53 protein-coding genes and 1 pseudogene (1 of these 54 running past the window's edge) are annotated in these 57,671 nt (G+C 39.7%); 47 read left to right on the top strand and 7 right to left on the bottom strand.

What is annotated here, in order from left to right:
* The 17 genes in view from FIM44_RS03450 to FIM44_RS03370 are tightly spaced (at most 60 nt apart) and all read left to right on the top strand, a layout consistent with a single transcriptional unit that may run on beyond the window.
* A protein-coding gene (locus tag FIM44_RS03450; RefSeq protein WP_140579096.1) for an ATP-dependent Clp protease ATP-binding subunit crosses the window boundary here: on the top strand, nt 1-736 show its 3' portion. 1,835 nt of this gene lie to the left of the window's left edge; the window shows 736 of its 2,571 coding nt (coding positions 1,836-2,571); its start codon lies beyond the left edge, outside the window; the stop codon is at nt 734-736.
* Between the two features lie 56 nt (nt 737-792).
* Nucleotides 793-1,512 (top strand): cytochrome c biogenesis protein CcdA, encoded by a 720-nt coding sequence (locus FIM44_RS03445; protein ID WP_001875295.1) that lies wholly within the window; start codon nt 793-795, stop codon nt 1,510-1,512.
* Between the two features lie 9 nt (nt 1,513-1,521).
* Entirely contained in the window at nt 1,522-2,658 is a 1,137-nt protein-coding gene (locus tag FIM44_RS03440; RefSeq protein ID WP_140579095.1) for an amidohydrolase family protein, read from the top strand.
* Nucleotides 2,643-3,872: an adenosine deaminase gene (locus FIM44_RS03435; protein WP_140579094.1), complete on the top strand. Its 1,230-nt coding sequence runs from the start codon at nt 2,643-2,645 to the stop codon at nt 3,870-3,872. The genes FIM44_RS03440 and FIM44_RS03435 overlap by 16 nt, the downstream gene beginning before the upstream one ends.
* A gap of 60 nt (nt 3,873-3,932) precedes the next feature.
* The gene (locus tag FIM44_RS03430) at nt 3,933-4,175 is read left to right on the top strand and encodes a nuclease (RefSeq protein ID WP_024750891.1); all 243 of its coding nucleotides are present in this window, start codon (nt 3,933-3,935) and stop codon (nt 4,173-4,175) included.
* 9 nt (nt 4,176-4,184) lie between these two features.
* Nucleotides 4,185-5,501, top strand: a complete 1,317-nt coding sequence (gene miaB / locus FIM44_RS03425; RefSeq protein WP_140579093.1) for a tRNA (N6-isopentenyl adenosine(37)-C2)-methylthiotransferase MiaB — start codon at nt 4,185-4,187, stop codon at nt 5,499-5,501.
* Between the two features lie 36 nt (nt 5,502-5,537).
* Complete coding sequence (locus tag FIM44_RS03420; RefSeq protein ID WP_140518814.1) at nt 5,538-6,191, top strand: lysophospholipid acyltransferase family protein; 654 nt, start codon at nt 5,538-5,540, stop codon at nt 6,189-6,191.
* Nucleotides 6,184-7,167, top strand: a complete 984-nt coding sequence (gene pilM, locus FIM44_RS03415; RefSeq protein WP_120927623.1) for a PilM family protein — start codon at nt 6,184-6,186, stop codon at nt 7,165-7,167. Before FIM44_RS03420 ends, pilM begins: the two co-directional genes overlap by 8 nt.
* The gene (locus FIM44_RS03410; protein ID WP_001873758.1) at nt 7,157-7,690 is read left to right on the top strand and encodes a PilN family protein; all 534 of its coding nucleotides are present in this window, start codon (nt 7,157-7,159) and stop codon (nt 7,688-7,690) included. Before pilM ends, FIM44_RS03410 begins: the two co-directional genes overlap by 11 nt.
* Nucleotides 7,687-8,226 (top strand): PilO family protein, encoded by a 540-nt coding sequence (gene pilO / locus FIM44_RS03405; RefSeq protein ID WP_097723387.1) that lies wholly within the window; start codon nt 7,687-7,689, stop codon nt 8,224-8,226. The genes FIM44_RS03410 and pilO overlap by 4 nt, the downstream gene beginning before the upstream one ends.
* A 16-nt stretch (nt 8,227-8,242) precedes the next feature.
* Entirely contained in the window at nt 8,243-8,641 is a 399-nt protein-coding gene (locus tag FIM44_RS03400; RefSeq protein ID WP_001150534.1) for a YkgJ family cysteine cluster protein, read from the top strand.
* A 36-nt stretch (nt 8,642-8,677) separates the two neighbouring features.
* Nucleotides 8,678-9,973 carry a tetratricopeptide repeat protein gene (locus FIM44_RS03395; protein WP_140579092.1) on the top strand — a complete coding sequence of 432 codons (1,296 nt, stop codon included), beginning with the start codon at nt 8,678-8,680 and terminating at the stop codon, nt 9,971-9,973.
* Nucleotides 9,961-10,518 carry a beta/alpha barrel domain-containing protein gene (locus FIM44_RS03390; protein ID WP_140579091.1) on the top strand — a complete coding sequence of 186 codons (558 nt, stop codon included), beginning with the start codon at nt 9,961-9,963 and terminating at the stop codon, nt 10,516-10,518. The genes FIM44_RS03395 and FIM44_RS03390 overlap by 13 nt, the downstream gene beginning before the upstream one ends.
* Nucleotides 10,519-10,574: 56 nt before the next feature.
* Nucleotides 10,575-10,826 (top strand): YfhL family 4Fe-4S dicluster ferredoxin, encoded by a 252-nt coding sequence (locus tag FIM44_RS03385; RefSeq protein WP_000055470.1) that lies wholly within the window; start codon nt 10,575-10,577, stop codon nt 10,824-10,826.
* A gap of 9 nt (nt 10,827-10,835) precedes the next feature.
* A complete protein-coding gene (locus FIM44_RS03380) occupies nt 10,836-12,290 on the top strand; it encodes a Ppx/GppA family phosphatase (protein ID WP_140579090.1) in 1,455 nt (484 codons plus the stop codon).
* Nucleotides 12,287-13,297, top strand: coding sequence for a lipopolysaccharide heptosyltransferase I (gene waaC / locus FIM44_RS03375; protein ID WP_140579089.1), 1,011 nt, complete (start codon nt 12,287-12,289; stop codon nt 13,295-13,297). The genes FIM44_RS03380 and waaC overlap by 4 nt, the downstream gene beginning before the upstream one ends.
* The gene (locus FIM44_RS03370) at nt 13,294-14,280 is read left to right on the top strand and encodes a lipid A biosynthesis lauroyl acyltransferase (RefSeq protein WP_140579088.1); all 987 of its coding nucleotides are present in this window, start codon (nt 13,294-13,296) and stop codon (nt 14,278-14,280) included. Before waaC ends, FIM44_RS03370 begins: the two co-directional genes overlap by 4 nt.
* Before the next feature lie 117 nt (nt 14,281-14,397).
* On the opposite strand, the gene tgt is transcribed toward FIM44_RS03370, so the two are convergent.
* The gene (gene tgt / locus FIM44_RS03365; protein WP_140579087.1) at nt 14,398-15,513 is read right to left on the bottom strand and encodes a tRNA guanosine(34) transglycosylase Tgt; all 1,116 of its coding nucleotides are present in this window, start codon (nt 15,511-15,513) and stop codon (nt 14,398-14,400) included.
* A gap of 57 nt (nt 15,514-15,570) precedes the next feature.
* Here tgt and FIM44_RS03360 point away from each other — a divergent pair, with 57 nt between their 5' ends.
* The 13 genes from FIM44_RS03360 to FIM44_RS03300 all read left to right on the top strand — a co-directional run bounded on the left by FIM44_RS03360 (nt 15,571) and on the right by FIM44_RS03300 (nt 37,624).
* Nucleotides 15,571-17,007 (top strand): COG3400 family protein, encoded by a 1,437-nt coding sequence (locus FIM44_RS03360; RefSeq protein ID WP_194147430.1) that lies wholly within the window; start codon nt 15,571-15,573, stop codon nt 17,005-17,007.
* Between the two features lie 4 nt (nt 17,008-17,011).
* The gene (gene aroB / locus FIM44_RS03355) at nt 17,012-18,043 is read left to right on the top strand and encodes a 3-dehydroquinate synthase (protein WP_140579086.1); all 1,032 of its coding nucleotides are present in this window, start codon (nt 17,012-17,014) and stop codon (nt 18,041-18,043) included.
* A complete protein-coding gene (locus FIM44_RS03350; RefSeq protein WP_140579085.1) occupies nt 18,034-19,605 on the top strand; it encodes a mechanosensitive ion channel family protein in 1,572 nt (523 codons plus the stop codon). Before aroB ends, FIM44_RS03350 begins: the two co-directional genes overlap by 10 nt.
* Nucleotides 19,602-20,858 carry a tRNA (N(6)-L-threonylcarbamoyladenosine(37)-C(2))-methylthiotransferase MtaB gene (gene mtaB / locus FIM44_RS03345; RefSeq protein ID WP_140579084.1) on the top strand — a complete coding sequence of 419 codons (1,257 nt, stop codon included), beginning with the start codon at nt 19,602-19,604 and terminating at the stop codon, nt 20,856-20,858. The genes FIM44_RS03350 and mtaB overlap by 4 nt, the downstream gene beginning before the upstream one ends.
* A complete protein-coding gene (locus tag FIM44_RS03340) occupies nt 20,845-22,497 on the top strand; it encodes an AAA family ATPase (protein ID WP_140579083.1) in 1,653 nt (550 codons plus the stop codon). The genes mtaB and FIM44_RS03340 overlap by 14 nt, the downstream gene beginning before the upstream one ends.
* A gap of 2 nt (nt 22,498-22,499) precedes the next feature.
* The gene (gene bioV, locus FIM44_RS03335; protein ID WP_140579082.1) at nt 22,500-23,018 is read left to right on the top strand and encodes a pimeloyl-ACP methyl ester esterase BioV; all 519 of its coding nucleotides are present in this window, start codon (nt 22,500-22,502) and stop codon (nt 23,016-23,018) included.
* 12 nt (nt 23,019-23,030) lie between these two features.
* Entirely contained in the window at nt 23,031-23,504 is a 474-nt protein-coding gene (locus tag FIM44_RS03330) for a DUF4149 domain-containing protein (protein WP_000713336.1), read from the top strand.
* Between the two features lie 66 nt (nt 23,505-23,570).
* On the top strand, nt 23,571-32,285 hold the full coding sequence (imaA, locus tag FIM44_RS03325) for an immunomodulatory autotransporter protein ImaA (RefSeq protein WP_140579081.1): 8,715 nt from the start codon (nt 23,571-23,573) through the stop codon (nt 32,283-32,285).
* 47 nt (nt 32,286-32,332) lie between these two features.
* Entirely contained in the window at nt 32,333-33,550 is a 1,218-nt protein-coding gene (gene lysA / locus FIM44_RS03320) for a diaminopimelate decarboxylase (protein ID WP_140579080.1), read from the top strand.
* A gap of 4 nt (nt 33,551-33,554) precedes the next feature.
* On the top strand, nt 33,555-33,845 hold the full coding sequence (locus FIM44_RS03315) for a chorismate mutase (protein WP_001171389.1): 291 nt from the start codon (nt 33,555-33,557) through the stop codon (nt 33,843-33,845).
* A 13-nt stretch (nt 33,846-33,858) separates the two neighbouring features.
* Entirely contained in the window at nt 33,859-34,731 is an 873-nt protein-coding gene (locus FIM44_RS03310; RefSeq protein ID WP_140579079.1) for a DUF2156 domain-containing protein, read from the top strand.
* On the top strand, nt 34,732-36,411 hold the full coding sequence (locus FIM44_RS03305) for a bifunctional chorismate-binding protein/class IV aminotransferase (RefSeq protein WP_140579078.1): 1,680 nt from the start codon (nt 34,732-34,734) through the stop codon (nt 36,409-36,411). It abuts the gene before it with no gap.
* 193 nt (nt 36,412-36,604) lie between these two features.
* Nucleotides 36,605-37,624 (top strand): aliphatic amidase, encoded by a 1,020-nt coding sequence (locus tag FIM44_RS03300; protein WP_001215709.1) that lies wholly within the window; start codon nt 36,605-36,607, stop codon nt 37,622-37,624.
* A gap of 83 nt (nt 37,625-37,707) precedes the next feature.
* Here FIM44_RS03300 and flgL read toward each other — a convergent pair whose 3' ends face one another.
* The gene (gene flgL / locus FIM44_RS03295; protein WP_140579077.1) at nt 37,708-40,194 is read right to left on the bottom strand and encodes a flagellar hook-associated protein FlgL; all 2,487 of its coding nucleotides are present in this window, start codon (nt 40,192-40,194) and stop codon (nt 37,708-37,710) included.
* Nucleotides 40,195-40,435: 241 nt separating this feature from the next.
* Here flgL and rplU point away from each other — a divergent pair, with 241 nt between their 5' ends.
* The 17 genes from rplU (at nt 40,436) to FIM44_RS03210 (ending at nt 54,516) form a co-directional block, all read left to right on the top strand.
* Nucleotides 40,436-40,750 (top strand): 50S ribosomal protein L21, encoded by a 315-nt coding sequence (rplU, locus tag FIM44_RS03290; RefSeq protein ID WP_140579076.1) that lies wholly within the window; start codon nt 40,436-40,438, stop codon nt 40,748-40,750.
* Between the two features lie 13 nt (nt 40,751-40,763).
* Nucleotides 40,764-41,030 carry a 50S ribosomal protein L27 gene (gene rpmA, locus FIM44_RS03285; RefSeq protein WP_000940618.1) on the top strand — a complete coding sequence of 89 codons (267 nt, stop codon included), beginning with the start codon at nt 40,764-40,766 and terminating at the stop codon, nt 41,028-41,030.
* 116 nt (nt 41,031-41,146) lie between these two features.
* Nucleotides 41,147-42,796 carry an ABC transporter substrate-binding protein gene (locus FIM44_RS03280; RefSeq protein ID WP_140579075.1) on the top strand — a complete coding sequence of 550 codons (1,650 nt, stop codon included), beginning with the start codon at nt 41,147-41,149 and terminating at the stop codon, nt 42,794-42,796.
* Nucleotides 42,797-42,806: 10 nt separating this feature from the next.
* The gene (locus tag FIM44_RS03275) at nt 42,807-43,811 is read left to right on the top strand and encodes an ABC transporter permease (RefSeq protein WP_140579074.1); all 1,005 of its coding nucleotides are present in this window, start codon (nt 42,807-42,809) and stop codon (nt 43,809-43,811) included.
* On the top strand, nt 43,811-44,668 hold the full coding sequence (locus FIM44_RS03270; RefSeq protein WP_140579073.1) for an ABC transporter permease: 858 nt from the start codon (nt 43,811-43,813) through the stop codon (nt 44,666-44,668). Before FIM44_RS03275 ends, FIM44_RS03270 begins: the two co-directional genes overlap by 1 nt.
* Before the next feature lie 11 nt (nt 44,669-44,679).
* The gene (locus FIM44_RS03265) at nt 44,680-45,543 is read left to right on the top strand and encodes an ABC transporter ATP-binding protein (protein WP_140579072.1); all 864 of its coding nucleotides are present in this window, start codon (nt 44,680-44,682) and stop codon (nt 45,541-45,543) included.
* Nucleotides 45,540-46,346, top strand: a complete 807-nt coding sequence (locus tag FIM44_RS03260) for an ABC transporter ATP-binding protein (protein WP_140579071.1) — start codon at nt 45,540-45,542, stop codon at nt 46,344-46,346. Before FIM44_RS03265 ends, FIM44_RS03260 begins: the two co-directional genes overlap by 4 nt.
* Before the next feature lie 19 nt (nt 46,347-46,365).
* Nucleotides 46,366-47,448 (top strand): GTPase ObgE, encoded by a 1,083-nt coding sequence (gene obgE, locus FIM44_RS03255; protein ID WP_140579070.1) that lies wholly within the window; start codon nt 46,366-46,368, stop codon nt 47,446-47,448.
* A 41-nt stretch (nt 47,449-47,489) separates the two neighbouring features.
* Nucleotides 47,490-48,485, top strand: a complete 996-nt coding sequence (locus FIM44_RS03250) for an alginate lyase family protein (RefSeq protein ID WP_140579069.1) — start codon at nt 47,490-47,492, stop codon at nt 48,483-48,485.
* A 240-nt stretch (nt 48,486-48,725) separates the two neighbouring features.
* A complete protein-coding gene (locus FIM44_RS03245) occupies nt 48,726-49,280 on the top strand; it encodes a YceI family protein (protein ID WP_021174097.1) in 555 nt (184 codons plus the stop codon).
* Nucleotides 49,281-49,289: 9 nt separating this feature from the next.
* A complete protein-coding gene (gene hemL, locus FIM44_RS03240) occupies nt 49,290-50,582 on the top strand; it encodes a glutamate-1-semialdehyde 2,1-aminomutase (RefSeq protein WP_140579068.1) in 1,293 nt (430 codons plus the stop codon).
* A 5-nt stretch (nt 50,583-50,587) separates the two neighbouring features.
* The gene (locus tag FIM44_RS03235) at nt 50,588-50,851 is read left to right on the top strand and encodes an AtpZ/AtpI family protein (protein ID WP_031245722.1); all 264 of its coding nucleotides are present in this window, start codon (nt 50,588-50,590) and stop codon (nt 50,849-50,851) included.
* Nucleotides 50,852-50,866: 15 nt separating this feature from the next.
* The gene (locus FIM44_RS03230; RefSeq protein ID WP_140579067.1) at nt 50,867-51,271 is read left to right on the top strand and encodes a hypothetical protein; all 405 of its coding nucleotides are present in this window, start codon (nt 50,867-50,869) and stop codon (nt 51,269-51,271) included.
* Nucleotides 51,272-51,354: 83 nt separating this feature from the next.
* Nucleotides 51,355-52,239: a carbon-nitrogen hydrolase family protein gene (locus FIM44_RS03225; protein WP_140579066.1), complete on the top strand. Its 885-nt coding sequence runs from the start codon at nt 51,355-51,357 to the stop codon at nt 52,237-52,239.
* 12 nt (nt 52,240-52,251) lie between these two features.
* The gene (locus FIM44_RS03220; RefSeq protein WP_140579065.1) at nt 52,252-53,133 is read left to right on the top strand and encodes a polysaccharide deacetylase family protein; all 882 of its coding nucleotides are present in this window, start codon (nt 52,252-52,254) and stop codon (nt 53,131-53,133) included.
* Between the two features lie 46 nt (nt 53,134-53,179).
* Nucleotides 53,180-53,554, top strand: coding sequence for a hypothetical protein (locus FIM44_RS03215; protein ID WP_100974138.1), 375 nt, complete (start codon nt 53,180-53,182; stop codon nt 53,552-53,554).
* Entirely contained in the window at nt 53,554-54,516 is a 963-nt protein-coding gene (locus tag FIM44_RS03210) for a CobW family GTP-binding protein (protein ID WP_140579064.1), read from the top strand. The genes FIM44_RS03215 and FIM44_RS03210 overlap by 1 nt, the downstream gene beginning before the upstream one ends.
* Before the next feature lie 5 nt (nt 54,517-54,521).
* Here the strand turns inward: FIM44_RS03210 and FIM44_RS03205 are convergent, their stop codons facing one another.
* The 5 genes and pseudogenes from FIM44_RS03205 to FIM44_RS03190 form a co-directional block, all read right to left on the bottom strand.
* Nucleotides 54,522-55,667, bottom strand: coding sequence for a YbfB/YjiJ family MFS transporter (locus tag FIM44_RS03205; RefSeq protein WP_140579063.1), 1,146 nt, complete (start codon nt 55,665-55,667; stop codon nt 54,522-54,524).
* Between the two features lie 112 nt (nt 55,668-55,779).
* Nucleotides 55,780-55,926 carry a hypothetical protein gene (locus tag FIM44_RS08470; protein WP_194148686.1) on the bottom strand — a complete coding sequence of 49 codons (147 nt, stop codon included), beginning with the start codon at nt 55,924-55,926 and terminating at the stop codon, nt 55,780-55,782.
* Nucleotides 55,927-56,029: 103 nt separating this feature from the next.
* Nucleotides 56,030-56,341 (bottom strand): type II toxin-antitoxin system YafQ family toxin, encoded by a 312-nt coding sequence (locus tag FIM44_RS03200; RefSeq protein WP_140579062.1) that lies wholly within the window; start codon nt 56,339-56,341, stop codon nt 56,030-56,032.
* Nucleotides 56,322-56,685 (bottom strand): annotated as a pseudogene (locus FIM44_RS08605) (hypothetical protein). Before FIM44_RS08605 ends, FIM44_RS03200 begins: the two are co-directional and overlap by 20 nt.
* 761 nt (nt 56,686-57,446) lie before the next feature.
* A partial coding sequence (locus FIM44_RS03190) for an outer membrane beta-barrel protein (RefSeq protein ID WP_140579060.1) occupies nt 57,447-57,671 on the bottom strand: 225 nt, incomplete at its 5' end.

Here is a 57,671-nt window from a genome sequence, read left to right as displayed (position 1 = left end):
CGAGAGCGCTAAAGCTTTGGCGCAATTCTTGTTTGATAGCGATAAAAATCTTATAAGAATTGACATGAGCGAATACCTAGAAAAGCATGCCATAAGCCGTCTTATTGGGGCCGCTCCTGGGTATGTGGGCTATGAAGAAGGCGGGCAATTAACAGAGGCTGTGCGCAGAAAGCCTTATAGCGTGGTGTTATTAGATGAAGTGGAAAAAGCCCATCCGGATGTGTTTAACCTTTTGTTGCAGGTTTTAGATGAGGGGCATTTGACTGATAGTAAGGGCGTGAGGGTGGATTTCAAAAACACGATTTTGATTTTAACCAGCAATGTGGCTAGCGGTGCGCTTTTAGAAGAAAATTTGAGTGAAGCCGACAAACAAAAAGCGATTAAAGAGAGCTTGAGGCAATTTTTCAAGCCGGAATTTTTAAACCGCTTAGATGAAATCATCTCCTTTAACGCCCTAGATAGCCATGCTATCATTAATATCGTGGGGATACTCTTTGAAAACATTCAAAAAAAAGCGCTTGAAAGGGGCATTAATATAACCCTAGACGAAAAAGCGAAAGAATTGATCGCTGAAGCGGGATTTGACAGATTTTATGGCGCTAGGCCCTTAAAGCGTGCGCTCTATGAAATGGTAGAAGACAAGCTCGCTGAACTCATTTTAGAGGATAAAATTAAAGAGAATGACAGCGTGGCGTTTGTGGTAGAAAATAACGAGATTGTGCCTAAGATTAAGTGAGGTTTTGTTATTCTAAAAAAAATAAGAAATGGTTATTTTTGAAAAAGGATTGAATGATGTTTGATAACACGCTTGTTAATCTCTTTGACACAGCGCCTCTTTTAACTTCGCTTCTAGCTGGGATTTTAACTTTCTTAAGCCCTTGCGTGTTGCCTTTGATCCCGGCGTATATGTCTTATATTTCGCAAATTTCTTTAGAGGATATTAAAGATGGTAAGGCTAAAAGGGTTTCGGTTTTTTTAAAATCCTTGATGTTTGTGGTAGGGTTTTCGCTCGTGTTTTTGGGCGTGGGCATGTCTATGGCCAAGCTTATCCATAGCTTTTCGTTTTCCTGGGTGAATTATATCGCTGGGGGGATTGTGATCCTTTTTGGTTTGCATTTTTTAGGCGTGTTTCGTTTTGCATTTTTGTATAAAACTCAAAGCGTTCGTTTAGCGAGCAAATCTAATAGCATGCAGCGCTTTTACCCCTTTCTTTTGGGCATGAGTTTCGCTTTGGGCTGGACGCCATGCATCGGGCCGATATTCACTTCTATTGTGATCATGAGCGCGAGTAAGGATACTTATGGTTTAATCCTTATGGTGGTGTTTGTAATGGGCTTGGCGATCCCTTTTTTATTGGTGGCTTTAATGCTAGAAAGAGCGCTTTTGTTTTTAAAATCCTTAAAAAAATACAACCGCGCGATTGAAATTGTTTCAGGGTTGGTGCTTATTTTAATGGGAATATTGATCATGACAAATTCTTTAGAAAGCTTGACGAATTTCTTGCAAAAATAGGAGAGTTTGATGCTGTTAAAAAACGCTTCGTTTTATGATGATGAGGTTTTAAAAAGAGCGGATATTCGCTTAAAAGATTCCCTCATTATAGAGATTAAAGAAAACTTAAGCCCTATTAAAAATGAAGAAGTGATTGAGTGCAGGGATTTATTCGTGCTGCCAAGCTTCATTGATTTGAGCGTTACTGGTTTGGAGGGTTATGAGAATTTAAAACAAAAGGCTTTTAAAGGGGGGGTAGGGTTACTCAATGTTTTTAATTGCGATCAAAGCGGCATTAAAAACATCATGGCGCTCAAAAACAACCAACTAGCTGACATCGCCACGCTTAAAAATAAAGGGGGGGAAATTTTAATCGCGCCATCTGATGCTTTTTTAGAACTCATCAGCCACTATGCCAAATCCTACAACTTGCCTCTTTTAATCTCTTTAGAAAATTCTTTTGAAGCCCTAAATAGCGGGGCATTAGCCTATGAATTGGGGCAAAATTTTGTAGAAAATGCGTTTGAAAACACACGCTTGGTGCGTTTTATGGAAGTTTCTAGAGCGTTACAAATCCCCATGCTTTTAGATAAAGTAAATAGCACCGCCACGCTCAAACTCATCAAAGCCTTTAATGATTTAGGAGCGAAATTGCAAGCCCAAACGCCCTTAAGCCATTTAGTTTTAGATGAGAGCGTGTATGAAGATTATGAGCCACGATTTAAAATCGCTCCTCCTTTAAGGGATAAAGAAAGCCAAAACGCCTTAAAAGAAGCCTTAAAAAATAACGAAATCGCCATGCTCACAAGCCTTCATGTTTTTAAAAATTCTAACGCAGAGCTTTTTGAAGAAAGCGCTTTTGGGTGTGAGAGCATAGAGGACGCTTTTAGCGTGGCTTATACTTTTTTAGTCCAAAAAAAGGTTATCAGCTTCCAACAGCTCATTAAAGTCATGGCGACTAATCAAGCGAGGTTTTTAAAACTCAATGCAGGCGAGGTTAAAGAAAACCAATTAGCCAATTTGATGATTGTGGATTTAAACGCTCAAACAAGAGTTCATAATAAAAATTCGCCCTTTTATGGTTTAGAATTATACGGCGAAGTTCAAAGAATGATCTTAAAAGGGCAAACCACATTTATTAAGGAGAATGCATGCAAGAAATCATAGGAGCGTCTTTAGTTTTTTTATGCAATGAAAAATGCGAAGTGTTAGAAGATTATGGCGTAGTCTTTGATGAAAAGATTGTTGAAATAGGCGATTATCAAAGTTTAACGCTTAAATACCCCCACTTAAAGGCGCAGTTTTTTGAAAATTCCGTTCTGTTGCCCGCTTTTATCAACGCGCACACCCATTTTGAATTTTCCAACAACAAGGCGAGTTTTGATTACGGGAGTTTTTCTGGCTGGTTAGGGAGCGTGTTAAACAATGGGGGGGCGATTTTAGAAAATTGCCAAGGGGCTATTCAAAACGCCATCAGCACGCAATTAAAAAGCGGGGTGGGGAGCGTGGGAGCGATTTCTAACCACTTGATAGAAGTTGATTTGTTAAAAGAAAGCCCTTTGAGCGCTGTCGTGTTTTTAGAGTTTTTAGGGAGTAGCTATTCTTTAGAAAAACTAAAAGCGTTTGAGGCCAAATTTAAAGAGTTAAAAGATTTAGAAGACAAAAAGCTTAAAGCCGCTCTCGCTGTGCATGCCCCTTATTCGGTCCAAAAAGACATGGCTTTAAGCGTGATCCAATTAGCCAAGGATTCACAAAGCCTGCTTTCTACGCATTTTTTAGAATCGTTTGAAGAATTAGAATGGGTAGAAAATTCTAAAGGGTGGTTTGAAAATTTTTACCAGCATTTTTTAAAGGAGTCTCATTTCAAATCGCTCTATAAGGGCGCGAACGATTACATTGACATGTTTAAAGACACGCACACTTTATTCGTGCATAACCAGTTCGCTTCTTTGGAAGCGTTAAAAAGGATTAAATCTCAAGTCAAAAACGCTTTTTTAATCACATGCCCCTTTTCTAACCGCCTGTTGAGCGGGAAAGCGTTGGATTTAGAAAGAGCTAAAGAAGCCGGCTTGAGCGTGAGCGTCGCCACTGATGGCTTGAGTTCTAACGTTTCGCTGAGCCTTTTAGACGAATTAAGAGCGTTTTTGCTTTCCCATAACATGCCGTTATTAGAATTAGCTAACATCGCTCTTTTAGGGGCGACTAGGCATGGGGCTAAAGCTTTAGCTTTGAATAATGGCGAGATAGAAGCCAATAAGAGGGCGGATTTGAGCGTGTTTGGTTTTAATGAAAAATTCACTAAAGAGCAAGCGGTTTTGCAATTTTTATTGCATGCTAAAGAAGTGGAACGCTTGTTTTTAGGGGGGAAAAGGGTGATCTAATTTGTTTTAAAGACAGAATGCGTTAAAATGGGAAATCCAAATCAATTGAGGAAAGAGTCAATGAAATTAGTTTTAGCCAAGAATACGAGAAAATCAGACGCTAAGAGCGTGGAATTGGAGGATTTGTATCGCAAATTTAGTGAAGACAAGCGTTCTATTTTTTATTTTGCCCCCACAAACGCCCACAAAGACATGCTCAAAGCGGTGGATTTTTTCAAAGAAAAAGGCCATACGGCTTATTTAGATGAGGTGAGGGTCAGCAGCGATGAAAAAGATTTTCTTTATGAATTGCACATTATTTAAAGGCTTGTATTGAAAGTTTATATTGAAACGATGGGTTGTGCCATGAACTCTAGAGATAGCGAGCATTTATTGAGCGAGCTGTCCAAACTAGACTATAAAGAGACTAGCGACCCTAAAATGGCGGATTTGATTTTAATCAACACTTGTAGCGTGCGCGAAAAGCCTGAACGGAAATTGTTTTCAGAAATCGGGCAATTCGCTAAAATCAAAAAACCCAACGCCAAAATCGGGGTTTGCGGGTGCACCGCAAGCCACATGGGAGCGGATATTTTGAAAAAAGCCCCGAGCGTGAGCTTTGTGTTAGGGGCTAGGAATGTGTCTAAAATCTCTCAGGTGATCCATAAAGAAAAAGCGGTTGAAGTGGCGATTGATTATGATGAAAGCGCGTATGCGTTTGAATTTTTTGAAAAAAAGGCTCAAATCCGATCACTATTAAACATCTCTATAGGGTGCGATAAGAAATGCGCTTATTGCATTGTCCCGCACACTAGGGGCAAAGAAATTTCTATCCCTATGGATTTGATTTTAAAAGAAGCTGAGAAATTGGCGAATAACGGCACTAAAGAGCTGATGCTTTTAGGGCAGAATGTGAATAATTACGGTGCGCGTTTCAGTAGCGAACACGCGAAAGTGGATTTTAGCGATTTACTGGATAAATTGAGCGAAATTTCAGGCATTGAAAGGATACGATTCACTTCGCCTCATCCTTTGCACATGAATGATGCATTTTTAGAGCGCTTTGCCAAAAACCCTAAAGTGTGCAAGAGTATCCACATGCCCTTACAGAGCGGATCTAGCGCGGTGTTAAAGATGATGCGAAGGGGGTATAGTAAGGAGTGGTTTTTAAATAGGGTGGAGAGGTTAAAGGCTTTAGTGCCTGAAGTGGGCATTAGCACGGATATTATCGTAGGCTTCCCTAATGAAAGCGATAAGGATTTTGAAGACACGATGGAAGTGCTAGAAAAAGTGCGTTTTGACACGCTCTATAGTTTCATTTACTCCCCACGCCCTTTCACTGAAGCGGGAGCTTGGAAAGAAAGAGTGCCATTAGAGGTTTCATCTTCAAGGTTGGAGAGGTTGCAAAACAGGCATAAAGAAATTTTAGAAGAAAAAGCCAAGCTAGAAGTGGGTAAAACGCATGTGGTGTTGGTGGAAAACAGGCGTGAAATGGATGATCAAATCGTGGGTTTTGAAGGGCGCAGCGATACGGGAAAATTCATTGAAGTAGCGTGTAAAGAAAAAAGAAATCCGGGCGAGCTTGTAAGAGTGGAGATTGTTTCTCATTCCAAAGGGCGCTTGATAGCGACCGCTAAAGGCAACTACTAAAAATAACCAATGAAAAAGCGGGTTTAAAGGCGAGAATTGAGCTTAAAATTTTTCAGGAAAAGTATCGTTTTAAAGGTTGTCCCACGCTTGGCGTTTGGAGTCCTTTGGTTGTTGCATAAAACTTGTAAAAACCGCTATTTTTTAGCTCAAAATTTAAAAGAAAAACCCTTTATTGTAAGCTGTTGGCATGGGGAGCTTGGCATGATCGGGTTTGCGTATTTAAGGCTTCAAAAACCTTCTGTTTATGTGATCGCAAGCCAGCATTTTGACGGCTCTATTGCGGCGGGTTTGTTTGAAAGCTTTGGTTTTAAAAATATTAGAGGTTCTAGCAAAAAAGGGGGGGTTAAGGTTTTGATAGAGGGGCTTAAGCGTTTGAAAGAAGGTTGCGATGTCGCTATCACTCCTGATGGCCCCAAAGGTCCACGACACAGCATAGCGGATGGGGTGATCGCTTTGGCTCAAAAATCAGGCGTGGGGATTAGCGCTTGTCGGGTGGTTTGTAAAAACGCATGGCGGTTGAACACTTGGGATCAATTTGAAATCCCTAAGCCTTTTAGCGAAGTGCATTATTACATGTTAGAATCTGTAATCATCCCTAAAGAATTGGAGCTTTCAAAGGCTAAAGAATATTTAAAAACGCGCATGGATTCTGTTGGGTTTGAAGAACCTCAAAGGGGTTTGGGTGCTTAAAGGGTTAAAAAAAGCGTTTAAGGAGAAGTTTTGCTCTCAAGTGTATATCTCTTTTAATGTGGATCACAATCTTTTATCCGCTCAAATCATAAGGATCAAAAACGATCGCATTAAAGAGAAATTTTTTAAAACTTTTGAGACTAAAGTGGAGACTAAAAATGGTGAAGTCCCTATTCAAGCCTTAAAAATCGCTAGAACTTATAGCCAAAAATACCCCTACACTTATTTCAGCGCGATGAGTAAGGCTAAAGAGGTTTTATGCGAAAAGCAGGCGTTTGAAAAAATCAAACAAGAAAATCAAGATTATCATGCTTGTGAAGTCAATCAAAAGTATTGCGTTTATGTGGAATCTAAGGATTTTTTAAAGGATTTCAAGCGTTTTAAAATCCAGGATGTGGATTTTTTATTTTCGCCTTTTAGCCTTATTTATGATTTTGTGCGCGATAATTTAGAAAATAAGCCGTTGTTGTATTTGCTTTTGGAGCGTTCAAGATTTTATTTTTTGATTGCGGATAAAAAAGAGATTTTTTTAGCCAAATCCGTGTTTTTAGAAGAACAACCTGAAGAGTTTATAGAGAGCAAAGAAGAAGATTTTATGGGAATGGATAATGAGGCTGTGGATTTGTTTTTGAGCGAAATCCAAGAAGATATTGACAGCCTTGAAGAAGCGATAGGCCTAGACAGCAGTAAGGATAATAGCAAAAAAATAACAGAGGACGCTTATAGTTTGATTGAAGGCATGACGAATATCCCCTTAATTGCAGATGTTTTGCAAGAGGGATTGCGCAGCGTCTATCATTCTAGAGAGATAGACTTTGTAGAAAAAGTGGTTGTTTTAGACAGCTGTCAAATCCACCACAAAGCGTTAATGCATTTGCAAGAAACTTTGATGATAGAAGTGGATAGGCTTGATTTTTCTTTAGTGGAGCGCTTGAATATTTTAGCGCGCATGGAGAATGAAAAGCATGCGTTTTAGTTATATTGAGCCAAGAGCGAAATACCTTATCAGCAAGCTTTCTAAAATTTGGGTTTTTTACATTTTTTTATCTTTTGTGGTAATAGGGGGGTTAGTGTGGTTTATGCACAACGCCATTAAACGCACTCAAGACAACGCGTCTGATTTAACGATCCAAGAAAGGCTCTACCGCCATGAAATCAGCCGCTTGCAGGTTAAGACTGATGAAACCTTAAAACTCATTAAAGAAGCTAAAAAGCGTTTGAATTATAACGATGATATACGAGATGTTTTGCAAGGGCTTTTAAACATTGTGCCGGATTCCATCACTATTAATAGCATTGAAATAGACCAGCAAAGCGTGGTGGTTAGTGGTAAAACTCCTTCTAAAGAAGCCTTTTATTTTTTGTTTCAAAACAAATTAAACCCCATGTTTGATTATTCTAGGGCGGAATTTTTCCCCTTAAGCGACGGGTGGTTTAATTTTGTCTCCACCAACTTTTCTAATTCCTTACTGATAAAAAACCCGGAGTCTATTAAATGAAACCATTGCATTTTTCACACTTAGACAGAGAGCAATCAGGCGATGTGGGTTTTATCATTAAAAACCTCATTTTTTTAGGGGTTTTTTCCTTATTGGGTTGGTTGAACACCGAGTATTTTCTATGGCCTAACATGCTGGAATTAAAAAAAATCCTTTTAGAAGAAAATCGTAAAAAAAGCGTTTTAGAATACGCGCAAAGGCATTTTGAAACAGCTTTAACAAACTATCGCAATCAAAAAGAAACCAGCGAATCTTTGTTAAAGATTTTTAATGATGAAGAGTCCAGGCGGATTTTAGAAAAGATCTTAAAAAAATGTTTTGATGCCTATAAAATCAAACCCTTGCTCTCTCAAAACCCCCTTCAAAAAACCCAATTTTTTATCATGGCTAGAGCGAGCGAATTGGAAAAGACCTATCTTTTTTTCACCTTAATCAACAAGTATTTACCGAGCGCTCAAAGCCAATTGCCCTTAAAAATTTCTAAAGATGATGAAGGGCTGTTGGTGCAATTTAGCGTGAGTATTGATCTCCAATAGGATTAGGGGTAGTTTAATGCAAGATTTTGATTTTAGTTTTAATCCTAAGGCATGCGAGGGTTGTGGGGCAAAGTGTTGCGTGGGGGAAAGCGGGTATATTTTTTTGAATATCCAAGAAATGCAACAAATTAGCGCTTTTTTAAAATTAGAATTAGAAGAATTCAGTCAAAAATACGTTAAAAAGGTGGGGTATAAGTTCTCTTTATTAGAAAAAGACGCTAAAGAGTTGGGTTTGGCGTGCGTGTTTTTGGATTTGGAGACGAAAAAATGCCAGATTTATAGCGTACGCCCTAAGCAATGCCAAACTTTTCCTTTTTGGGAGAGCGTGAAAACTTTCTCTAAAGAGCAAAAAAAGGCTTTTTGCCAAAGTTGTCCGGGCATCACACAAAAAACCAAAGAAACTAAAGTGCGCTAAAATTCACTATAGTGATACAAAAAAGGAAATAAAATAATGAATATTCAAATAAAGAAAAGATTTTTAGCAAATATATTGCTTTTTAGTCTGTTTTCTTGCCTTAAGGCTGAAACCCTTTCAGAAGATCATCAAATCCTGTTGAGTTCAGACGCTTTCCATAGAGGGGATTTTGCCACCGCTCAAAAAGGCTATATGAATCTTTACAAGCAAACCAATAAGGTGGTGTATGCTAAAGAAGCGGCCATTTCAGCGGCGAGTTTAGGGGATATTAAAACCGCTATGCATTTAGCCATGCTCTATCAAAAAATCACCAATAATCGTAATGATGTTTCTATCAATAAGATTTTAGTGGATGGCTATGCGCAAATGGGGCAGATTGATAAAGCGATTGAATTACTGCACAAAATCCGTAAAGAAGAAAAGACCATAGCCACAGACAATGTGTTAGGGACTTTGTATTTGACTCAAAAGCGTTTGGATAAGGCTTTCCCGTTGTTGAATAAGTTTTATAACCAGGTGCATGATGAAGACAGCCTAGAAAAACTCATTACGATCTATTTTTTGCAAAATCGTAAAAAAGAGGGCTTGGATTTGTTGCAATCTCATATAGACAGGTATGGTTGCTCAGAGCAATTGTGCCAAAAAGCGCTCAACACTTTCACGCAATTTAACGAGCTGGATTTGGCTAAAACGACTTTCGCTCGTTTGTATGAAAAAAACCCTATTGTCCAAAACGCCCAATTTTACATAGGGGTATTAATCTTGTTAAAAGAGTTTGATAAGGCCCAGCAAATCGCAGAATTATTCCCCTTTGACAGGCGTTTGTTGTTGGATTTATACACCGCGCAAAAGAAATTCGCTCAAGCTTCCAAACAAGCTTCTTTGATCTATCAAGAAAAAAAAGACCCTAAATTCTTAGGATTAGAGGCCATTTATCATTATGAAAGCTTGAGCGCGAAAAATAAAAAACTCACCAAACAAGAGATGCTGCCTATCATTCAAAAATTAGAGCAAGCCACCAAAGAGCGCCAGCAAATACTCGCTAAAACTAAAGATAAAGAAGATGCGCAAGACGCTTTCTTTTATAATTTTTTAGGGTATTCCTTAATAGATTATGACATGGATATTAAAAGGGGCATGGATTTTGTGAGGAAAGCCTTAGCGTTGGATTCTGGCTCAGTGCTTTATTTGGATTCTTTAGCATGGGGTTATTATAAATTAGGGAATTGTTTGGAGGCTAAAAAAATCTTTTCTAGCATCGCTAAAGAGTCTATCCAAGCCGAACCTGAATTAAAAGAACACAATAAGATTATTCAAGAATGCAAGAAATAGGGATTTTAGACAATTTACAAAAAAGCTTAGCCTTAAAAGAGGGCATGCTTTCTTATGAAATGCTGGGTAAAAGCCTGTCGTATAACCCTTACTTGCCTAGAGTCATTCCTCAAACTAAAGATTGTGTTTTTGTAACCCCTGATGAGGTTTTAGAAAAGCTTTTGAAAGAAAACACCCACACCGATTGCGTCATTGTCAATTTTAAAGGATTATACGAAATAGGCGCGCCAAGCATGTTTGATTTAGAAGTTTTAGGGTTATTGCGCCGCCATGCGAGTTCTTTGATTGTCCATCAGGATCTTTTCATCAGCCATTACCAGCTTTTAGAATCGCTTGTTCAAGGCTCTGATGGGGTCATTTTAGACGAAGAGCTTTTGAAAGAAGATTTAAAGGGCATGGTAGAATTTTCTTGGCGTTTGGGCTTGAGCGTGTTTGTAGAAACCCATAAGCCAGACTACACCCATTTAAAAGATTTAGGGGTTTTAGGCGTGCTAGAAAAAGTCCCCCATTCTTATAATCAAAAAAAAATAGTCTTTTTAGATTGAATTTTAAGCTAATTTAGAGTAAAAATCGTATTCAAACTTTTTAAAAGGAGTTAGTCATGTCATTATTGGTGAATGATGAATGCATTGCATGCGATGCTTGCAGAGAAGAATGCCCTAGTGAGGCGATTGAAGAGGGCGATCCCATTTATAATATTGATCCAGACAGATGCACAGAGTGTTACGGGTATGATGATGAGCCTCGTTGCGTGAGCGTATGCCCTGTAGATGCGATTTTACCGGATCCTAACAATGCAGAGAGCAAAGAGGAATTGAAATACAAATACGAAAGCTTAAAAGAGCAAGATTAAAGGCTAGCAATGGCTAAAATCACAACCGTGATTGATATAGGCTCTAATTCAGTGCGTTTGGCTATCTTTAAAAAGACGAGCCAGTTTGGGTTTTACTTGCTTTTTGAGACCAAATCTAGAGTTAGGATTTCAGAGGGCTGTTATGCGTTTGATGGGGTTTTACAAGAAATCCCCATGCAAAGAGCCATTAAAGCCTTGAGCGAATTTAAAGAAATCGCCCTTAAATACAAAAGCAAAAAAATCTTATGCGTGGCGACCTCAGCGGTGCGCGATGCCCCTAATCGGCTGGAGTTTGTAGCGAGAGTGAAAAAGGCTTGCGGTTTGCAAATCAAAATCATTGACGGGCAAAAAGAAGCGCTCTATGGTGGGATTGCGTGCGCGAATTTGTTGCATAAAAATTCAGGGATCACGATAGATATTGGAGGGGGTAGCACGGAGTGCGCGTTGATTGAAAAGGGCAAGATTAAGGAACTCATCTCGCTTGATGTTGGCACGATTCGCATTAAAGAAATGTTTTTAGACAAAGACTTAGATGCCAAAACCGCTAAAGCCTTTATCCAAAAAGAGGTTTCTAAACTGCCCTTTAAGCATAAAAACGCTTTTGGGGTGGGAGGGACGATTAGGGCGTTGAGTAAGGTATTGATGAAACGCTTTGATTACCCTATTGATTCTTTGCATGGTTATGAAATAGATGCGCATAAAAATTTAGCGTTCATTGAAAAGATTGTTACGCTCAAAGAAGATCAATTACGGCTTTTGGGGGTGAATGAAGAGCGTTTGGATAGTATCAGGAGTGGGGCGTTGATTTTATTAGTCGTTTTGGAGCATTTAAAAACTTCTTTGATGATCACTAGTGGCGTAGGGGTGAGAGAGGGCGTGTTTTTAAGCGATTTATTACGCCACCATTACCACAAATTCCCCCCCAATATCAACCCCTCTCTCATCTCTTTAAAAGATCGCTTTTTGCCCCATGAAAAGCACAGCCAAAAGGTCAAAAAAGAATGCGTGAAATTGTTTGAAGTCTTATCGCCTTTGCATAAAATAGATGAAAAATACCTTTTCCATTTAAAGATTGCGGGGGAATTAGCGAGCATGGGTAAGATTTTAAGCGTCTATTTAGCCCACAAGCACAGCGCGTATTTTATTTTAAACGCTTTGAGTTATGGCTTTAGCCACCAGGATAGAGCGATCATTTGCTTATTGGCACAATTCAGCCATAAAAAAATCCCTAAAGACAACGCTATCGCTCACATGAGTGCGATGATGCCAAGCCTTTTAACCTTACAATGGCTGAGTTTTATCCTTTCTTTAGCCGAAAATCTGTGCCTAACAGACAGCCATCATCTAAAATACACGCTAGAAAAAAACAAGCTTGTGATCCATTCTAATGACGCGCTTTACTTGGCTAAAGAAATGCTCCCCAAACTCATTAAGCCCATTCCTTTGACGATAGAGTTTGCTTGAAAATAGCGATTGTCAGGCTTTCAGCGCTTGGGGATATTATCGTGAGCGCGGTGTTTTTAGCGGCGATTAAAGAGCGTTTTACTAACGCTCAAATAGAATGGTTTGTGGATGAAAGATTCAGCGCGATTTTAGAGCATTCCCCTTATATTGATAAATTACACCCCATCGCTTTAAAAAGCACTCTTACGACCTTTAACCCTTTGAAGATTTTCAAACTTTTTAAATCTTTAAGGGCTTATGAATACGATATCATCATTGACATGCAAGGCTTGATCAAATCCGCCCTCATCACTCAAATGTTAAAAGCCCCTAAAAAAGTCGGCTTTGATTGTGCTTCGGCTAGGGAGGGTTTGAGCGCGTTTTTTTATTCGCAAAAAGTTTCTATCGCTTATGATGAGCCTGTTTTAAAGCGCAATTTTACGCTCCTATTCCATGCCCTAAACTTGCCCAAAAAAGACATTTCAGAGAGCTTAAGCTCTAGATCTAAAGTGTTTTCTTACCAAGATTCTCCAAAAATCAATGCGTTAAATTTGAATCAAAATAAGCCAAAAATCCTTTTTGTTTTAGAAACTTCTAAAGTCAATAAAACTTACCCCACAGAGCGTTTTAAAGAGTTGGCGTTAGCGTTAGAAAATTTTCAAATTTGCTTGCTATGGCATGCTGATGAAGATAAGGCCACTGCGCTTTATGGCACTTTAAAAAACCAGCGCGATGTGTTATTGCTCCCCAAACTCACTTTAAACGAAATTAAGGCGTTGCTTTTTAAAATGGATTTGATTATTGGGGGCGATACGGGTATTACGCATTTAGCATGGGCGTTGCAAAAAGCTAGCATCACCCTTTATGGCAACACGCCCATGGAGCGTTTTAAATTAGAAAGCCCGATCAATGTTTCGCTCACCGGTAATTCAAACGCAAACTACCATAAGAAGGATTTTTCTATCCAAAACATAGATCCTAAAAAAATTAAAGAATGCGTTTTAAACATTTTAAAGGAAAAAGAATGACTTACAAAGAACGACTCATACACGAAAAAATATTAAACAAAGACGATAGGGGTTTGAAAACAGAACTGCGCATTTTGAGTGTTTTTATCGTGGAATCTTTAGCGAATATTCTAGGGTTTATTTTAGCCAAAATGCCTCATTTGTGGTTTTTAAGGTGTATCAAAGCTGTGGCGTGGCTCATGAAAACTTTTGATAAGCGCCGTTATTTTGACGCTAAAGCCAATTTGGATTTTGTGTTTGGAGATTCTAAAAGCGAAGAAGAGAAAAAAAGGATTATTAAAAAGGGTTATGAAAATTTTGCTTTCATTATTTTAGAAACCATTAGAGTGATTTTTATCCCTAAAGATGCATACGACGCTCGTTTCACGCTCATCAATGAAGAAAAGGTGTGGAAGTCTTTAAACAAGGAAGGCCAAGCGATCACTTTATGCATGCATTTTGGCTATTGGGAAGCGGTAGGCACGACTTTAGCGCAATATTATAAGGACTATGGTAGGGGGTGTTTGGGGCGTTTGACTAAATTTGCCCCTATCAATCACATGATCATGAGCCGGCGAGAAGCGTTTGGGGTGCGTTTTGTCAATAAAATAGGGGCGATGAAAGAACTCATTAAAATATATAATCAAGGCAATGGCCTTGTGGGGATTTTAGTGGATCAAAATGTCGTGCCTAAAGATGGGGTGGTGGTGAAATTCTTTGATAAAGACGCTACGCACACCACGATCGCTTCTATTTTATCGCGCCGCTACAATATAGACATCCAGCCGGTATTCATTGATTTTAATGACGATTATTCGCATTATACAGCGACTTATTATCCAAGTATCCGATCTCAAATCACCGATAACGCTGAAAACGATATTTTAGAATGCACGCAAGCCCAAGCGAGTTTGTGCGAAGAGGTGATTAGAAACCACCCGGAAAGTTATTTTTGGTTCCACAGGCGTTTTAAAAGCACCCACCCTGAAATTTATCAAAGATAGGGTTTTGTTTTAATTAAAAACTAAGGCCGCTTTTTTTAAAAAGTTATCGCTTGCTTTTTGCAAGTTCTTTGTCATTGATGGTAAAAAACGCTTTTTAGTATTTTTACATTCCATCATTCAATGAGAGAGGGAGTTGTATTCCTCCAAAAATTCTTTTTTAAAACTCAAAAACCGCTTTTCTAAAATGGCGTTTCTGGCGTTTTTAACCAGCTCTAAATAAAAATGCAAATTGTGCAAACTAGCCAAACGAGCGTAAGTGAGTTCTTTAGCCCTAAAGAGATGGTGCAAATAGGCTTTAGAATAGCGTTTGCAAGTATAACAGGTGCAATTTTCTTCAATAGGGGTATCATCGCATTTATAGGGCGCGTTTTTGATAGAAATTTTGCCAAAATGCGTGAAAAGGGTGGCGTTTCTGGCGTTTCTGGTGGGCATCACGCAATCAAACATATCCACCCCTAAACCGATAGCGTCTAGGATATTTTCAGGCGTGCCTACGCCCATCAAGTAGCGAGGCTTGTCTTTGGGGAGCAAGGGGGCGGTGTGCGCGATGGTTTCTAGCATTTCATTCACGCTTTCCCCCACCGCTAACCCGCCTATAGCATAGCCATCAAAACCCTCATGCGTTAATCCCACGCTGAGGCTGCGCATTTTCAAATGCGTCCCACCCTGGATAATGGCAAAAAGGTTGTTGTTGGGGCGGTTTTTTTGCTTGTGGTATTCTAGGCTAAGATTCGCCCATTTAGCGCTTCTTTTAATGGATTCTTCAAGGCGTTTTAAGGGAGCAGGCAAGCCCACTAAATCGTCTAAAACCATCATAATATCGCTATTTAAAGAATATTGAATGTCCAAAACTTTAGTGGGCGTGAATAAATGCTTGCTCCCATCAATATGGGATTTAAAAACAATCCCGTCTTCTTGCAACTTAACATTATCGCTCAAACTGAAGGCTTGAAACCCTCCGCTATCGGTTAAAAAACTCCCATGAAATTGAGCGAAACGATGCAAGCCCCCTAATTGTCCAACCACTTCCTCACCCGGTCTTAAATACATGTGATAGGTGTTGGCTAAAATGAGTTTAGCACCTAAAATTTCTTGCATGTCAGTAGCGTCTAAAGATTTGATGCAGCCTTGCGTGCCTACTGGCATAAAAACAGGCGTTGCCACTTGAGAATGGGCTAAATTTAAAAGACCAGCTCGTGCGTTATTGTCCGTCGCTTGGAGTTGAAAATCCATCGTTTAAGCCTTAATCTTTGGATATAATGGCGTAATCATTTTTTAGGAAGTTTGGAATTGAAAAAAATCGCCCTTATTTTAGATGGCATTGTAGCAAAAAATTTTTTAGACTTGGTGCTAAGGCATTATTCTAATCATAATTTTTATATAGTGGTTGTCAAAAATGAGAGCCTTATCCCTAAAAACTACCCAAGCACTTTCGCTTTTCATTGTTTTGATGCGACTTCTAGTTTTAGGCTTTTGCAAGTGTTAAACGATGAGGTGAGCGACGCGTTTTTAATCATACAAGATTTTAAAGAACAGCACATCATTCACAAAATCATTCAAACCCATTTCAAACGCATGCGCGTGGTTTTGGGCGTGAAAAGAGATGGTGAAAAAACTTTAGAAAATAATGAAGAAAATAAAGATGAAAAACTTATTTTAATTGATGAATTTGAAGTTTTAGCCAATAAATTCATTTCTCGTTTGCCCAATATCCCTAGCACCCCTAGAGAGTTTGGGTTAGGCAAGGGCGAGATCATGGAGATTGATGTGCCTTTTGGGAGTATTTTTGCTTACAGGCATATTGGCTCTATCAGGCAAAAAGAATACAGGATTGTGGGGCTTTATCGCAACGATGTTTTGTTGCTCTCCACTAAATCTTTGGTTATCCAACCACGAGACATTCTATTAGTGGCGGGTAATCCTGAAATTTTGAATGTGGTGTATCATCAAGTCAAAAGCAATGTGGGGCAGTTCCCAGCCCCCTTTGGTAAGAGCATTTATTTATACATTGATATGCGCTTACAAAGCCGAAAAGCGATGATGCGCGATGTGTATCAAGCCTTGTTTTTGCACAAACATTTAAAGAGCTACAAGCTCTACATTCAGGTTTTACACCCCACTAGCCCTAAGTTTTACCATAAATTTTTATCGCTAGAAACCGAAAGCATTGAAGTGAATTTTGATTTTTACGGGAAAAGTTTTATCCAAAAACTCCATGAAGACCACCAGAAAAAAATGGGCCTAATCGTGGTAGGCAGAGAGCTTTTTTTCTTGAAAAAACACCGAAGAGCCTTGTATAAAACAGCCACCCCGGTTTATAAAACCAACACTTCCGGCTTGTCTAAAACCTCTCAAAGCGTGGTGGTATTGAATGAAAGCTTGGATATCAATGAGGACATGTCTTCAGTGATCTTTGATGTGTCTATGCAAATGGATTTGGGCTTGTTGCTCTATGATTTTGACCCTAACAAGCGCTATAAAAACGAGATTGTCAATCATTACGAAAATTTAGCCAACACGCTCAACCGCAAGATTGAGATTTTTCAAACCGATATTAGAAATCCTATCATGTATCTCAATTCTTTAAGAAATCCCATTTTGCATTTCATGCCTTTTGAAGAGTGTATCACGCACACGCGCTTTTGGTGGTTTTTATCCACTAAAGTGGAAAAATTAGCGTTTTTAAACGATGATAACCCTCAAATTTTTATCCCTATAGCGGAGTGAAAGAATGCAAGAAATTTTAATCCCCTTAAAAGAAAAAAGCTATAAAGTGTTTTTGGGGGAATTGCCCAAAATGGAATTGAAACAAAAAGTGCTCATCATTAGCGATAGCATCGTGGCCGGGCTGCATTTATCGTATTTATTAGAGCGCTTGAAAGCCTTAGAAGTGAGAGTGTGCGTGATAGAGTCCGGGGAAAAATACAAGAATTTTAATTCATTAGAGCGCATTTTAAACAACGCCTTTGAAATGCAATTAAACCGCCATTCTTTAATGATAGCCCTTGGTGGGGGAGTGATAAGCGATATGGTGGGGTTTGCTAGCAGTATTTATTTTAGGGGGATTGATTTTATTAATATCCCTACGACTTTGCTCGCTCAAGTGGATGCGAGCGTGGGGGGGAAAACAGGGATCAATACGCCTTATGGCAAGAATTTAATCGGATCGTTTTACCAGCCTAAAGCGGTTTATATTGATCTGACTTTTTTAAAAACCCTTGAAAAAAGGGAATTTCAAGCAGGGGTTGCTGAAATCATTAAAATGGCGGTGTGTTTTGATAAAAACCTGGTAGAAATATTAGAAACAAAGGATTTAAAAGATTGTTTAGAAGAAGTGGTTTTTCAAAGCGTTAGTATCAAAGCTCAAGTTATTATGCAAGATGAAAAAGAGCAAAATATCAGGGCTGGGCTCAATTACGGGCATACCTTTGGGCATGCGATAGAAAAAGAGACTGATTACGAGCGATTTTTGCATGGCGAAGCGATCGCTATTGGCATGCGCATGGCTAATGATTTAGCCCTTTCTTTAGGCATGCTCACTTTAAAAGAATACGAACGCATAGAAAATTTATTGAAAAAATTTGGTTTGATATTCAATTACCAAATCCTTGATCTTCAAAAATTTTACGAACGCTTGTTTTTAGACAAAAAAAGCGAGAACCAAACCCTAAAATTCATTCTGCCTAAAGGCGTTGGAGCGTTTGAGATTGCCTCTCATATCCCTAAAGAAACGATCATAAAGGTGTTAGAAAAATGGCATTAAGGGTATTATTATTCTTTTGTTTTTTGTTTTTACAAGCAGAAGATAAAAGCCAAGAGCTATTGTCCATACAAAAACAAATGGCTTTGGTGGATAAAAAACTCGCCAAAGACGATAACGTGTGGTTGAAAAAATTTGAAAACTACAAGATTTACAACCAAATTTATACCGAAAAAGAGAGCGTGAGGCAGGAATTAAGGCGTTTAAAAAACAAAAAAAGCAAGGATTTATTAAAGATTAGCACCTTAGAGCATACCTTAAAGGCTTTAGAGTCCCAGCAAAAAATGTTTGAAAGCTATGGGGTCAATCCTTTTAAGGATTTGATAGAGCGCCCCAATATCCCCAATATCCCTAATATCGCTAACCCTATTGCGATCATTGATGGCATTTCTTTCATTAAGAGCATGCGTTTAAAGCATGAAAATCTTAAAAATAACCAGACTTCTTTAGGAGAAGTTTTAAAGCTTTTAGATCAAAAACACCAGCTTTTAAATCAGTGGCACGCTTTGGATAAAAGCGCGAAATTAAGCGATGAGATTTATCAAACTCAAGCCAAACGCTTAGAATTGCAAGGGGCTCAAAACATTCTAAAAACCACGATCGGGATTTTCCAAAAAGACAGTGATGAAGCTATAAGCATTGTCAAATCTCAAGTTAAAAACCAGCTTTTTAAATTGGTTTATGTGTTTTTAGCGGCCCTTTTGAGCGTGGTGTTTGCGTGGATTTTAAAGATCATTTCCAGTAAATACATTGAAAATAATGAGCGCGTCTATACCGTGAATAAAGCCATTAACTTCGTGAATGTGAGCGTGATCATTTTAATCTTTCTTTTTTCTTATTTGGAAAACGTTACTTACTTGGTAACGGTTTTAGGCTTTGCGAGCGCGGGTTTAGCGATTGCGATGAAAGACTTGTTCATGAGCTTGCTCGGGTGGTTTATTATTTTGATTGGGGGGAGCGTGCATGTGGGCGATAGGGTGCGTATCGCTAAGGGGACGGATATTTTTATTGGCGATGTGCTAGATATTTCTATGTTGCACATTACGATTTTAGAAGATGTAACCTTTACCACTTACACGAACAACAGGAGAGCGGGCCGGATTATTTTTGTGCCTAATAATTATATTTTCACCACCATGTTTGCTAATTACAGCCATTTTGGGATGAAAACGGTTTGGGATGGCGTGGATTTTTGCGTTACATTTGATTCTGATTTTAAAAAAGCTTCTAAAATTGCGCTCAACATCGCTACAGAATTGTCTAAAGAATACACGGATATTACCTATAAACAGCTCAATAAAATGCGCGACCGGTATTCTTTAAGGAGTTTGAGTGTGAAGCCTCGATGCTTTTTGATGCCTGAAAATAACGGGATAAAAATCTCGGTGTGGTATCAAACCAATTCGTATGCGACCATGTCTTTAAGGAGCAAGATTGTGGCTGAAATCGTTGAAGCTTTTTTGAAAGAAGAAAATATCCATATCGCTTATACGACCAGCAAGCTGCTTAAAGTGGATGCTGATTTTCTAGGTGATGGCTTTGGGAATAAAAGGGAACAAAAATGAAAAAAGTCTATTTCAAAACTTTTGGGTGCAGGACGAATCTTTTTGACACGCAAGTGATGGGCGAGAATTTGAAGGATTTTAGCGCGACCTTAGAAGAACAAGAAGCCGATATTATTATCATCAATTCTTGCACCGTAACCAATGGGGCCGATAGCGCAGTAAGGAGTTACGCTAAAAAAATGGCGCGATTAAATAAGGAAGTGCTATTCACTGGTTGTGGGGTGAAAACTCAAGGCAAAGAGCTTTTTGAAAAAGGGTTTTTAAAGGGCGTTTTTGGGCATGACAATAAAGAAAAGATTAACGCGCTTTTACAAGAAAAAAAGCGTTTTTTTATAGACGACAATTTAGAAAACAAGCACTTAGACACCACGATGGTGAGCGAGTTTGTGGGAAAAACTAGGGCGTTTATCAAGATCCAAGAGGGCTGTGATTTTGATTGCAATTATTGCATTATCCCAAGCGTGAGAGGGAGGGCTAGGAGTTTTGAAGAGAGGAAAATTTTAGAGCAAGTGGGCCTTTTATGCTCTAAAGGGGTTCAAGAAGTGGTTTTAACCGGCACCAATGTGGGGAGCTATGGGAAAGATAGAAGAAGCAATATCGCAAGGTTGATTAAAAAATTAAGCCAGATTGCTGGATTAAAACGCATAAGGATTGGGAGCTTAGAGCCTAATCAAATCAACGATGAATTTTTAGAGCTTTTAGAAGAGGATTTTTTAGAAAAACATTTGCATATCGCTTTACAGCACAGCCATGATTTCATGCTAGAGAGGATGAACAGAAGAAACCGCACTAAAAGCGATAGGGAATTATTAGAGGTAATCGCTTCTAAGAATTTTGCTATTGGCACGGATTTTATTGTAGGGCATCCGGGCGAGAGCAAAAGCGTTTTTGAAGAAGCGTTTAAAAATTTAGAAAGCTTGCCTTTAACGCACATCCACCCTTTTATTTACAGCAAACGAAAAGGCACCCCCTCTAGCTTGATGACAGATAGCGTGATCTTTGAAGATTCTAAAAAGCGTTTGAATGCGATTAAAGATTTGATTTTGCATAAAAATAAGGCGTTCAGGCTATTGCAACTCAAGCTCAATACGCCCCTAAAAGCCTTAGTGGAAGTGCAAAAAGACGGCGAATTTAAAGCCTTAGATCAATTCTTTAACCCCATTAAAATCAAAAGCGATAAGCCTTTAAGGGCCAGTTTTTTAGAAATCAAAGAGTATGAAATTAAGGAGAGGGAAAACCATGCCGTTTTCTAAATTTTTAGAAAACCTCACCGCTCCCTTTAAACGCATCAAAAACCGCTCGCTTGTTTTGGCGTTAGGGTTTTTGATCCTTACTTTTTGTTTGCTTCTTTTTTTAATTTTAAGCGATGTTTCTAGGCTCATATCGGGTAAGGACTTTTTTTATGTGATCCAATCCCACCCTAAGCAAACTCTAATTGAAGATGAAAATTATTTTTATGCTAACAAGGGTCTTTATAAAACCAACAAAGAAGCCTTTTTAAGGGTTTATAAAATCCCAGAAAGCATGCCCATAGAAAGACGAGAAAATTTAAGCAAGGGTTCTAAAATGAATTTAGCGTTGCTTTTTTTCATTTCTAGCATGCTTTTTGGGATCTTTTGGCGTTTGCCCAAACGATTGGACACTAAAATGAGTTTAGAGAGTGCGACTAAAAACGAATTAGAAAATGCATTCCAGCGATACGATGCGCTAGGGGTGCGTTTTGAAGATATTGCAGGGGTGGATGAAGTCAAAGAAGAATTACTAGAAGTGATAGATTATTTAAAAAACCCTAAAAAATACCAGGATTTAGGGATTTTTCTCCCTAAAGGCGTGCTTTTAATCGGGCCTCCTGGAGTGGGGAAAACCATGATCGCTAAAGCCTTAGCGAGTGAAGCCAGAGTACCGTTTTTTTATGAAAGCGGGAGCGCGTTTTCTCAAATTTATGTGGGGGCTGGGGCTAAAAAAGTGCATGAACTTTTCATGCATGCTAAAAGGCATGCCCCCTCTATTATTTTTATTGATGAAATTGACGCTTTGGGTAAGGCTAGGGGAGGGCATAGGAGCGATGAAAGAGAGGCCACGCTCAATCAGCTTTTAACCGAAATGGATGGGTTTTTACAAAACGATGAGGTGGTGGTGATAGGAGCGACTAACCAAATGGAAGTGATGGATGAAGCGCTATTAAGGAGCAAGCGTTTTGATCGGCGTATTTTCATTTCTTTACCGGATTTACTAGAAAGACAAAGCATTTTAGAAAAGCTGTTAGAAAACAAAAAGCATGCACTCAATTACCTTAAGATCGCTAAAATTTGCGTGGGTTTTAGTGGGGCGATGTTAGCGACTTTAATCAATGAAAGCGCTCTAAACGCCCTCAAACACCAACGAACCGAAATCACTGAGAACGACATTTTAGAAGTGAAAGACAAGATCGCTTACGGCAAGAAAAAGCCCCAAACCTTAGACGAAAACCAAAAGGAATTAGTCGCTTTGTATCAAAGCGCGAAAGCCTTGAGTGCATATTGGCTAGAAATTGAATTTGATAAAGCGCCTTTATTGGGGGAATTTATCGCTTTTAATGAAAATAAAATCCACAGCGAGAGCGAGATTAAAAATTACATTAAAGTGTATTTGAGCGGGACGATTATTTTAGAGTTGCTTTATAAGGAGCGTTATAGTTTGTCCAAACAAGACTTGCAAAAAGCGAAATTTTTGAACGAATTTATGGCTGGTGAGCTTCTTTTAGCCCCTACAAAAGAGTCTTTAAGCGTTCTTTATGAAGAGCAACTGGAGTTTTTAAAGCCACAAATTGCAGCTTGCAAGCGCTTGAGCGCTCTATTATTAGAGCAAGAATATTTAGAACATTCTCATTTGCATGATTTTTTGAACGGGTGAAAATGTGTTTTTTTAGTGGTTTTGGGTTCATTAATGAAAGCGTTTTGTTTGAAGAGTGGCTTTTAAAAGGGGCTTATGATGTGTCAGGCTTTTCTATGGGGGCGATTAAGGCGATAGAATACGCTTATAATGAAGTCTTACAACAGCGGCGCATCAATTCTTTGTTATTGTTTTCGCCTTGCATGTTAGCGCATAAGAGTTTGGCGTTCAAACGCTTGCAACTTTCTTCGTTTCAAAAAGACCCGCAAAGCTACATGGATAACTTTTATCAAGCCGTGGGCTTGAGCGCTCAATTGGAGCGTTTTAAAAAAATGGGTTCTTTAGAAGAATTAGAATTTTTATTGAATTACAAGTATAGTGATTCTATAATTAGACTTTTATTAGAAAAAGGCGTGAAGATTGAAGTGTTTATCGGGTTAAAAGACAGGATCACTGACATTCAAGCCCTTTTAGAATTTTTTATGCCCTTAGTTCAAGTGTGGCAGTTTAAGGATTGCAACCATTTGTTGCAAAAATCTTAAAAAAGGTGGAAGATGAAAAAATTTGGTTTAGGGGTGTATTTGCTTCTTTTAGGTATTTTGGGCGGCTCTTTGATCATTTTAGGAGCGATAGTCGCACCCATTGTTTTCAAAGCTTCAAGCATTTTGCCTGAATTGAATCTAACTCCCTTTGAGAGCGGGAAACTCATGGCGCAAATCTTTGTGCGTTTCAATTATGTTTTAGGCGCGATCGGTTTTGTGGTGTTACTTTATGAAATCATTTCGTTTATTTATTATAAAAGATCGTTAGTGTATTTGATCCTTGGCGTGGCGATAGGGGCGTTGTGTTTGCTCTTTGTTTTTTATTACACGCCTTATATTTTAAACGCTCAAAAAGCGGGCGAAGCCGTGCTTCAAAGCGCTGAATTTGCCCGCTCGCACGCTCAAAGCGAATGGCTGTTTAAGGAATTGTTTGTGCTGGTGTGCGCTTTGTTTTTTTGGCGTTTGCTTGGAAAAAATGCACTTTAATCTATTTGATTTAATCAAATGATGGAGTTTTTGGCTACTATCTAGGAAATGAGAGGGTAGCATTTAATGAAAAAGTTTAAAAAGAAACCAAAAAGTATCAAACGATCGCATCAAAAAACAATCTTAAAGCGTCCTTTATGGCTTGCACCTTTATTAATCGGTGGGTTTGCTAGTGGGGTGTATGCTGATGGAACAGACATTTTGGGGCTTAGTTGGGGGGAAAAAAGCCAAAAGGTATGCGTGCATCGTCCATGGTATGCTGTATGGCGTTGCGATAAATGGGAGAAAAAAACACAACAATACACAGGAAACCAACTCATCACAAAAGCTTGGGCAGGGGGTAATGCGGCTAATTACTACCACACTCAAAACAACCAAAATATTACAGCCAATTTAAAAAATGATAACGGCACTTATTTTTTAAGCGGTCTGTATAACTACACCGGAGGGGAAAATAATGGGGGGAATTTAAATATTGAATTAGGCAATAACGCTACTTTTGATTTGGGCGCTCATAGTGGGAATAGCTTCACTTCTTGGTATCCTAATGGGCATACTAATATTACTTTTAGCGCTGGGACTATCAATGTGAATAACAGCGTAGAAGTGGGCAATCGTGTGGGATCGGGAGCTGGCACGCACACCGGCATAGCCACTTTAAACTTGAACGCTAATAAGGTTACTATCAATTCCAATATCAGCGCGTTTAAAACTTCGCAAGTGAATATAGGCAACGCTAACAGCACTATTACCATCGGTTCGGTTTCTTTAAGTGGGGATACTTGCAGTTCTTTAGCTAGTGTGGGCGTAGGGGCTAATTGCTCCACTGCAGGGCCTAGCTATTCTTTTAAAGGGACGACTAACGCTACGAATACGGCTTTTAATAATGCAAACGGCAGTTTCACTTTTGAAGAGAACGCCACTTTTAGCGGGGCGAAATGGAATGGGGGGGCATTCACTTTCAATAAAGAGTTTAAAGCCACCAATAACACCGCCTTTAATAGCGGTAGTTTTAATTTTAAAGGTGCAAGTTCCTTTAATGGTGCTTCGTTTAGTAACGCTTCCTATACTTTTAACAATCGAGCCACTTTCCAAAACAGCTCCTTTAATGGGGGGACTTTTACTTTCAATAACCAGACCAATCAAAGCGCTCAGCACCCCCAAATTCAAAACAGCTCTTTTAGTGGTAACGCTACCACTCTTAATGGTTCTGCGACTTTTGAGCAAGCCTTTAACAATTCAAACCACCAACTAACGATCCAAAACGCTTCCTTTAATAACGCTAATTTCAACAATACCGGTAAAATCACCATTAATGGGAGCGCGAGTTTTAACAGCACGACATTCAACACTTCTGTTGATACAAACAACATGAGTGTTACCGGTAGCGTTACTCTAAGCGGTAAGAATGACTTGAACAATGGCTCAACCCTTGATTTTGGGAGTTCTAAAATCACTCTCGCTCAAGGGACAACTTTCAACCTCACAAGTTTAGGCAGTGAGAAGAGCGTAACGATTTTAAATTCTAGCGGTGGGATCACTTATAATCATCTTTTAAACCATGCAATCAACAGCCTAACAAACGCCTTAAAAACGAACGAAAGCCCTTCAAAGCCACAAAGTTTCGCTCAAGGTTTGTGGGAGATGATCACTTACAATGGGATTACCGGGCAGCTTTTGAGCAAAAACGCTGCAACATCTAAACCCACTGACTCTTCGCCCTCTAAATCCTCTACAAACCCTACGCAAGTCTATCAAGTGGGCTACAAAATAGGGGATACTATCTACAAACTGCAAGAAACTTTTGGCCCTAATTCCATTATCATCCAAGCTTTAGAGAGCGGGACTTACACGCCACCCCTTGTCATTAACGGCTCCAAATTTGACTTATCCGCTTCAAATTATATCAATGCTGACATGCCTTGGTATGATCATAAATATTACATCCCAAAATCCCAAAATTTTACAGAGAGCGGGACCTATTACTTGCCGAGCGTTCAAATATGGGGGAGTTATACTAACTCGTTTAAGCAAACCTTTAGTGCGAGTGGTAGTAATCTGGTGATTGGGTATAACTCAACATGGACTGATCATAATGTTTCTTCTAGCGGCACGGTGTCTTTTGGGGACACTTCAGGGAGCGCTCTTAACGGGCATTGCGGGCCTTGGCCCTATTACCAATGCACAGGCACGACTAATGGCACTTATAGCGCTTATCATGTGTATATCACAGCGAATCTGCGTTCTGGCAATCGTATAGGCACGGGTGGGGCAGCCAATCTGGTCTTTAATGGAATAGATAGCGTCAATATCGCTAACGCTACCATCACGCAACATAACGCTGGGATTTATTCAAGCTCTATGACTTTTTCCACGCAAAGCATGGATAGTTCGCAGAATTTGAAAGATCTAAACGCTAACGGCACGCTTTTGGTGTATGGCACCACTTTCACTAACCAAGCCAAAGACGGGAAATTTATTTTCAATGCAGGGCAAGCCACTTTTGAAAACACCAACTTTAATGGAGGGAGTTACCAATTCAATGGCGATAGCTTGAATTTTTCAAACAACAACCAGTTCAATAGCGGTTCGTTTGAGATTAGCACAAAAAACGCTTCGTTCAATAACGCTAACTTTAACAACAGCGCTTCTTTTAATTTCAATAATTCTAGCGCGACCACTTCGTTTGTGGGGGATTTCACTAACGCTCATTCAAATTTGCAAATCGCCGGGAACGCTGTTTTTGGGAACTCTACCAATAGTGATGGCTCTCAAAATAACGCTAATTTCAACAATACCGGCTCTGTGAATATTTCAGGGAATGCAACCTTTGATAATGTGGTGTTTAATAGCCCTACGAACACGAGCGTGAAAGGGAAAGTTACTCTCAATAATATCACTTTAAAAAACCTGAACGCCCCTTTGTCTTTTGGCGATGGGACAATCACTTTTAACGCTCATTCTGTTATTAATATTGATGAAGCTATTACTAATGGCAACCCTATCACCCTTGTAAGCTCTTCTAAAGAAATTGAATACAACAACGCTTTCAGTAAAAATTTATGGCAGCTCATCAACTACCAAGGGCATGGAGCAAGTAGTGAAAAGCTCGTCTCTAGCGTAGGTAATGGCGTTTATGATGTGGTGTATTCTTTCAATAACCAAACCTATAATTTCCAAGAGATTTTTTCACCCAACAGCATTTCTATCCGGCGTTTGGGTGTTGGCATGGTGTTTGATTATATGGATATGGAAAAATCGGATCATTTATATTATAAAGATGTTGTCGGTTTTATGACCTACATGCCTAATAGTTATAACAATAATTTAGGGAATTCAAACAACACCATTTACTATTACGACAAGAGCATTGATTTTTATGCGAGCGGGAAAACTTTATTCACTAAAGCGGAATTTTCTCAAACATTCACCGGGCAAAACAGCACGATCGTTTTTGGGGCTAAAAATATATGGACAAATGCGAGCGATGCACCGCAGTCTAATGCCATCATTCGCTTTGGGGACAATAAGGGGGCAGGGAGTAATGATGCGAGCGGGCATTGCTGGAATTTGCAATGCATAGGCTTTATCACAGGGCATTATGAAGCGCAAAAGATTTACATCACCGGCAGTATTGAAAGCGGGAATCGCATTTCTAGCGGTGGGGGTGCAAGCCTTAATTTTAACGGGCTTCAAGGCATTCTTTTAACGAACGCGACTTTGTATAACCGCGCCGCTGGGACGCAAAGCTCTTCTATGAATTTTGTCTCTAACAGCGCGAACATTCAGGCTCAAAACTCCTATTTTATAGACGATACCGCGCAAAATAAAGGCAACCCTAATTTTAGTTTCAACGCTTTGAATCTGGATTTTTCTAACAGCTCTTTTAGAGGCTATGTGGGGACAACGCAATCTGTTTTTAAATTCAATGCCGTTAATGCGATCAGTTTCACCAACAGCACGAATTTAAGCTCTGGTTTGTATCAAATGCAAGCTAAAAGCGTGTTGTTTGACAATTCCAATTTAAGCGTTTCAGTGGGGACAAGCAGTATTAAAGCCAATGCGATCAATCTTTCTCAAAACGCCTTTATCAATGCGAGCAACCATTCAACCTTAGAACTTCAAGGCGATTTGAATGTGAACGACACCAGCTCGCTCAACCTCAACCAAAGCACCATTAATGTTTCCAATAACGCCGCAATCAACGATTATGCGAGCTTGGTTGTGAATGATGGCTCTCGCCTTAATTTTAACGGAGCGGTCAATTTCAATTCAGCGAATACCACTACGAGTTTGAATCATTCCTCTATCGTGTTTAAGGGAGCGATCTCTTTAGGAGGGCAGTTTAATTTAAGCAATAACTCTTCTTTAGATTTTCAAGGCTCTAGCGCTATTACTTCTAACACGGCGTTTAATTTCTATGATAACGCTTTTTCTCAAAGCCCCATCACTTTCCATCAAACCCTTGACATTAAAGCGCCCTTGAGTTTGGGAGGCAATCTCTTAAACCCTAACAACAGCAGCGTGTTGAATTTAAAAAACAGCCAACTTGTTTTTAGCGATCAAGGGAGTTTGAATATCGCTAACATTGATTTACTAAGCGATCTAAACGATAATAAAAATCGTGTGTATAACATCATTCAAGCGGGTATGAGTAGTAATTGGTATGAGCGTATCAACTTCTTTGGCATGCGTATCAATGATGGGATCTATGACGCTATCAACCAAACTTATAGTTTCACTAACCCTCTCAATAACGCCCTAAAAATCACCGAGAGCTTTAAAGACAACCAACTAAGCGTTACGCTCTCTCAAATCCCGGGTATTAAAAACACGCTTTATAACATTGGCTCTGAAGTCTTTAACTACCAAAAAGTTTATAACAACGCTAACGGCGTGTATTCTTATAGCGATGATGCAGAAGGCGTGTTTTATCTCACCAGCAATGTGAAAGGCTATTACAATCCCAACCAATCCTATCAAGCTAACGGCAGCAATAACACCACGAAAAATAATGATCTAACCTCTGAGTCTTCTGTCATCTCGCAAACCTATAACGCGCAAGGCAACCCTATTAGCGCGTTGCACATCTATAACAAGGGCTATAATTTCAATAATATCAAAGCACTAGGGCAAATGGCTCTCAAACTCTACCCTGAAATCAAAAAGATATTAGGGAATGGTTTTTCGCTCTCAAGTTTGAGCGATCTAAACTCTGATGCGCTAAATGAGCTTGTTAAACTCATCACGCCTAACGATTGGAAAAACATTAACGCATTTATTGATAATGCAAACAATTCGGTGGTGCAAAATTTCAATAACGGCGCTTTGATTGTGGGAGCGACTAAAATAGGGCAAACAGACACCAATAGCGCGGTTGTTTTTGGGGGCTTGGGCTATCAAACACCTTGTGATTATACTGATATTGTGTGCCAAAAATTTAGAGGCACTTATTTAGGGCAGCTTTTAGAGTCTAGCTCGGCTGATTTGGGCTATATTGACACGACTTTTAACGCTAAAGAAATTTATCTTACCGGCACTTTAGGGAGCGGGAACGCATGGGGGACTGGGGGGAGCGCGAGCGTAACTTTTAACAGCCAAACTTCGCTCATTCTCAACCAAGCGAATATCGTAAGCTCGCAAACCGATGGGATTTTTAGCATGCTGGGTCAAGAGGGTATTAATAAGGTTTTCAATCAAGCCGGGCTAGCTAATATTTTGGGCGAAGTGGCGGTGCAATCCATTAATAAAGCTGGGGGATTAGGGAATTTGATAGTAAATACGCTAGGGAGTAATAGCGTGATCGGGGGGTATTTAACGCCTGAACAAAAAAATCAAACCCTAAGCCAGCTTTTGGGGCAGAATAATTTTGATAATCTCATGAACGATAGCGGTTTGAACACGGCGATTAAGGATTTGATCAGACAAAAATTAGGCTTTTGGACCGGGCTAGTGGGGGGATTAGCCGGACTAGGGGGCATTGATTTGCAAAACCCTGAAAAGCTTATAGGGAGCATGTCCATCAATGATTTATTGAGTAAAAAAGGGTTGTTCAATCAGATTACCGGCTTTATTTCCGCTAACGATATAGGGCAAGTCATAAGCGTGATGTTGCAAGATATTGTCAAACCGAGCAACGCTTTACAAAACGATGTAGTGGCTTTAGGCAAGCAAATGATTGGCGAATTTTTAGGCCAAGACACGCTCAATTCTTTAGAAAGCTTGTTGCAAAACCAGCAGATTAAAAGCGTTTTAGACAAAATCCTAGCGGCTAAAGGTTTAGGGTCTATTTATGAACAAGGTTTGGGGGATTTGATCCCTAATTTTGGTAAAAAGGGGCTTTTCGCTCCCTATGGCTTGAGTCAAGTGTGGCAAAAAGGGGATTTTAGTTTCAACGCGCAAGGCAATGTTTTTGTGCAAAATTCCACTTTCTCTAACGCTAATGGAGGCACGCTCTCTTTTAACGCAGGGAATTCGCTCATTTTTGCCGGAAACAATCATATCGCTTTCACTAACCATTTTGGAACGCTTCAATTATTGTCTAATCAAGTTTCTAACATTAATATCACTACGCTTGATGCCAGCAACGGCCTTAAGATTAATGCCGGTAGTAACAATATTTCTGTGTCTCAAGGCAATCTGTTTATCAACGCTAGTTGCGCGCAACAAAGCGATCCAACTACAGCTAACGCTACAAACCCTTGCGCGCTTAGCGCCCAAAGCGCAAATGGCACTTCTTCTAGTAATGCGTCAAATAACGCGCCAATCGCCTTGAACAATAACGATGAGAGCTTGATGGTTACGGCGAATGATTTCAATTTTTCAGGCAATATTTACGCTAACGGGGTGGTTGATTTTTCAAAGATTAAAGGCTCTGCAAACATTAAAAACCTGTATCTTTACAATAACGCTCAATTCCAAGCCAACAACCTCACGATTTCCAACCAAGCGGTGTTAGAGAAAAACGCCAGCTTTGTAACGAATAACTTAAACATTCAAGGAGCGTTTAACAACAACGCCACGCAAAAAATAGAGGTGCTTCAAAATTTAGTAATCGCTTCAAACGCTTCTTTAAGTACCGGGATTTATGGGTTAGAAGTAGGGGGGGCTTTGAATCATTTTGGAGCGATACATTTTAATTTAGAAAATTCTCAAACGCCTGTAAATCCGCTCATTCAAGCGGAGGGGATCATTAACCTCAACACCACCCAAACGCCTTTTATAAATGTCAATAACAGCATGGCCAATAACACGACTTACACTTTATTAAAAAGCAGCCGTTACATTGATTACAATATCAACCCTAACAGCTTGCAATCGTATTTGAAGCTCTATACCTTAATCAATATCAACGGGAACCACATAGAGGAAAAAAACGGCGTATTGACTTATTTGGGCCAACGGGTTTTATTACAAGATAAGGGGTTATTATTGAGCGTAGCACTGCCTAACTCAAACAACGCCCATCAAAACAACATTTTAAGCCTTTCTGTCCTTTATAACCAGGTTAAAATGTCTTACGGCAATAAAGCGATGGACTTTACCCCCCCTACCTTACAAGATTACATTGCGGGCATTCAAGGGCAAAGCGCGCTCAATCAAATTGAAGCTGTTGGGGGGAACGCTATCAAGTGGCTTTCAACATTGATGATGGAGACTAAAGAAAACCCGCTTTTTGCGCCGATTTATTTAAAAAACCACTCTTTGAATGAAGTCTTAGGCGTGGCTAAAGATCTTCAAAACACCGCAAGCTTGATTTCTAACCCTAATTTTAGGGATAACGCTACCAACCTTTTAGAATTGGCGAGTTACACCCAACAAACCAGCCGTTTAACCAAACTCTCTGATTTTAGGGCTAGAGAGGGAGAGTCTGATTTTTCTTTGTTAGAGCTTAAAAACAAGCGTTTCAGCGATCCTAACCCTGGAGAGGTTTTTGTCAAATATTCACAACTTAGCAAACACCCCAATAACCTTTGGGTTCAAGGGATTGGGGGAGCGAGCTTTATTTCTGGGGGCAATGGCACGCTTTATGGCTTGAATGCGGGCTATGATCGGTTAATTAAAAATGTGATCCTTGGGGGTTATGTGGCTTATGGGTATAGCGGTTTTAATGGGAATATCATGCATTCTTTGGCTAATAATGTGGATGTGGGGATGTATGCGAGGGCTTTTTTAAAAAGGAACGAATTCACTTTGAGCGCGAATGAAACTTATGGAGGCAATGCAAATAATATCAATTCTTCTAACTCCTTGCTTTCTGTGTTGAACCAACGCTATAGTTATAACACCTGGACAACGAGCGTGAATGGGAATTACGGCTATGATTTCATGTTCAAACAAAAAAGCGTGGTGTTAAAACCTCAAGTGGGCTTGAGCTATCATTTTATAGGCTTGAGCGGGATGAAAGGCAAAATGAATGATGCCGCTTACAAACAATTTCTCATGCATTCAAACCCCTCTAACGAATCGGTTTTAACGCTCAACATGGGGTTGGAGAGCCGTAAATATTTTGGTCAAAATTCCTATTATTTTGTAACGGCGAGATTGGGTAGGGATCTTTTGATCAAATCTAAAGGCGGTAATACGGTGCGTTTTGTGGGCGAAAACACTTTATTGTATCGCAAGGGGGAAGTTTTCAACACTTTTGCGAGCGTGATCACAGGAGGCGAAATGCATTTGTGGCGTTTGATGTATGTGAATGTGGGGGTGGGGCTTAAGATGGGCTTGCAATACCAAGATATTAATATAACCGGGAATGTGGGCATGCGAGTGGCGTTTTAGCTTTTTTGCTATAATGCTTCGTTCAAATTTTATGGTTAGGTTTTTCCATGTTTAATTATGAAGAGCTGTTTCAAACTCACAAAACCCCTTTTTACCTCTATGATTTTGACAAAATCAAACAGGCTTTTTTGAATTATAAAGAAGCGTTTAAGGGGCGTAAATCTTTGATTTGCTACGCTTTAAAGGCGAATTCCAATTTGAGTATCCTCTCTTTATTGGCGCATTTAGAGAGCGGGGCGGATTGCGTTTCCATAGGCGAGATATATAGGGCTTTAAAAGCTGGGATCAAGCCTTATAAGATCGTGTTTAGCGGGGTGGGTAAGAGTGCGTTTGAAATAGAACAAGCCCTAAAACTCAACATTTTATTTTTGAATGTGGAAAGTTTTATGGAATTAAAAACGATTGAAACAATCGCTCAATCTTTAGGGATAAAGGCCAGGATTTCCATTAGAATCAACCCTAACATTGACGCTAAAACGCACCCCTATATTTCTACCGGTTTGAAAGAAAATAAATTCGGCGTGGGAGAAAAAGAAGCTTTAGAAATGTTTCTTTGGGCTAAAAAAAGCGCGTTTTTAGAGCCTGTTAGCGTGCATTTTCATATCGGATCGCAGCTTTTAGATTTAGAGCCGATTATAGAAGCGAGCCAAAAGGTGGCTAAAATCGCTAAATCTTTGATAGCGCTAGGGATAGATTTGCGTTTTTTTGATGTGGGCGGAGGGATTGGCGTGAGCTATGAAAATGAAGAGACTATCAAGCTTTATGATTACGCACAAGGGATTTTAAACGCGCTTCAAGGCTTGGATTTGACTATCATTTGTGAGCCGGGCCGCTCGATCGTGGCTGAGAGTGGGGAATTGATCACGCAGGTTTTGTATGAAAAAAAGGCTCAAAACAAGCGCTTTGTAATCGTAGATGCGGGCATGAATGATTTTTTACGCCCCAGTTTGTATCATGCTAAGCATGCCATAAGGGTCATAACGCCTTGTAGGGGGCGTGAGATTTCGCCTTGCGATGTGGTAGGGCCTGTGTGCGAGAGCAGCGACACTTTTTTAAAAGATGTCCATTTGCCAGAATTAGAGCCAGGCGATAAATTAGCCATAGAAAAGGTTGGGGCTTATGGCTCTAGCATGGCCAGTCAATACAATTCGCGCCCCAAACTCTTAGAATTAGCCCTAGAAGATCACAAAATCAGAGTGATAAGAAAAAGAGAGGCTTTAGAAGATTTATGGCGGCTAGAAGAAGAAGGCTTAAAAGGGGTTTGATTAGATGCAAAAGAATTTGGATAGTCTTTTAGAAAATTTAAGGGCTGAAATTGATGCGCTGGATAATGAATTGAGCGATCTTTTAGACAAACGCTTAGAAATCGCTTTAAAAATCGCTCTCATCAAACAAGAAAGCCCCATTTATTGCCCTAAAAGAGAGCGAGAAATTTTAAAACGACTCAGCCAAAGGGACTTCAAACATTTGAATGGAGAAATTCTTACGGGTTTTTATGCAGAGGTTTTTAAGATTTCTAGAAAATTTCAAGAAAACGCCCTAAAAGAGTTAAAAAAATAAAAGAGAGTTGGTCATGTTTGAAAAAATTACCCTAGCGCATAAGGACTTGTTTTCAAGGTTTTTAAGCGCTCAAAAAATCGTGTTATCAGATGTGAGTTTTACCAATTGCTTTTTATGGCAGCATGCAAGGCTCATTCAAGTGGCTGTGATTAGGGATTGTTTGGTGATTCAAACCACTTATGAAAATCAAAAACCCTTTTATTTCTACCCTATCGGTAAGAGGCCGCATGAATGCGTAAAAGAGCTTTTGAAGCGAGAAAAAAATTTAAGATTCCACTCCCTGACTTTAGAGCAAAAAGACGATTTGAAAGACAATTTTGTAGGGGTGTTTGATTTCACTTACAACAGAGACAGGAGCGATTACGTTTATTCTATTGAAGAATTGATCGCGCTCAAAGGGAAAAAATACCATAAGAAAAAAAACCACCTAAACCAGTTTTTAACCAACTATGCGAATTTTGTTTATGAAAAAATTTCTCCTCAAAATAAAAAGGAAGTTTTAGAAGCCTCTAAAGCGTGGTTTTTAGAAAGCCGGACCGATGATATAGGGTTAATCAACGAAAATAAGGGCATTCAAAGCGTGTTAGAAAATTATGAAAGCTTGGATTTAAAGGGGGGGCTTATTAGGGTGAATGGAGAAATAGTCTCGTTTAGTTTTGGAGAAGTTTTAAACGAAGAGAGTGCACTCATCCACATTGAAAAAGCCCGCACAGATATTGTGGGCGCGTATCAAATCATCAACCAGCAATTGCTTTTGAATGAATTTAGCCATCTAACTTACGCTAACAGAGAAGAAGATCTAGGATTAGAGGGTTTAAGAAGGTCTAAAATGAGCTATAACCCGGTGTTTTTGATAGACAAATACGAAGCGGTTGCTAGAAATTAAATGATTTTTGGGGATTTTAAATATCAAAAAAGCGTTAAAAAACTCACCGCCACTAATCTTAATGAGCTTAAAAACGCCCTGGATTTCATCTCTCAAAATAGGGGGAAGGGGTATTTTGTAGGGTATCTTTTATACGAAGCGCGTTTAGCGTTTTTAGATGAAACTTTTCAAAGCCAAACCCCTTTTTTGTATTTTGAACAATTTTTAGAAAGAAAAAAATACTCTTTAGAGCCTTTAAAAGAGCATGCGTTTTACCCTAAAATCCACAGCCCTTTAGATCAAGAAACTTATTTCAAGCAGTTTAAAGCCGTTAAAGAGCATTTAAAAAATGGCGATACCTATCAAGTGAATCTCACGATGGATTTATTTTTAGACACTAAAGCCAAACCAAAGCGCGTTTTTAAGGAAGTGATACACAACCAAAATACGCCTTTTAAGGCTTTGATAGAAAATGAGTTTGGGAGTGTTTTAAGCTTTTCGCCGGAATTGTTTTTTGAATTAGAGTTTTTGGACACAGCGATTAAGATTATTACAAAACCCATGAAAGGCACGATCGTGTGCTCAAAAAACCCCTTAATAGATGAAAAAAACCGATTGTTCTTGCAAAATGACGACAAAAACAGAAGCGAAAATGTGATGATTGTGGATTTATTGCGTAACGATTTGAGCCGCTTGGCCTTAAAAAATAGCGTGAAAGTCAATCAATTGTTTGAAATCATCAGCTTGCCTAGCGTGCATCAAATGATAAGCGAGATTGAAGCAAAATTGCCCCTAAAAACCAGTTTGTTTGAGATTTTTAAGGCGTTGTTCCCTTGCGGCTCTGTGACCGGATGCCCTAAAATAAAAACCATGCAAATCATTGAAGATTTAGAAAAACGCCCTAGGGGGGTGTATTGCGGGGCGATAGGCATGGTTGAAGGAAAAAAGGCCCTTTTTAGCGTGCCTATCCGCACTTTAGAAAAAAGAGCGCATGAAAATTTTTTGCATTTGGGGGTAGGGAGTGGGGTAACTTATCAAAGTAAAGCGCTAAAAGAATATGAAGAGAGCTTTTTAAAAAGCTTTTTTGTGATGCCCAAAATAGAATTTGAGATCGTGGAGACGATGAAAATTATCAAAAAGGATCAAAAATTAGAGATTAACAATAAAAACGCCCATAAAGAACGCCTTATTAGTAGCGCTCAATATTTTAACTTTAAATACGATGACAATCTTTTAGACTTTGAATTGGAAAAAGAAGGGGTTTTAAGGGTTTTACTCAACAAAAAGGGCAAGCTCATTAAAGAATATAAGCCCCTAGAGCCTTTAAAAAGCCTAGAAATCCGTTTGAGTGAAGCCCCCATTGATAAACACAATGATTTTTTATACCACAAGACCACTTATGCCCCTTTTTATCAAAACGCTCGAGCGCTCATTAAAAAAGGCGTTATTTTTGATGAAATCTTTTATAACCAGGATCTAGAACTCACTGAGGGCACTAGGAGCAATCTTATTTTAGAAATCCATAACAGGCTTTTAACCCCTTATTTCAGCGCGGGCGCGTTAAACGGGACGGGTGTAATGGGGCTTTTAAAAAAAGGTCTTGTTGAGCATGCCCCTTTGAAATTGCAAGACTTGCAAAGAGCGGCTAAAATCTATTGTATCAACGCGCTATACGGCTTAGTGGAAGTGAAAATCAAATAACCATAAAAATAGAGTAACTAAAACCTCATTTTTTAGAAATAGGTTACTAAATAGAGCAAAAAAGTTAAAACTCGCCCGCAATAATCGTAATAATTAAAGTTTTCATATTCATTATAGATCCATTTACACAATTATTTTATAAATCCAAATAGAGGGTTTGTAGGAACTCTCATCAAAAAACAAGGAACATAATATGAGACATGGAGATATTAGTAGCAGCCCAGATACTGTGGGTGTAGCGGTAGTTAATTATAAGATGCCTAGACTCCACACTAAAGAGCAAGTGTTGGAAAATTGTCGCAATATCGCTAAGGTGATTGGTGGGGTCAAACAAGGTTTGCCCGGGTTAGATCTGATTATTTTCCCTGAATACAGCACGCATGGGATTATGTATGACAGACAAGAAATGTTTGACACAGCTGCAAGCGTTCCTGGAGAAGAAACCGCAATCTTTGCTGAGGCTTGTAAGAAAAACAAGGTTTGGGGAGTGTTCTCTTTGACTGGGGAAAAACACGAGCAAGCTAAAAAGAATCCCTATAACACTTTGATTCTTGTCAATGATAAGGGCGAGATCGTGCAAAAATACCGCAAAATCTTGCCTTGGTGTCCTATTGAATGCTGGTATCCTGGGGATAAAACTTATGTGGTTGATGGGCCTAAGGGCTTGAAAGTTTCTTTGATTATTTGCGATGATGGGAACTACCCTGAAATTTGGCGCGATTGCGCGATGCGTGGGGCAGAACTCATTGTGCGCTGTCAAGGTTACATGTATCCGGCTAAAGAGCAACAAATTGCGATCGTGAAAGCTATGGCGTGGGCTAATCAATGTTATGTAGCGGTAGCGAATGCGACCGGTTTTGATGGGGTGTATTCCTATTTTGGGCATTCTAGCATTATTGGTTTTGACGGGCATACTTTGGGCGAATGCGGGGAAGAAGAAAATGGTCTTCAATACGCTCAACTTTCTGTGCAACAAATCCGTGACGCGAGAAAATACGATCAAAGCCAAAACCAACTCTTCAAACTCTTACACAGAGGTTATAGTGGGGTTTTTGCTAGTGGCGATGGGGATAAGGGTGTGGCGGAATGCCCTTTTGAATTCTATAAAACTTGGGTGAATGATCCCAAAAAAGCTCAAGAAAATGTAGAAAAATTCACTCGCCCGAGCGTGGGTGTGGCCGCTTGTCCTGTAGGCGATTTGCCCACGAAATAAAGGGCAAAAGGAGGGGGGGCTTCATAGAAGCTTAAAAGCATTTTTAATACCTCTTTTTGGAACGCTTAAAAACCACCAAAAGACTACAAATATTTCGTTAAAGACAGATTATTGATTTTGTTCGTGGAAGCTAAAACAGCGTTATAGTTGTTGGTGAGATTGGAAAATTTATTGTAAGTTTCTGCCATATCCGTGCCGGTCGTTTCCCCACGAATGCTTTGAACTTGCGTTTTTAAAACTTCATTACGCCTGATAATGTTTTCAAACGCCTTACCATGAGCGCCGTTTTTAGCGATCATTTTTTCTATGTGATCGCTCAAGTGATCCATAAGGGTGATGCCGTTTTGAATGCCTAAATTACGCATGTCGCTAGAATAAGTATCCCCTAAAGCGTCCGGGCGATAAATCCCTTTTCTTACCGAAGTGATGATATTTTCTAATTGATCAAAAAAATTCACGCTTGGCTTGTCAATAACTAGAGCGTTATTAGCGTTTAATTTAAGGCTTGGTTTGTCGCTGTGCAAGGCGTTTTGAGAAAAATCGTTCGCGTCTTTATCAAAAAGCATGAACTGCATTTTGGTGTTTGAATGCATGTTGTCTTGGATAATGACTTTTCCCTCTTCATTCAAATCAACAGAAAGGTTGTCTTTAGCTTGTTTTAACAACTCAATAAAGCGCTCCTTGCTTTCTTTTGAAGTAGGGTTATCGCTGATTTGTTGGTAGATGGCGGGGTCAGTATTGCTGTAATTGAGCGCGATACTCATCGCATCCATAAGTTGCCTATAAGTTACTTCATTGGGTTTAGAAGCTTGAATATTAGCGCTTGTGGGGTCATAAAGCGGGATTTTAACGCCATTGGGCAAACTTAAAAAAGCCCCATTATTATCCAAGATCATTTGCGCTTTTAAAAACGAACCATTCACATCGTTTAATTTCATGTCAAAAACGCTATTTTCTAAACTCCCCTTAGCCATTTCACTCAGTTTAGTAGATCCGTTAGCTGCGCCATTTTGAGCGATTTGGGCCACATTGCTTTCTAATTTTGCCCCTTCTTTATTGAAATAGGTTTTTTGGTATTCGCTCGCGTTATTAGTAGGGATACCGGCCACTTCTAGCCCTTTTTGATCTAAAGCGCTTAAAACAAAAGAAATAGGCGATTGGTTAGAAGAATTATCAATAATCCTCAAACGCCCGTTTGTTGCAATTTCCACATCCACTTCATTATTGAAGCGTTCTTTAATTGTATCTTTCAAATCTTTAATCGTAGAATTTTTCACATCTAAAAGAATGGGAATATCCAAATTAACAGGGAGGTTTGGGATTTTAATAGCGCTTGTTTCATCCGAACGGCTGGCATTGATTTTTAAAGTTTGCACGCTATCGCCAAAAATCTCGCTCAATTTAGTGTTTTTGTTGGCTAAAACATTGTCTTTAGTTACAAACACGCTAGGGATTTCAAGAACTTTAGGATTATACATGTTAGGCACCGCTTTAACTTGGCTCAAACTCCTATCAGTTACAAACGCGCTTTTGACGTATTCAGTAACCCTTTTACCGCTCGAACGCAAGGCGTCTAAATCATCAAAATCCCCATCGCTAGAAATCAAATGAAAATCCAAATTTTCACTGCCAGGCGTTAGGTTTTTAATCTCAATTTGCCCCCAATTATTCAAACTCACATCCACGACTTTATTTTGTGAAGTGTTCCCGTAAGCATGACCGATTCTATCCAACAAATCGCTCACTTTAGTCGCACTTTTTTGATTTTGATAGGCTTTATCCAGCGCGAATTTTTCTTTAAAACTAGAGCCATCAGGCCTAATGCCCTGCAAATAAAAAAATTCTTTAGGGTCATTGGTGGGGTCTTTATCGTTATCGCCGATGAGTTCTCGCAAGGTATCGCTGGGTTTAATAAAAACTTCTTCAGGTAATGAAGAATGCTCTAAAGCGTCCATCACATCAGGGTGGAGCTTGTTTTGATTGAATAATTTGATGTTGGTGGTGATGAGTTTGTGTTTGTCTTTATCTGCGCCTAAAAACAAATCTTGCCCGCTGATATTGTAAGGCACAAGGTTATCGGAGCTGATGAGCGCGTTTAAATCTTCGCCATTGCCATGGTATTTCCCCTCGCTATCAATGGGAGGTCTATCCACCTTACTGCCCCCAAATAAAAATTCCCCTCCTATGGAGGTGTTAGCGACATTCATCATATGCTCCCTCAAGCGTTCCAAATCGTTAGCGATAGCGGCGCGAGAAGTTTCTGAATGCACATCGTTAGCGGATTGGATGAGCTTGGTTTTAAAAGTCTCCATCGTTTTAGAAAGTTCTTGCAAGGCTTTGTCGGTATTGAGCGTTGAAGTGTAAGCGTTTTGAGCCACATCAATGCCTTGATCTAAGGTGTTTTCTTCGTATTGGAATTTTAAATTCTGGTTGTTAATGTTGCTGTTTTGATAGCCATAACGGATTTTTAGCCCTGAAGCGATCTGCGTGTTAGCGTCGTTGATTTTATTTTGTAAAGCGTTTTGATAGTTATTCATTTGGTTGTATTTTGAGCCAAAGGTAACGCGCATGATCAAATCCTTATTGGTTTTTTAACAAACAAGCTAAAAGTATTCCAAAACAAGTTAATAACAATTGTGAGTGGTTTGAATGGGGCAATGCGGGTTAATAATGGCGGGTTAAATGGGGTGTTTTTGAGTAAAAAAATTCTTTTAATGTGGATTTAATCTAAATTTAAAGTTAAATTTTAGCAAATACTCACTATAATAAGCGTTTATTTTAAAAAGAGCGTTCAATTTTTAAGGAATAGAAATGTCATACGCAATATTCAAGCATGGCGGTAAGCAATATAAAGTCGTTGAAGGCGATATTGTTTTACTAGATAAAATGAATAAAGAGCCTAAGGCTTTAGTGGAATTAATGGAAGTGTTAGCCGTATCCAAAGAGGGCAAACTTTCTTGCGGGAAACCCTTTGTGAATGGGGCTAAAATTGAAGCGGAAGTGATCAATGAAGGGCGTGGCAAAAAAGTCATCACTTTCAAAAAACGCCGCCGAAAAGACAGCAAAACCAAGCGTGGTTTTAGAAGAGATTTCACTCGTGTTAGAATCACTAAAATTGTAGCATAAGGAGTATTAAACAATGGCACACAAGAAAGGTCAAGGGAGCACGCAGAATAACAGAGATTCTGCAGGAAGACGCTTAGGCGTGAAAAAATTTGGCTCAGAATTTGTGAGAGCAGGGAATATTATCGTGCGCCAAAGAGGCACTAAAATGCATCCTGGTAATAATGTGGGCATGGGGAAAGACCATACCTTATATGCGCTCATCGATGGCGTTGTGAAGTTTGAGCATAAAGACAGAAACCGCAAGAAGGTTTCTGTGGTTAGTCAAAATTTTGGGGAGTAGGGTAACCTTTAAGGGTCAATTAAACTTTTGGGTGTTTGTTAAACGCCTATAAACGCCATAAAATATTTATAATTTAGATCTCTATCCTTTATAGAATTTGTTGTGGAGATTGGCTTATGAATAATGTTTTTGTTAAGGGTTTGTTTTTTTTTCTTTTGTTGTTTGGGTCTTTTTTGAAAGCTTCAGAAAGCCCAAACGCTACTCTTAATCCATCTAAAGAAAATGTTTCTGTTGAAGAGCAAAAGCGTTTTGGAGGCGTTTTAGTTTTTGCTAGAGGCGCTGATGGCTCAAGCATGGATCCGGCCTTAGTGACTGATGGCGAAAGCTATGTGGCAACGGGCAATATTTATGACACGCTCGTGCAATTCAAATACGGCACCACAGAAATTGAACCAGCCTTAGCGACAAGTTGGGAAATATCCCCAGATGGTCTTGTATATACCTTTCATTTACGCAAAGGGGTTTATTTCCACCAGACGAAGTATTGGAATAAAAAAGTGGAGTTTAGCGCTAAAGATGTGCTGTTTTCTTTTGAGCGCCAGATGGATAAGGCTAAACGATACTATAGTCCGGGGGCTAAAAGCTATAAATACTGGGAAGGCATGGGCATGTCTCATATTATTAAGAGCATTGAAGCTTTAGATGACTATACCATTAGATTCACGCTTAATGGGCCAGAAGCTCCGTTTTTAGCTAATTTAGGCATGGATTTTTTGAGCATTTTGAGTAAGGATTACGCTGATTATTTAGAACAAAATAATAAAAAAGACGAGTTGGCTAAAAAGCCTATTGGGACAGGGCCTTTCAAATTCTTTTTATGGAATAAAGATGAAAAAATCATTCTTTTAAAAAATCAAGATTATTGGGGGCCTAAAGCTTATTTGGATAAGGTGGTGGTGCGCACCATTCCTAATCCTTCCACTCGCGCTTTGGCGTTGCGCACCGGTGAAATCATGCTCATGACCGGGCCTAACCTCAATGAAGTGGAGCAGTTAGAAAAAGTCCCTAATATCGTGGTGGATAAGAGTGCTGGGTTGTTGGCAAGTTGGCTTTCATTGAACACGCAAAAAAAGTATTTTAACAACCCTTTAGTGCGTTTAGCTATCAACCATGCGATTAATGTTGATGATTACATCAAGGTGCTTTATGAAGGCTTTGCCCAAAAAATGGTCAATCCTTTCCCGCCCACCATATGGGGTTATAACTACAACATCAAACCCTATGAATACGATTTGAAAAAGGCTAAAGAGTTATTGAAGCAAGCGGGGTATCCTAACGGCTTTAAAACCACTATTTTTACCACTGCCACCCGTAACCCAAAAGGAGCGGTGTTCATACAAGCGAGCCTGGCTAAAATTGGCATTGACGTGAAAATTGAAGTGTATGAATGGGGGGCTTATTTGAAAAGAACGGGCTTAGGCGAGCATGAAATGGCGTTTGCAGGCTGGATGGCAGACATTGCGGATCCGGATAATTTCTTATACACCTTATGGAGCAAGCAAGCAGCCTCAGCTATACCCACTCAAAATGGTTCCTTTTATAAGAGCGACGCCTTTTCAGATCTTCTTGTAAAGGCTAAACGGGTTTCGGATCAAAAAGAGAGGGAAGCCCTTTATTTAAAGGCTCAAGAAATTATCCATAAAGATGCGCCCTATGTCCCTTTAGCCTACCCTTATTCAGTGGTGCCGCATTTGTCTAAAGTCAAAGGCTATAAAACGACCGGAGTGAGCGTAAATCGCTTCTTTAAAGTGTATTTAGAAAAGTAAAAGGGGTTGTATGCTGAGTTTTATCATTAAGCGTATTTTGTGGGCGATCCCCACGCTGTTTGGGGTGAGTATCATTGTGTTTATGATGGTGCATTTAGTGCCAGGAGATCCGGCGTTAGTGATTTTAGGCGAAAAGGCCAATCAAGCCGCTATTGACGCTTTAAGGGAACAATTTGGCTTGAATAAGCCTTTGATAGAGCAGTATTTTTTCTTTATCAATAATGTGTTGCATGGCAATTTTGGCGCTTCTATCATGACTGGTGAGCCTGTGATGCATGAGTTTTTGCAACGCTTCCCGGCTACGGTGGAATTGGCTTTGATCGCTCTGTTTATGGCTCTTGTTTTGGGCATCAGTGTTGGCGTGTTAGCCGCAATCAAACGCTATAGCGTGTTTGATTATTCCAGCATGACTTTCGCTTTAGCCGGGATTTCTATGCCGGTGTTTTGGCTAGGGCTCATGCTGATTTATATTTTTAGCGTGCAATTGGGGTGGTTGCCTGTTTTTGGGCGTTTGAGCGATGTGTATTATTTAGATGGCCCTACAGGTTTTTATTTGATAGACAGCTTGATCGCAAGGGATTATAGGGCGTTTGTGGATACGATCAAGCACTTGATTTTGCCTAGTATTGTGTTAGCCACGGTTTCTACCGCTGTTATTGCGAGAATGACTCGTGCGAGCATGGCAGAAGTGTCTAAAGAAGATTATGTGCGCACCGCTAAAGCTAAGGGGTGTAGCTCCTTTAGGGTGATTTTTGTGCACACTTTGCGTAACGCTTTAATCCCTGTAACAACTATCGCAGGCTTGATGCTGGCCGGGCTTTTAGGGGGGAGCATGATAACTGAAACGGTTTTCTCATGGCCTGGGATTGGTAAGTGGATCGTTAATGCGCTCAACCAGCGCGATTTCCCGATTATCCAATCCATGTCTTTGATTATTGCCATGATGTATATTGGGGCTAATCTCTTAGTGGATATTTTATACGCTTTTATTGATCCTAGAATAAGGTTGTCATAATGGAGTCTTTTAGAGAATTTATCCAACAATTCAAAAAAAATAAAGCGGCAGTGGTTGGCGCATGGATTGTGCTTTTATTGGTGGTTTGCGCGATTTTTGCGCCCCTTTTAGCCCCGCATGATCCTTATGCACAAAACGCGCAAGATCGCCTTTTAAAACCCATATGGGAGCATGGGGGGAATGTTAAATACCTTTTAGGCACCGATGATTTGGGGCGCGATATTTTGAGCCGCTTGATCTATGGGGCTAGGATTTCTTTAACCATAGGGATTGTTTCTATGGGGATTGCGGTCTTTTTTGGCACGATACTAGGGCTAATAGCGGGGTATTTTGGAGGGAAAACAGATGCAATTATCATGCGTATCATGGACATTATGTTCGCTTTGCCCTCTATTTTATTGATCGTGATTGTGGTCGCTGTGTTAGGGCCTTCACTCACTAACGCCATGCTCGCTATTGGGTTTGTGGGGATTCCTGGATTTGCGAGATTGGTGTGCAGTTCCGTGTTGGGCGAAAAAGAAAAAGAATATGTGATCGCTTCTAAAATCAATGGCTCTTCGCATCTTCGTTTGATGTGTAAGGTGATCTTCCCTAATTGCATTATCCCTTTGATCGTGCAAACAACAATGGGTTTTGCTTCCACGGTTTTAGAAGCGGCCGCGCTGAGCTTCTTAGGTCTTGGGGCCCAACCTCCCAAACCTGAATGGGGAGCGATGCTTATAAACTCCATGCAATATATCGCTACCGCTCCTTGGATGCTTGTTTTCCCTGGGGTGATGATTTTTTTAACAGTTATGAGTTTTAATCTGGTGGGCGATGGCATCATGGACGCTTTAGATCCTAAACGCGCCTCTTAAAAGGAGCTTGCATGATTTTAGAAGTTAAAGATTTAAAAACTTATTTTTTCACCGATAAGGGCGTGAATAAAGCAGTAGATGGCGTGAGTTTTGGCTTGAAAAAGTCTCAAACGCTTTGCATTGTAGGGGAGAGCGGGAGCGGGAAAAGCATCACTTCGCTCTCTATTTTAGGGCTTATTGAAAAACCGGGTCAAATTGTGGGGGGGAGCATTCAATTTTTAGGGCAGGATTTGTTGCAACTCAAAGAAAAACAGATGCAAAAAGAAATCAGAGGTAAAAAAATTGGCATGATCTTTCAAGAGCCTATGACGAGCCTAAACCCTTCCTACACGGTGGGGTTTCAAATCAATGAAGTGCTAAAAATCCACCACCCTAACCTTAATAAAAAAGAACGCTTAGAAAGGGTGGTTTATGAGTTAGAGCGCGTGGGTATTCCCTATGCAGGGGACAAATACCATGAATACCCTTTCAATCTCAGTGGAGGGCAGCGCCAAAGGGTGATGATCGCTATGGCTATGGTGTGTGAGCCTGAAATCTTGATCGCTGATGAGCCGACGACAGCGTTAGATGTAACCATTCAAGCGCAGATTTTAGAATTGATGAAAGAATTGCAACAAAAAAAAGGCACTTCTATTTTGTTTATCACCCATGATTTAGGCGTGGTGGCGCAAATCGCTGATGAAGTGGTGGTGATGTATAAAGGGCATGTGGTGGAGCAAGCGAGCGCGAAAGAGCTTTTTGCTGATCCAAGACACCCTTATACGAAAGCTCTTTTAAGCGCGATTCCTAAACCGGGCAAAGAATACCGCAAAAAACGCTTAGAAACCGTGGATGAGAATACAGATTATTTGAGTTTCCAAAAGGAGTTACGATGAAGCTCTTAGAAATTAAAGAATTGAAAAAATCCTATGCGATAGACAGGGGGTTATTCAAGCCTAAAAGAGTGATTCATGTGCTCAATGGGATTAGTTTTGAAGTGGAACAAAATGAAGTTTTAAGCATTGTGGGGGAGAGCGGTTGCGGGAAAAGCACGACAGCCAAAATTTTAGCCGGGATTGAAAGGCAAGACAGCGGAGCGATTTATTTCAATGGTAAGCGCCATTTGCATTTCAGCAAACAGGATTGGTTTGATTACCGCAAAAAGGTGCAAATGATTTTTCAAGACCCTTATTCTAGCCTGAACCCTCGGTGGAAAGTGGGCGAGATCATCGCTGAACCCTTGCTTTTAAATTCTCATTTTTCAAAAAAAGAAATCAAAACAAAAGTGCTAGAGATCATGCAAAAAGTGGGCTTAAAATTAGAATGGATCGATCGTTACCCCCACCAATTTTCAGGCGGTCAAAGGCAACGAATTGGCATTGCTAGGGCGCTCATTTTGCATCCTAGTGTGGTGATTTGCGATGAGCCTGTGTCTGCGTTAGACGTGTCCATTCAGGCGCAAGTGTTGAATTTGCTCTTGGATTTGCAAAAAGAAATGGGGCTGACTTATATTTTTATCAGCCATGATTTAGGGGTAGTGGAGCATATAAGCGATAAAATCATCGTAATGAATCAGGGGCAAATCGTAGAAACGGGAGATGTGGATAGCGTGATAAGCGCTCCAAAGCACCCTTATACGCAGAAATTACTCAATGCGGTGCCGCATTTGGAAAAATCCATGCAAAGGTTTGCCAAATAAAAGAAAGGATTTTTAAGCTGTGTTTGTAGATAGCGTGGAAATTATCATCGCTTCGGGTAAGGGGGGGCCTGGAATGGTGAGTTTTAGGCGAGAAAAGTTTGTCATCAAGGGAGGCCCTGATGGGGGCGATGGGGGCGATGGGGGCGATGTGTATTTTGAAGTGGATAACAATACCGACACTCTAGCGAGTTTTAGAGGCACCAAACACCATAAGGCTAAAAACGGGGCTCCAGGAGGCACGCGAAATTGCGCAGGCAAAAAGGGCGAAGACAAGATTATTGTTGTGCCGCCAGGAACGCAAGTTTTTGTAGGTGATAAGTTGTGGCTTGATTTAGTGGAACCTAAAGAAAGGGTGTTAGCCTTAAAAGGAGGCAAGGGGGGGTTAGGGAATGCGCATTTTAAAAGCGCGACTAAACAACAACCCACTTACGCACAAAAAGGCCTAGAGGGGGTTGAAAAATGCGTGCGTTTGGAATTAAAGCTCATCGCTGATATAGGGTTAGTGGGCTTCCCTAATGCGGGTAAATCCACGCTCATTTCCACAATCTCTAACGCTAAGCCTAAAATCGCTAATTATGAATTTACGACTCTGGTGCCTAATTTAGGGGTGGTGAGCGTAGATGAGAAAAGCGGATTTCTAATGGCTGATATTCCTGGCATCATTGAAGGGGCTAGTGAAGGAAAAGGCTTAGGGATTAGCTTTTTAAAGCATATTGAGCGCACCAAAGTTCTAGCTTTTGTTTTAGACGCTTCTAGGTTGGATTTGGGCATTAAAGAGCAATACCAACGCTTGAGATTGGAGCTGGAAAAATTTTCACCCGCTTTGGCCAATAAGCCTTTTGGGGTGTTGCTCAATAAATGCGATGTTGTAGAAAACATTGATAAGATGACTAAGGATTTTTGCACCTTTTTAAACTTAGAAGCGCAAAAATTAGAGGCGTTTGATTTAGAGCCGTATTTAGGGTTTTTACACCCCCATTTAACCAGCGATTTTGAAAAACACCCTAATGAAAAATCAGCGCTCTTTGTCTTACCCCTTTCAGCGGTTAGCACCCTTAATACGCATGCGCTTAAATTTGTGTTGTTGGAAGCGTTACCCTAAAACGCTATTTTTAAAATAATCCATTAAAATAAAGGCGAGGAATGAAAAGATTTGTTTTGTTTTTATCGTTCATGTTTGTTTGCGTTTGCGTTCAAGCTCACGCTGAGCAAGATTACTTTTTTAGGGATTTTAAATCTACAGACTTGCCCCAAAAACTCCATCTTGATGAAAAACTCTCCCAAACAATACAGCCATGCACGCAACTTAACGCATCAAAACACTACACTTCTACTGGGGTTAGAGAGCCTGATGTCTGCACAAAGAGTTTTAAAAAATCCGCTCTCATGTCTTATGACTTAGCGCTAGGCTATGTGGTGAGCGAAAACGAACAATACGGCTTAAAAGCTATAGAAATTTTAAACGCTTGGGCTGAAGAGCTTCAAAGCGTGGATACTTATCAGAGCGAGGATAATATCAATTTTTACATGCCTTATATGAACATGGCTTATTGGTTTGTCAAAAAGGCGTTTCCTAGCCCAGAATATGAAGATTTCATTAAGCGGATGCACCAGTATTCTCAATCAGCTCTTAACACTAACCATGGGGCGTGGGGCATTCTTTTTGATGTGAGTTCTGCGCTAGCGTTAGATGATAATGCCCTTTTGCAAAACAGCGCTAATCGGTGGCAAGAGTGGGTATTTAAAGCCATAGATGAGAGTGGGGTTATTGCTAGCGCGATCACTAGGAGCGATACGAGCGATTATCATGGCGGCCCTACAAAGGGCATTAAGGGGATAGCTTATACCAATTTTGCGCTTCTTGCACTGACCATATCAGGCGAATTGCTTTTTGAGAACGGGTATGATCTGTGGGGTAGTGGAGCCGGGCAAAGGCTCTCTGTAGCGTATAACAAGACCGCAACATGGATTTTAAACCCTGAAACTTTCCCTTATTTCCAGCCTAACCTTATTGGGGTGCATAACAACGCCTATTTCATTATTTTAGCTAAGCATTATTCTAGTCCTAGCGCGGATGAGCTTTTAAAGCAAGGCGATTTGCATGAAGATGGTTTCAGGTTGAAACTCCGATCGCCATGAATTGTTTTGTATTCAAGATTATAGCGATAGCCATGCGCTTTAACCTTTTTATGAATGGTTTTAGAAAGTTTGATTCAGTTAGCATTATTTACAAAAAGAGTTTAAAATAAACGCAATTGTATCTCTTGAGTCGTCTTTAGAGTGCAAATGATTATCAAAATGAATCGTTTTAGTTGTAAGCGTGCTTATTTACACTAAAATAATAAGCGTTATTGATAAGACCACATTAAAGGATAATGAATGAAAAAAATGGTTTTGGTATCGGTTTTACTAGCAGGGTTTTTGCAAGCGGTGAATTTGGATTTATCTTCGGCTAAGCTAACATGGACAGCCTTTAAAACTAAGGCTAAAACGCCAGTAAATGGGAGCTTTGAAAGCATCACTTATAAACTGGGTAAATCTCAAGATAGTTTAAAAACCCTTTTAGAAGGGGCAAGCGCGAGCATGGATAGCCTGAAAGTCAATTTAGGCGATGAATTGAAAAATAAAAATGTTAAAGAAGCTTTTTTCGCTCTTTTTAAAAACACTAACATCAAAGTAACTTTTAGAAATGTGATAGAAGGCGATCATGAAGGTTCTCTTACGGCTTATGTGAGGATGAATGAAAAGCTGGTGAAAGTGCCTATGCAATACACGATTGCTGAGGATAAGCTCGTGGTTAAAGGGGTTTTGGATCTATTGAGTTTTGGCTTGAAAAACGAATTAGCGAGCTTGGCTAAACGATGCGAGAGTTTTCATGAGGGCTTGACTTGGTCGCAAGTGGAAATCCAATTTGAAAGCATGATTAAGGGATAATTTAAAATCATGGAGTTGTTGCACAGCATTAATGATTTTAATGAAGCCAAGCAGGTGATCGCTGGGGGGGTCAATTCGCCTGTGAGGGCGTTTAAGAGCGTTAAAGGCACTCCCCCCTTTATTTTAAAGGGTAAGGGGGTGTATCTTTATGATGTGGATAACAACCATTATATAGATTTTGTGCAAAGCTGGGGGCCTTTGATTTTTGGGCATGCTGATGAAGAAATTGAAGAAAATATTATTAATACATTAAAAAAAGGCACTTCTTTTGGTGCTCCCACAGAGTTAGAAACCACTTTAGCTAAGGAAGTCATTTCTTGTTATGAAGGCTTAGATAAGGTGCGTTTAGTGAATAGCGGCACAGAAGCGACCATGAGCGCGATACGACTCGCTAGAGCTTATAGCCAAAAAGACGATTTGATCAAATTTGAAGGGTGCTATCATGGGCATAGCGACTCCTTATTGGTGAAAGCGGGTAGTGGGTGTGCCACTTTTGGCTCTCCTTCTTCTTTAGGCGTGCCGAACGATTTTAGCAAACACACTCTAGTGGCTCGTTATAACGATCTAAACTCCACAGAAGAATGCTTTAAAAAAGGCGATGTGGGGTGTGTCATCATTGAACCCATTGCCGGGAACATGGGGTTAGTGCCGGCTCAAAAAGAGTTTTTACTGGGCTTAAAGGCCTTGTGTGAAAAATACCAAGCGGTGCTGATTTTAGATGAAGTGATGAGCGGATTTAGAGCGAGTTTGAGCGGTTCGCAAGAATTTTATGGCGTGGTGCCGGATTTGGTAACCTTTGGTAAGGTGATAGGCGCGGGGCTTCCTTTGGCGTGTTTTGGGGGGCGTGCGGAAATTATGGACTTGCTTTCGCCCATTGGAGGGGTGTATCAAGCAGGCACACTAAGCGGTAACCCCCTAGCGGTGTGCGCGGGGTTGAGTGCGCTTTATAAAATCAAAAGAGACAAAACCCTTTATACTCGCTTAAACGCTTTAGCCGTTCGTTTGACTCAAGGTTTAAAAAAGAGTGCTCAAAGTTATAACATCGCTTTACAAACGCTCAATATGGGGAGCATGTTTGGCTTTTTCTTTAACGAAAATGCGGTGTGCGATTTTGATGGCGCTTTAAAAAGCGATACAGAAATGTTTGCGAAATTCCACCAAAAAATGCTCTTTAAGGGCGTGTATTTGGCATGTTCAAGCTTTGAAACCGGCTTTATTTGTGAGCCTATGACTGAAGAAATGATTGATTTGGTGGTTGCAAAGGCTGATGAAAGTTTTGATGAAATCATAAAAGGTGTGTGAATTTTTTGAAAAAGCCAAAGTATTATAAATTCATAGAGGGGGCGAATTATTTGAGCTTGGGGCTTTCTATGGTGGTAGCGATCCTTATGGGCGTGGCTATAGGCTATGGGCTTAAAAAGCTCACTCATGTTTCGTGGCTTTTTTGGCTTGGGGTTATTTGGGGCGTGTTAGCGAGCTTTCTCAATGTCTATAAAGCTTATAAAAGCATGCAAAAAGATTATGAAGAATTAGCCAAAGACCCTAAATACACGCAAAACAAAACAAAATAAATCCAATCAAATCCCATGTGCCAAATCCAATGCTTGCTTATTTTGCTTTCTGTCAATATAGTTAGCGCGATCATCGTTTATTTTTTCCAAGCGTTTCAAGGGGTTTTGAATTTTGAAGGGGGGTTTTTAGGGTTTTTTATCGTGGCGTTGTCTTCGTATTACGGCGTTAAAAAGCGTTTGGATTTAAGGAAACAAAATTCAGGAGAAAAAGAAGAAAAGCAAAAATTCCAAAAATTCGCTCTGGGTTTGGAAATGTCTTTCAATGTGTGGCGTTTAGGGGGGTATGGGGTTTTACTAGGCATTTTAGGAACGCTTTTATTCTTGCATCTTTTTAACGGATTGTCGTTTCTTATCGGCGTGTTTGTGAGCTCGCTCTCTAGTGCGTTATTACGATTCTTAAACAATAATGGTAAGTTTTGACACAAACTCCTATGGATTTTAACCCCTTTAACCCTCTTTTAATTTTTAATCCTATACAATAAAAACAAAAATGGGAGTGGATCTTGAAAACAAAAAATCCCGCTAAAAGAATCCTAAAAACCGCCGTGATTCAAATGCAATCCAAACCCTACGCCTTAAATGAAAACCTGCAATTAGCGCTCAACCTAGCCAAAGAAGCCCACAACAAAGGTGCGAATCTCATTGTTTTACCGGAATTATTTGATAGCGGTTATTGCGTGAATGATAAGGATGCAGAGTTTGGGATAAATCTTAAAGCGATAGAGCATGGAAAGGAAACGCTAAAAAACGAGTCGTTGAGAGCGTTAAGCGATTTTGCAAAGTCTAATAAAGTGCATCTAGTGGCATGCAGCATTGAAAAAACGAACAAAAAATTCTACGACAGCGCTTATATCATTCCACCAAAAGGCGGGATCGTTGGAAAGCACCGCAAGATTTATTTGTGGGGCGATGAAAAATCGTGCTTCAAAAGGGGCAAAAAATACGAGGTTTTTACGCTGGATTTTGGGGATTTTAGTGCGAAAGTGGGTTTGCAAATTTGCTATGAAATCGGCTTTGGCGTGGGTGCGAATTTGCTTGCGTTACAAGGGGCAGAGGTTTTAATTTATCCTAGCGCGTTTGGCAAAGCTAGGGCTTATAATTGGGATTTATTGAGCAAAGCTAGAGCGTTAGAAAATGGCTGTTTTGTGTGTGCGTGCAATCATAGTGGGGAAGAAACTAACGCTCAATTAAAACAAACGCTAGAGTTTGCCGGCGATTCAAGAATCATCGCGCCCAATGGGAAAATCATCGTGCAAGCCACCAAGCTTAATGAAGTCATTATCGCTGAAATGGATTTAAACGAAGTGGCACTGCAACGCCAAAAAATCCCTTATTTACAAGATTTTGACACCAAACTCACCAAAAAGGGGTTTGGAAAACTCACTTAAAAAGGAGCGATTATGGCAAAAGAAATTTTAGTGGCTTATGGCGTGGATATTGATGCGGTAGCTGGTTGGCTAGGGAGCTATGGTGGGGAGGATTCACCTGATGATATTTCGCGCGGGCTTTTTGCTGGGGAAGTGGGGATCCCACGGCTTTTGAAATTGTTTAAAAAATACCATCTCCCTGCGACTTGGTTTGTGCCTGGGCATTCTATTGAAACTTTCCCTGAGCAAATGAAAATGATCGTGGGTGCAGGGCATGAAGTGGGCGCGCATGGGTATTCGCATGAAAATCCTATCGCTATGAGCGCTAAGCAAGAAGAAGATGTTTTGTTAAAAAGCGTTGAATTGATTAAAGATCTCACCGGCAAAACCCCCACAGGCTATGTGGCACCGTGGTGGGAGTTTTCCAATATCACTAATGAATTGCTTTTAAAACACGGCTTCAAATACGACCACTCGCTCATGCACAATGATTTTACGCCCTATTATGTGCGCGTGGGGGATAGTTGGAGCAAGATTGATTATAGTTTAGAAGCTAAGGATTGGATGAAGCCTTTAATCCGTGGGGTGGAAACCGATCTGGTGGAAATCCCTGCGAACTGGTATTTGGACGATTTGCCGCCGATGATGTTTATCAAAAAATCCCCCAATAGTTTTGGTTTTGTAAGCCCGCACGATATAGGACAAATGTGGATCGATCAATTTGATTGGGTTTATCGTGAGATGGATTATGCGGTGTTTAGCATGACAATCCACCCTGATGTGAGTGCCCGTCCGCAAGTGTTGCTCATGCATGAAAAAATCATTGAGCATATCAACAAGCACGAGGGCGTGCGTTGGGTAACATTCAATGAAATCGCTGATGATTTCTTAAAACGAAACCCCAGAAAAAAATAGCGGTAACGCCAAAAAGGTTTTTGGCGTTTGATTAAAAGGTTGGAAGATGTGCGTTTTATGCGGGGAGCTTATCAGTTCTTTTCATTGGACCGATGGGACTTATGGGAGCGATAGTTATGAGAATGAGAATTTGAGAGAGCCAAATGCACTTATTAGTGCGAATGAAAACGCCAGAGAACGCAAAAGAGCACGGTTCAAACGAGTAAGATTGCTCAATCAAATCCTGGCGTTTTATGGGCTAAAAATTAATGATTGGCAAGGTGCGAAGTTTGTGCTGTGCGATAAAAAAGGGCAGAGCGTGATGGTGAATGATTTGGGCGATTTGTGGGATAAGGCACAAAACTTAGCCAAAAAAGAGATGGACGCGCTAGATTCTCATCTGTTAGCGTTTCTAAATCAAAATACAAACGCCATTCACTGATGCCCAAAATCCCTATCACGCTCATCACCGGTTTTTTAGGCAGCGGTAAAACGAGTTTTTTAAGCGAATATTTAAACCAAATAGATCACCAAGGCGTCGCTCTTATCATCAATGAAATCGGTCAAGTCGCTTTGGATCAACGCATCTTAAGCGTTCAATATTGCGGTGAAAAAATGCTCTATCTTAACGCAGGGTGCGTGTGTTGCAACAAACGCATGGATTTGGTGGAATCTCTAAAAGCCGTGCTCAATAATTATGAGTGGCGTGGCGAAATTTTAAAGCGCATCATCATTGAAACCACCGGTTTAGCCAACCCTGCACCGATTTTATGGACGATTTTGAGCGACACTTTTTTAGGGGTACATTTTGAAATTCAAAGCGTGGTGGTTTGCGTGGATGCATTGAATGCTAGAGTGCATTTAACCAACAATGAAGCTAAAGAGCAAATCGTTTTTGCTGATAGCGTTTTATTGACCAAAACGGATTTGCAAAACGACAGCGGGGATTTAATCAAATTAAAAGAGCGCTTGCAAGCCATTAACCCTAGCGCGGAAATTTTTGACAAGAGGGCGATAAACTATGAGAGCCTCTTTTCACGCAAAAATAGGGTGCATCGTGCGATCTTGCCAGCAAAAGATTCGCACTCGCAAGGCTTTGAAACTTTAAGCATTAATTTTGAAGGGGCGATGGAATGGAGTGCGTTTGGGATCTGGCTGAGTTTGTTGTTGCATCAATACGGCACGCAGATTTTACGCATAAAGGGGATTATTGATATTGGAAGTGATCTTTTAGTGAGTATTAACGGCGTGATGCATGTCATTTACCCGCCTAAGCATATTTTAAAGGATCAAAACGGCTCTAACCTCGTTTTTATCATGCGTCATTTAGAGCGTGAAAAAATCTTAAATTCCTTAAAAGGTTTTAAGGATTTTCTCGGCATTAAGGGTTTTGAAACCCCATAATTTTTCTATTTATGGATAGCTGTTTGCATTTTAATAGGGAAAAGAACGATGAAGCTTAAAACCAAACACACCCCACAAATAACAAAAATCAAAACATAGCCCAAATCCCCTAAAAAGATCGTAAAAAGATACGAGAAAAGCGCTTGGAAAATGCCAAAAGAAAACACCACCCACGAAGACGCTTTAGCGAAATGCTTCGCGCCTGCAATTTTTAAAGCCATCATGCTGAATAAATTGATATTGGCTGTTGTGGCCGCTCCCATTATGAAGATGCTTAAATTGAGTAAAGAGATCTGGTGGAAAAAAATGGGTAAAAAGCATGCGATAGATTTTAAAATGAGGATAAAGATATTGGCTTCTTTAGCCCCTAGCCTTTGAGCCATGGGGCCGCTGATTAAAGAGCCAAGCGTAGCACCAAAGCCAAAAAACGCCCATGAAGTCCCAGCGATAGTGGGGGAGATATTTAAATGACGGATCAAATAATCCACCCAAAAAAGCGTGTGCGGTAAAAAACCAATCGCATTGAGCGCGCAAGAAATGAGCAATAACCACAAATGAAAGGAGATTTTAAACGCGCTTTCTTCTTTTTTAACGGATTTTTTCCTTAAAGAACGGGTTTTTAACCCCACTAAGGAAAGGATAAAGGCTATCAGACAACTGCCCCCTAAAAAAATCCATGCCCATTTGATATTATAAGAGCTGATCCAAGGCAGAACAAACCCGCTAAAAATAGATCCAATGCCTACAGCGCTAAAAATAAGCCCTCCCACTAAGGCTTTTTTATGTTCTTTGACATAGGGCAAAGAGAGAGGAGCGACTAAAATCATTAACGCGCTACTGGCCACACCGGCGATAAAACGCCAAATCCAAAGCCAAAAGAAAGGGATACTATCAAAATAACAGACTAAAAAACTCAAAGCGATCAAGCCAAAACTGATTTTAGCGATGCTTTCTAATGACATTAACGGGCTTAAAAATTGGATTAAAAAACTCCCAAAAACATAGCCCATTAACACCGCAATACCCAGTTGGAAGCTTTGGTGTGGGGTTAAACTCCCTGATAAAATGAGTAGGGGGATTAAAACCACATAGCCAAAACGAGCCAAGCCGTTAGACACAAAAACCCCTAAAAAGCAAACAAACACGCGCATTTTGATCCTTAACACATGACAAGTTATAAAAAGATCTTGTATTATATTGAAACTTGTTAATTGATAGCGCATAATGGGAGCGAGATGAGAATAAATTCAAGGAGCGTTCATGCTATTTAGTGAGTGCGTGTATCATTAAAGGGCTATCCCACGATTGAATGAAAAAGAGTTGGTTATTAGCGTTATAGAGCTTGTGTCCAAAGCGCTTCATAAAAACAAGGCTTTTACTAGAATAAGGCTTCTTTGCGGTGGTTTTCATTGCTGAAACAGACGCTAATAACTATGGGCTAGGCTTAAAGGAGAGTATCACTGAGAAAAAGTAGAGTTGAACGCTTAAGTTATTTTTTTAATAGGGTTTAGAGTTAACATGCGATTGTTGCATTCTTTTTAAGTGTTATGGGTAGTTTATAAAACAACTCACTATGACTGCCTAACCTTAACAAAATAAGCTCATCATCTTTCACTAAATACACAAGCAAAACATCAGCTTTGATATGGCATTCTCTATAAGGCTTCCATTTTCCCTTTAAGGCATGATCTTGAAATTGTGGGGATAATGGTTCTTTCTTTCTTAAGGTTAGAATGACTTCATTCAAAACGCTATCATCAAACCCATTCAAAAGCAATTTATCAAAATCTTTTTGAAAAGATTTTTTAAGATTGAGCTTCAACACCTAAAGCCTTTTTTCTTTCATCGCTGTAACTAGAAAAATCCTCAACAATCAAATCGGTTTCTTTGTTGAGTGCACCTCTCATGGCTTGTTGCGTTTCAAGGTTTGGAGTTTCATACCAAAAACAATAATCATTAGCTATTTTGTTGATTTCTTGTAAGATTTTATTCAACTCTTCTGACTTATTTTTAAAACCTTTATCTTTTTTTCTAGCTCTTTAGCCATTTTTTTTCAAGATACGCCCTATCTCTTTTTAGCTTTTCAATTTCTTGTTCTTTCTTATTCATGAGATTAAAAAGCTGTCTTTGGCTGTATTGGGTGTAATCTTTGTTGGTGGTGTTTGGCATATTTATTCCTTTAAAAATATAAGATTAGTTCATTATAGCGCAAGCGATAGAGCAAGATTAAAAAGTTAGAAATCAAAACTTAAAGATTGAAAAGCGGATTGGGAAGTTAATGAAAAAATTAAAGATTAAAAAATTAAAGATCAAAAAATTAAAAAGAAGCGGATTGAAAAAAAAGTTCTATTAGTGAAAAATAATCGTTCTAGCTCTCATTTTATTGTAAAACTCATTTTATTAAAGTTCTTAAAGTTTTATTTTATTTTCTTGAGAATATAGAAAGCGCTTTGAGATCGTTCTCTCTCCCTTTTAATCTCCAACTTAATCCCCCTATAAAAAAAGCACTTTCTAAGAGATTATCGCTTAACTTAGCGTCAAGTTTTTCACTGACTAAACGCTAAAAAGGATTTTGCATCAACCCCCCCAAAAAATAAAACTCAAAGATTAAAAAGCGAAAGCAGTGGGGATCAGCAAAAAAGATCAAACCCCTACAAAAAAGAAAGTTTAAAAACGAAAGGGTTTAAAAAAAGCTTTAAAAAAAGAGTTTAAAAAATAAATCCCTTTAAAAAAAAGACTTCAAAAAAAGAATTTAGAAAAAAGAATTTAAAAAAGCTTTAAAAATAAATCCCTTTAAAAAAAAGACTTCAAAAAAAGAATTTAGAAAAAAGAATTTAAAAAAGCTTTAAAAAGAAATCCCTTAAAAGAGAAAGTTTAAAAAAAAAGGGTTTAAAAAAAGAAACCCCTTAAAAAGGGAGTTTCACAAAAGCTTAGTAAGCAAACACATAATTCAAATACACGCTATAGAGCCTGCGGTATTTGAGTTCAGTCCCCATAAAGGAATAGTAGTTCGTGTTAATGGTAGGGATTTTCACGCCTAGTTCAATGCCATGCTGAGCTGCATGATCGCTACCTTTTTTCTTAGCCCTGGCTAAATTCATCCTCAAGCCTAAATTGAATAAGAATTGGAAATTCGCCACATTCATTTTAGCGTT

The organism is Helicobacter pylori (assembly GCF_006440215.1).
In the GTDB taxonomy this organism is placed as follows: Bacteria; Campylobacterota; Campylobacteria; order Campylobacterales; family Helicobacteraceae; genus Helicobacter; species Helicobacter pylori_CS.
The sequence above is the reverse complement of the archived record's forward strand: the minus strand, read 5'-3'. Positions and strand labels throughout refer to the sequence as shown.

Excerpts from the sequence above, each read along its gene's own strand:
- FIM44_RS03330 (WP_000713336.1), top strand. The coding sequence starts at position 23,031 with ATGAAAAAATTTGGTTTAGGGGTGTATTTGCTTCTTTTAGGTATTTTG.
- FIM44_RS03385 (WP_000055470.1), top strand. The coding sequence starts at position 10,575 with ATGTCATTATTGGTGAATGATGAATGCATTGCATGCGATGCTTGCAGA.
- mtaB (WP_140579084.1), top strand. The coding sequence starts at position 19,602 with ATGAAAAAAGTCTATTTCAAAACTTTTGGGTGCAGGACGAATCTTTTT.
- lysA (WP_140579080.1), top strand. The coding sequence starts at position 32,333 with ATGTTTAATTATGAAGAGCTGTTTCAAACTCACAAAACCCCTTTTTAC.
- aroB (WP_140579086.1), top strand. The coding sequence starts at position 17,012 with ATGCAAGAAATTTTAATCCCCTTAAAAGAAAAAAGCTATAAAGTGTTT.
- FIM44_RS03350 (WP_140579085.1), top strand. The coding sequence starts at position 18,034 with ATGGCATTAAGGGTATTATTATTCTTTTGTTTTTTGTTTTTACAAGCA.
- bioV (WP_140579082.1), top strand. The coding sequence starts at position 22,500 with ATGTGTTTTTTTAGTGGTTTTGGGTTCATTAATGAAAGCGTTTTGTTT.
- FIM44_RS03215 (WP_100974138.1), top strand. The coding sequence starts at position 53,180 with ATGTGCGTTTTATGCGGGGAGCTTATCAGTTCTTTTCATTGGACCGAT.
- FIM44_RS03260 (WP_140579071.1), top strand. The coding sequence starts at position 45,540 with ATGAAGCTCTTAGAAATTAAAGAATTGAAAAAATCCTATGCGATAGAC.
- FIM44_RS08470 (WP_194148686.1), bottom strand. The coding sequence starts at position 55,926 with ATGAAAACCACCGCAAAGAAGCCTTATTCTAGTAAAAGCCTTGTTTTT.
- flgL (WP_140579077.1), bottom strand. The coding sequence starts at position 40,194 with ATGCGCGTTACCTTTGGCTCAAAATACAACCAAATGAATAACTATCAA.
- FIM44_RS03305 (WP_140579078.1), top strand. The coding sequence starts at position 34,732 with ATGATTTTTGGGGATTTTAAATATCAAAAAAGCGTTAAAAAACTCACC.
- FIM44_RS03400 (WP_001150534.1), top strand. The coding sequence starts at position 8,243 with ATGCAAGATTTTGATTTTAGTTTTAATCCTAAGGCATGCGAGGGTTGT.
- rpmA (WP_000940618.1), top strand. The coding sequence starts at position 40,764 with ATGGCACACAAGAAAGGTCAAGGGAGCACGCAGAATAACAGAGATTCT.
- FIM44_RS03430 (WP_024750891.1), top strand. The coding sequence starts at position 3,933 with ATGAAATTAGTTTTAGCCAAGAATACGAGAAAATCAGACGCTAAGAGC.
- FIM44_RS03315 (WP_001171389.1), top strand. The coding sequence starts at position 33,555 with ATGCAAAAGAATTTGGATAGTCTTTTAGAAAATTTAAGGGCTGAAATT.
- FIM44_RS03210 (WP_140579064.1), top strand. The coding sequence starts at position 53,554 with ATGCCCAAAATCCCTATCACGCTCATCACCGGTTTTTTAGGCAGCGGT.
- FIM44_RS03245 (WP_021174097.1), top strand. The coding sequence starts at position 48,726 with ATGAAAAAAATGGTTTTGGTATCGGTTTTACTAGCAGGGTTTTTGCAA.
- FIM44_RS03340 (WP_140579083.1), top strand. The coding sequence starts at position 20,845 with ATGCCGTTTTCTAAATTTTTAGAAAACCTCACCGCTCCCTTTAAACGC.
- FIM44_RS03410 (WP_001873758.1), top strand. The coding sequence starts at position 7,157 with ATGCGTTTTAGTTATATTGAGCCAAGAGCGAAATACCTTATCAGCAAG.
- FIM44_RS03280 (WP_140579075.1), top strand. The coding sequence starts at position 41,147 with ATGAATAATGTTTTTGTTAAGGGTTTGTTTTTTTTTCTTTTGTTGTTT.
- FIM44_RS03205 (WP_140579063.1), bottom strand. The coding sequence starts at position 55,667 with ATGCGCGTGTTTGTTTGCTTTTTAGGGGTTTTTGTGTCTAACGGCTTG.
- FIM44_RS03250 (WP_140579069.1), top strand. The coding sequence starts at position 47,490 with ATGAAAAGATTTGTTTTGTTTTTATCGTTCATGTTTGTTTGCGTTTGC.
- tgt (WP_140579087.1), bottom strand. The coding sequence starts at position 15,513 with ATGGATTTTCAACTCCAAGCGACGGACAATAACGCACGAGCTGGTCTT.
- FIM44_RS03265 (WP_140579072.1), top strand. The coding sequence starts at position 44,680 with ATGATTTTAGAAGTTAAAGATTTAAAAACTTATTTTTTCACCGATAAG.
- FIM44_RS03310 (WP_140579079.1), top strand. The coding sequence starts at position 33,859 with ATGTTTGAAAAAATTACCCTAGCGCATAAGGACTTGTTTTCAAGGTTT.
- FIM44_RS03230 (WP_140579067.1), top strand. The coding sequence starts at position 50,867 with ATGTGCCAAATCCAATGCTTGCTTATTTTGCTTTCTGTCAATATAGTT.
- pilO (WP_097723387.1), top strand. The coding sequence starts at position 7,687 with ATGAAACCATTGCATTTTTCACACTTAGACAGAGAGCAATCAGGCGAT.
- FIM44_RS03270 (WP_140579073.1), top strand. The coding sequence starts at position 43,811 with ATGGAGTCTTTTAGAGAATTTATCCAACAATTCAAAAAAAATAAAGCG.
- rplU (WP_140579076.1), top strand. The coding sequence starts at position 40,436 with ATGTCATACGCAATATTCAAGCATGGCGGTAAGCAATATAAAGTCGTT.
- FIM44_RS03440 (WP_140579095.1), top strand. The coding sequence starts at position 1,522 with ATGCTGTTAAAAAACGCTTCGTTTTATGATGATGAGGTTTTAAAAAGA.
- FIM44_RS03380 (WP_140579090.1), top strand. The coding sequence starts at position 10,836 with ATGGCTAAAATCACAACCGTGATTGATATAGGCTCTAATTCAGTGCGT.
- FIM44_RS03435 (WP_140579094.1), top strand. The coding sequence starts at position 2,643 with ATGCAAGAAATCATAGGAGCGTCTTTAGTTTTTTTATGCAATGAAAAA.
- FIM44_RS03220 (WP_140579065.1), top strand. The coding sequence starts at position 52,252 with ATGGCAAAAGAAATTTTAGTGGCTTATGGCGTGGATATTGATGCGGTA.
- FIM44_RS03370 (WP_140579088.1), top strand. The coding sequence starts at position 13,294 with ATGACTTACAAAGAACGACTCATACACGAAAAAATATTAAACAAAGAC.
- hemL (WP_140579068.1), top strand. The coding sequence starts at position 49,290 with ATGGAGTTGTTGCACAGCATTAATGATTTTAATGAAGCCAAGCAGGTG.
- FIM44_RS03300 (WP_001215709.1), top strand. The coding sequence starts at position 36,605 with ATGAGACATGGAGATATTAGTAGCAGCCCAGATACTGTGGGTGTAGCG.
- FIM44_RS03445 (WP_001875295.1), top strand. The coding sequence starts at position 793 with ATGTTTGATAACACGCTTGTTAATCTCTTTGACACAGCGCCTCTTTTA.
- FIM44_RS03390 (WP_140579091.1), top strand. The coding sequence starts at position 9,961 with ATGCAAGAAATAGGGATTTTAGACAATTTACAAAAAAGCTTAGCCTTA.
- imaA (WP_140579081.1), top strand. The coding sequence starts at position 23,571 with ATGAAAAAGTTTAAAAAGAAACCAAAAAGTATCAAACGATCGCATCAA.
- FIM44_RS03395 (WP_140579092.1), top strand. The coding sequence starts at position 8,678 with ATGAATATTCAAATAAAGAAAAGATTTTTAGCAAATATATTGCTTTTT.
- FIM44_RS03275 (WP_140579074.1), top strand. The coding sequence starts at position 42,807 with ATGCTGAGTTTTATCATTAAGCGTATTTTGTGGGCGATCCCCACGCTG.